Origin of the sequence: Mesorhizobium sp. B3-1-6, assembly GCF_006439555.1 — a bacterium.
Lineage (GTDB): Bacteria > Pseudomonadota > Alphaproteobacteria > Rhizobiales > Rhizobiaceae > Mesorhizobium.
In genome coordinates this window covers 1-55,045 of the sequence record NZ_VFTM01000035.1, presented here as the reverse complement: position 1 = coordinate 55,045, position 55,045 = coordinate 1, and the positions used below count along the sequence as shown (strand labels likewise).

Annotated in this window: 54 protein-coding genes and 1 tRNA gene (1 of these 55 cut by a window edge); 26 read left to right on the top strand and 29 right to left on the bottom strand. The window is 63.9% G+C overall.

The annotated features are described in order from the left end of the window. On the top strand, positions 1-343 hold the end of the coding sequence (locus FJ414_RS26015; RefSeq protein WP_140647233.1) for a helix-turn-helix domain-containing protein. The gene continues 527 nt to the left of window position 1, outside the view; only the last 343 of its 870 coding nucleotides appear in the window; the start codon falls outside the window, past its left edge; it ends in the stop codon at positions 341-343. Positions 344-401: 58 nt separating this feature from the next. Here FJ414_RS26015 and FJ414_RS26010 read toward each other — a convergent pair whose 3' ends face one another. From FJ414_RS26010 to FJ414_RS25990, 5 genes are all read right to left on the bottom strand, one after another. Next, on the bottom strand, positions 402-656 hold the full coding sequence (locus FJ414_RS26010; RefSeq protein WP_140647232.1) for a DUF1344 domain-containing protein: 255 nt from the start codon (positions 654-656) through the stop codon (positions 402-404). A gap of 156 nt (positions 657-812) precedes the next feature. Further along, positions 813-2,192: a HAMP domain-containing sensor histidine kinase gene (locus tag FJ414_RS26005; protein ID WP_140647231.1), complete on the bottom strand. Its 1,380-nt coding sequence runs from the start codon at positions 2,190-2,192 to the stop codon at positions 813-815. 39 nt (positions 2,193-2,231) lie between these two features. Beyond that, positions 2,232-2,909: a winged helix-turn-helix domain-containing protein gene (locus tag FJ414_RS26000; protein ID WP_042645381.1), complete on the bottom strand. Its 678-nt coding sequence runs from the start codon at positions 2,907-2,909 to the stop codon at positions 2,232-2,234. Between the two features lie 197 nt (positions 2,910-3,106). Beyond that, a complete protein-coding gene (locus tag FJ414_RS25995) occupies positions 3,107-3,904 on the bottom strand; it encodes a hypothetical protein (RefSeq protein WP_246672505.1) in 798 nt (265 codons plus the stop codon). A gap of 18 nt (positions 3,905-3,922) precedes the next feature. Continuing rightward, a complete protein-coding gene (locus tag FJ414_RS25990; protein ID WP_140647230.1) occupies positions 3,923-4,180 on the bottom strand; it encodes a hypothetical protein in 258 nt (85 codons plus the stop codon). Positions 4,181-4,388: 208 nt separating this feature from the next. Between FJ414_RS25990 and FJ414_RS25985 the strand changes: the two genes are divergently transcribed. Then, positions 4,389-5,021 carry an isoprenylcysteine carboxylmethyltransferase family protein gene (locus tag FJ414_RS25985; RefSeq protein WP_140647229.1) on the top strand — a complete coding sequence of 211 codons (633 nt, stop codon included), beginning with the start codon at positions 4,389-4,391 and terminating at the stop codon, positions 5,019-5,021. A gap of 303 nt (positions 5,022-5,324) precedes the next feature. Here FJ414_RS25985 and FJ414_RS25980 read toward each other — a convergent pair whose 3' ends face one another. The 6 genes from FJ414_RS25980 to FJ414_RS25955 all read right to left on the bottom strand — a co-directional run bounded on the left by FJ414_RS25980 (position 5,325) and on the right by FJ414_RS25955 (position 11,169). Beyond that, positions 5,325-5,540: a hypothetical protein gene (locus tag FJ414_RS25980; RefSeq protein ID WP_140647228.1), complete on the bottom strand. Its 216-nt coding sequence runs from the start codon at positions 5,538-5,540 to the stop codon at positions 5,325-5,327. Continuing rightward, positions 5,537-6,292 carry a COG4280 domain-containing protein gene (locus FJ414_RS25975; RefSeq protein ID WP_140647227.1) on the bottom strand — a complete coding sequence of 252 codons (756 nt, stop codon included), beginning with the start codon at positions 6,290-6,292 and terminating at the stop codon, positions 5,537-5,539. Before FJ414_RS25975 ends, FJ414_RS25980 begins: the two co-directional genes overlap by 4 nt. A 25-nt stretch (positions 6,293-6,317) precedes the next feature. Beyond that, positions 6,318-7,361 (bottom strand): ABC transporter ATP-binding protein, encoded by a 1,044-nt coding sequence (locus tag FJ414_RS25970; protein WP_181181717.1) that lies wholly within the window; start codon positions 7,359-7,361, stop codon positions 6,318-6,320. Continuing rightward, entirely contained in the window at positions 7,358-9,154 is a 1,797-nt protein-coding gene (locus FJ414_RS25965) for an iron ABC transporter permease (protein WP_181181716.1), read from the bottom strand. Before FJ414_RS25965 ends, FJ414_RS25970 begins: the two co-directional genes overlap by 4 nt. A 22-nt stretch (positions 9,155-9,176) precedes the next feature. Then, positions 9,177-10,181, bottom strand: a complete 1,005-nt coding sequence (locus tag FJ414_RS25960; protein ID WP_140647225.1) for an extracellular solute-binding protein — start codon at positions 10,179-10,181, stop codon at positions 9,177-9,179. 85 nt (positions 10,182-10,266) lie between these two features. Further along, entirely contained in the window at positions 10,267-11,169 is a 903-nt protein-coding gene (locus FJ414_RS25955) for a MurR/RpiR family transcriptional regulator (protein ID WP_140647224.1), read from the bottom strand. A gap of 244 nt (positions 11,170-11,413) precedes the next feature. On the opposite strand from FJ414_RS25955, the gene FJ414_RS25950 reads away from it, so the two are divergent. From FJ414_RS25950 to FJ414_RS25930, 5 genes are all read left to right on the top strand, one after another. Beyond that, on the top strand, positions 11,414-12,433 hold the full coding sequence (locus FJ414_RS25950; protein ID WP_140647223.1) for an LLM class flavin-dependent oxidoreductase: 1,020 nt from the start codon (positions 11,414-11,416) through the stop codon (positions 12,431-12,433). Positions 12,434-12,606: 173 nt separating this feature from the next. Continuing rightward, positions 12,607-13,572 carry a sugar ABC transporter substrate-binding protein gene (locus tag FJ414_RS25945; RefSeq protein WP_140647222.1) on the top strand — a complete coding sequence of 322 codons (966 nt, stop codon included), beginning with the start codon at positions 12,607-12,609 and terminating at the stop codon, positions 13,570-13,572. Between the two features lie 129 nt (positions 13,573-13,701). After that, complete coding sequence (locus FJ414_RS25940; protein ID WP_140647221.1) at positions 13,702-15,204, top strand: sugar ABC transporter ATP-binding protein; 1,503 nt, start codon at positions 13,702-13,704, stop codon at positions 15,202-15,204. Continuing rightward, on the top strand, positions 15,201-16,217 hold the full coding sequence (locus FJ414_RS25935; protein WP_140647220.1) for an ABC transporter permease: 1,017 nt from the start codon (positions 15,201-15,203) through the stop codon (positions 16,215-16,217). The genes FJ414_RS25940 and FJ414_RS25935 overlap by 4 nt, the downstream gene beginning before the upstream one ends. A gap of 12 nt (positions 16,218-16,229) precedes the next feature. Beyond that, a complete protein-coding gene (locus FJ414_RS25930) occupies positions 16,230-17,228 on the top strand; it encodes a substrate-binding domain-containing protein (protein ID WP_140647219.1) in 999 nt (332 codons plus the stop codon). A 349-nt stretch (positions 17,229-17,577) separates the two neighbouring features. Here FJ414_RS25930 and FJ414_RS25925 read toward each other — a convergent pair whose 3' ends face one another. Both FJ414_RS25925 and rocF read right to left on the bottom strand, forming a co-directional pair. Further along, a complete protein-coding gene (locus tag FJ414_RS25925; protein ID WP_140647218.1) occupies positions 17,578-18,636 on the bottom strand; it encodes an ornithine cyclodeaminase in 1,059 nt (352 codons plus the stop codon). A gap of 2 nt (positions 18,637-18,638) precedes the next feature. Continuing rightward, on the bottom strand, positions 18,639-19,571 hold the full coding sequence (gene rocF, locus FJ414_RS25920) for an arginase (RefSeq protein ID WP_140647217.1): 933 nt from the start codon (positions 19,569-19,571) through the stop codon (positions 18,639-18,641). A 128-nt stretch (positions 19,572-19,699) separates the two neighbouring features. On the opposite strand from rocF, the gene FJ414_RS25915 reads away from it, so the two are divergent. Continuing rightward, a complete protein-coding gene (locus FJ414_RS25915) occupies positions 19,700-20,140 on the top strand; it encodes an Lrp/AsnC family transcriptional regulator (RefSeq protein ID WP_095769871.1) in 441 nt (146 codons plus the stop codon). Between the two features lie 242 nt (positions 20,141-20,382). Here FJ414_RS25915 and FJ414_RS25910 read toward each other — a convergent pair whose 3' ends face one another. The 4 genes from FJ414_RS25910 to FJ414_RS25895 form a co-directional block, all read right to left on the bottom strand. Continuing rightward, positions 20,383-20,760: a hypothetical protein gene (locus FJ414_RS25910; RefSeq protein ID WP_140647216.1), complete on the bottom strand. Its 378-nt coding sequence runs from the start codon at positions 20,758-20,760 to the stop codon at positions 20,383-20,385. 211 nt (positions 20,761-20,971) lie between these two features. Next, positions 20,972-21,499 (bottom strand): hypothetical protein, encoded by a 528-nt coding sequence (locus FJ414_RS25905; protein ID WP_140647215.1) that lies wholly within the window; start codon positions 21,497-21,499, stop codon positions 20,972-20,974. A gap of 366 nt (positions 21,500-21,865) precedes the next feature. Beyond that, entirely contained in the window at positions 21,866-22,999 is a 1,134-nt protein-coding gene (locus FJ414_RS25900) for a glycosyltransferase family 4 protein (RefSeq protein ID WP_140647214.1), read from the bottom strand. Positions 23,000-23,007: 8 nt separating this feature from the next. Beyond that, positions 23,008-23,985: a hypothetical protein gene (locus FJ414_RS25895; protein WP_140647213.1), complete on the bottom strand. Its 978-nt coding sequence runs from the start codon at positions 23,983-23,985 to the stop codon at positions 23,008-23,010. Positions 23,986-24,259: 274 nt separating this feature from the next. On the opposite strand from FJ414_RS25895, the gene FJ414_RS25890 reads away from it, so the two are divergent. The 3 genes from FJ414_RS25890 to FJ414_RS25875 all read left to right on the top strand — a co-directional run bounded on the left by FJ414_RS25890 (position 24,260) and on the right by FJ414_RS25875 (position 29,014). Next, the gene (locus FJ414_RS25890; protein ID WP_140647212.1) at positions 24,260-24,622 is read left to right on the top strand and encodes a hypothetical protein; all 363 of its coding nucleotides are present in this window, start codon (positions 24,260-24,262) and stop codon (positions 24,620-24,622) included. 705 nt (positions 24,623-25,327) lie between these two features. Continuing rightward, positions 25,328-26,176: a DNA alkylation repair protein gene (locus tag FJ414_RS25880; protein WP_140647210.1), complete on the top strand. Its 849-nt coding sequence runs from the start codon at positions 25,328-25,330 to the stop codon at positions 26,174-26,176. Between the two features lie 615 nt (positions 26,177-26,791). Further along, the gene (locus FJ414_RS25875) at positions 26,792-29,014 is read left to right on the top strand and encodes an ATP-binding protein (protein WP_140647209.1); all 2,223 of its coding nucleotides are present in this window, start codon (positions 26,792-26,794) and stop codon (positions 29,012-29,014) included. Between the two features lie 8 nt (positions 29,015-29,022). On the opposite strand, the gene FJ414_RS25870 is transcribed toward FJ414_RS25875, so the two are convergent. Continuing rightward, the gene (locus FJ414_RS25870; RefSeq protein WP_140647208.1) at positions 29,023-29,571 is read right to left on the bottom strand and encodes a TIGR00730 family Rossman fold protein; all 549 of its coding nucleotides are present in this window, start codon (positions 29,569-29,571) and stop codon (positions 29,023-29,025) included. Between the two features lie 115 nt (positions 29,572-29,686). After that, positions 29,687-29,761 (bottom strand) — tRNA-Gly (locus FJ414_RS25865). 260 nt (positions 29,762-30,021) lie between these two features. Here FJ414_RS25865 and FJ414_RS25860 point away from each other — a divergent pair. The 4 genes from FJ414_RS25860 (at position 30,022) to FJ414_RS25845 (ending at position 32,847) form a co-directional block, all read left to right on the top strand. Further along, positions 30,022-30,516 (top strand): prolyl-tRNA synthetase associated domain-containing protein, encoded by a 495-nt coding sequence (locus tag FJ414_RS25860; protein ID WP_140647207.1) that lies wholly within the window; start codon positions 30,022-30,024, stop codon positions 30,514-30,516. Positions 30,517-30,637: 121 nt separating this feature from the next. Next, complete coding sequence (trxA, locus tag FJ414_RS25855) at positions 30,638-31,630, top strand: thioredoxin (RefSeq protein WP_140647247.1); 993 nt, start codon at positions 30,638-30,640, stop codon at positions 31,628-31,630. 276 nt (positions 31,631-31,906) lie between these two features. Further along, positions 31,907-32,578 (top strand): LON peptidase substrate-binding domain-containing protein, encoded by a 672-nt coding sequence (locus FJ414_RS25850; RefSeq protein WP_140647206.1) that lies wholly within the window; start codon positions 31,907-31,909, stop codon positions 32,576-32,578. Between the two features lie 23 nt (positions 32,579-32,601). Beyond that, complete coding sequence (locus FJ414_RS25845; RefSeq protein WP_140647205.1) at positions 32,602-32,847, top strand: Trm112 family protein; 246 nt, start codon at positions 32,602-32,604, stop codon at positions 32,845-32,847. Positions 32,848-32,916: 69 nt separating this feature from the next. Here FJ414_RS25845 and FJ414_RS25840 read toward each other — a convergent pair whose 3' ends face one another. The 3 genes from FJ414_RS25840 to FJ414_RS31920 are packed head-to-tail and all read right to left on the bottom strand — an operon-like array spanning position 32,917 to position 38,688. Further along, positions 32,917-36,255, bottom strand: a complete 3,339-nt coding sequence (locus FJ414_RS25840; RefSeq protein ID WP_140647204.1) for an error-prone DNA polymerase — start codon at positions 36,253-36,255, stop codon at positions 32,917-32,919. Beyond that, positions 36,252-37,739 (bottom strand): DUF6504 family protein, encoded by a 1,488-nt coding sequence (locus FJ414_RS25835; RefSeq protein WP_140647203.1) that lies wholly within the window; start codon positions 37,737-37,739, stop codon positions 36,252-36,254. Before FJ414_RS25835 ends, FJ414_RS25840 begins: the two co-directional genes overlap by 4 nt. Next, a complete protein-coding gene (locus tag FJ414_RS31920; RefSeq protein ID WP_140647202.1) occupies positions 37,681-38,688 on the bottom strand; it encodes a hypothetical protein in 1,008 nt (335 codons plus the stop codon). The genes FJ414_RS25835 and FJ414_RS31920 overlap by 59 nt, the downstream gene beginning before the upstream one ends. 156 nt (positions 38,689-38,844) lie before the next feature. Between FJ414_RS31920 and FJ414_RS25820 the strand changes: the two genes are divergently transcribed. Continuing rightward, entirely contained in the window at positions 38,845-39,777 is a 933-nt protein-coding gene (locus tag FJ414_RS25820) for an IS1595 family transposase (protein WP_140647201.1), read from the top strand. 181 nt (positions 39,778-39,958) lie between these two features. Here the strand turns inward: FJ414_RS25820 and FJ414_RS25815 are convergent, their stop codons facing one another. Then, entirely contained in the window at positions 39,959-40,834 is an 876-nt protein-coding gene (locus FJ414_RS25815) for a DUF3800 domain-containing protein (RefSeq protein WP_140647200.1), read from the bottom strand. Positions 40,835-40,972: 138 nt separating this feature from the next. On the opposite strand from FJ414_RS25815, the gene FJ414_RS25810 reads away from it, so the two are divergent. Next, positions 40,973-41,410, top strand: a complete 438-nt coding sequence (locus FJ414_RS25810; protein WP_140647199.1) for a metallopeptidase family protein — start codon at positions 40,973-40,975, stop codon at positions 41,408-41,410. 254 nt (positions 41,411-41,664) lie between these two features. Here the strand turns inward: FJ414_RS25810 and FJ414_RS25805 are convergent, their stop codons facing one another. Continuing rightward, positions 41,665-41,871 carry a DUF1737 domain-containing protein gene (locus tag FJ414_RS25805; protein WP_140647198.1) on the bottom strand — a complete coding sequence of 69 codons (207 nt, stop codon included), beginning with the start codon at positions 41,869-41,871 and terminating at the stop codon, positions 41,665-41,667. A 28-nt stretch (positions 41,872-41,899) separates the two neighbouring features. Further along, positions 41,900-42,745 carry a CoA ester lyase gene (locus tag FJ414_RS25800; protein WP_246672504.1) on the bottom strand — a complete coding sequence of 282 codons (846 nt, stop codon included), beginning with the start codon at positions 42,743-42,745 and terminating at the stop codon, positions 41,900-41,902. Positions 42,746-43,320: 575 nt separating this feature from the next. On the opposite strand from FJ414_RS25800, the gene FJ414_RS25795 reads away from it, so the two are divergent. The 4 genes from FJ414_RS25795 to FJ414_RS25780 are packed head-to-tail and all read left to right on the top strand — an operon-like array spanning position 43,321 to position 48,311. Beyond that, positions 43,321-44,856: a DUF4173 domain-containing protein gene (locus FJ414_RS25795; RefSeq protein WP_246672503.1), complete on the top strand. Its 1,536-nt coding sequence runs from the start codon at positions 43,321-43,323 to the stop codon at positions 44,854-44,856. 3 nt (positions 44,857-44,859) lie between these two features. Next, entirely contained in the window at positions 44,860-45,558 is a 699-nt protein-coding gene (locus tag FJ414_RS25790; RefSeq protein ID WP_140647196.1) for a response regulator transcription factor, read from the top strand. Then, a complete protein-coding gene (locus FJ414_RS25785; protein ID WP_140647195.1) occupies positions 45,546-47,117 on the top strand; it encodes a HAMP domain-containing sensor histidine kinase in 1,572 nt (523 codons plus the stop codon). The genes FJ414_RS25790 and FJ414_RS25785 overlap by 13 nt, the downstream gene beginning before the upstream one ends. A gap of 27 nt (positions 47,118-47,144) precedes the next feature. Continuing rightward, the gene (locus FJ414_RS25780) at positions 47,145-48,311 is read left to right on the top strand and encodes an FAD-binding oxidoreductase (RefSeq protein WP_140647194.1); all 1,167 of its coding nucleotides are present in this window, start codon (positions 47,145-47,147) and stop codon (positions 48,309-48,311) included. Here FJ414_RS25780 and FJ414_RS25775 read toward each other — a convergent pair. The 4 genes from FJ414_RS25775 to FJ414_RS25755 form a co-directional block, all read right to left on the bottom strand. Continuing rightward, a complete protein-coding gene (locus tag FJ414_RS25775) occupies positions 48,289-48,825 on the bottom strand; it encodes an SRPBCC domain-containing protein (RefSeq protein WP_140647193.1) in 537 nt (178 codons plus the stop codon). The genes FJ414_RS25780 and FJ414_RS25775 overlap by 23 nt on opposite strands. A gap of 45 nt (positions 48,826-48,870) precedes the next feature. Continuing rightward, complete coding sequence (locus tag FJ414_RS25770; protein ID WP_140647192.1) at positions 48,871-49,320, bottom strand: SRPBCC family protein; 450 nt, start codon at positions 49,318-49,320, stop codon at positions 48,871-48,873. Next, on the bottom strand, positions 49,317-49,637 hold the full coding sequence (locus tag FJ414_RS25765; protein ID WP_140647191.1) for a metalloregulator ArsR/SmtB family transcription factor: 321 nt from the start codon (positions 49,635-49,637) through the stop codon (positions 49,317-49,319). Before FJ414_RS25765 ends, FJ414_RS25770 begins: the two co-directional genes overlap by 4 nt. A 328-nt stretch (positions 49,638-49,965) precedes the next feature. Further along, positions 49,966-50,391 (bottom strand): GNAT family N-acetyltransferase, encoded by a 426-nt coding sequence (locus tag FJ414_RS25755; RefSeq protein WP_140647190.1) that lies wholly within the window; start codon positions 50,389-50,391, stop codon positions 49,966-49,968. A 183-nt stretch (positions 50,392-50,574) separates the two neighbouring features. Between FJ414_RS25755 and leuD the strand changes: the two genes are divergently transcribed. The 5 genes from leuD (at position 50,575) to leuB (ending at position 54,870) form a co-directional block, all read left to right on the top strand. Then, entirely contained in the window at positions 50,575-51,180 is a 606-nt protein-coding gene (gene leuD, locus FJ414_RS25750) for a 3-isopropylmalate dehydratase small subunit (RefSeq protein ID WP_140647189.1), read from the top strand. Between the two features lie 71 nt (positions 51,181-51,251). After that, positions 51,252-52,193, top strand: coding sequence for a hypothetical protein (locus tag FJ414_RS25745; protein WP_140647188.1), 942 nt, complete (start codon positions 51,252-51,254; stop codon positions 52,191-52,193). A gap of 480 nt (positions 52,194-52,673) precedes the next feature. Continuing rightward, on the top strand, positions 52,674-53,072 hold the full coding sequence (locus tag FJ414_RS25740; RefSeq protein WP_140647187.1) for a RidA family protein: 399 nt from the start codon (positions 52,674-52,676) through the stop codon (positions 53,070-53,072). Continuing rightward, positions 53,069-53,419 (top strand): VOC family protein, encoded by a 351-nt coding sequence (locus FJ414_RS25735; protein WP_140647186.1) that lies wholly within the window; start codon positions 53,069-53,071, stop codon positions 53,417-53,419. Before FJ414_RS25740 ends, FJ414_RS25735 begins: the two co-directional genes overlap by 4 nt. Before the next feature lie 347 nt (positions 53,420-53,766). After that, complete coding sequence (leuB, locus tag FJ414_RS25730; RefSeq protein WP_140647185.1) at positions 53,767-54,870, top strand: 3-isopropylmalate dehydrogenase; 1,104 nt, start codon at positions 53,767-53,769, stop codon at positions 54,868-54,870. Positions 54,871-55,045 lie beyond the last annotated feature (175 nt).

Sequence of the window (55,045 nt, the reverse complement as noted above, 5' to 3'; positions counted from 1 at the left end):
TCCCTTCGACCAGCAATCCTCGCGCAATGTCGGGCGCATGTGCGATTACATCGCCGAGAATTTCCTCTACGACATCGACTGCGTGACCATTGCCGCCGCCGCCGACATCCATCCCAAATACGCCATGAGCCTGTTCAAGAAATCGACCGGCATGACGCTTAACGAATATGTCAATCTGCTGCGCCTGAGCTACGCGCAGGCGCTGTTGATGCATGAGGACGCCAATGTGCTGAGGGTCGCCATGGAATCGGGCTTCGGCTCGCTCAGCGCCTTCAACAAATCCTTCCGCAAGCTCGCCGGGATGTCGCCTTCCGATTTCCGCCGGGCGGGCGCCGCGCGGTAGCATCGCCGAATGGCGTCGCCGGCAGGGAGAACCCTGCCGGCGTGTCGTGCTTGTCGGCTCAGTTGGCCGGTTGGACGGCCGAAACCATGAGCTTGCCGGCCTTGGCGGAATAGGTGACGGTGACCTTTTCGCCGACCTTCAGGGTCTCAACCTCGATGTTTTCGGGCAGGGCAAAGGTCTTGCCGTCGCTCAGCGTGAAGGAATCACCCTTCTTGTCGACGCTGGCGATGGTGCCGCTGGCCGCCTTGGCATAGGCCCCGGTCGCGGAGGCAAGAGCCACGATCGCTGCGGCTGCGATGACGGATTTTTTCATCTTCTTTCCTTTCTTCTCTGAGGTTCTGGCCCGAACCTGGCCGGGCCGCGCTCCCGATCCGGCGGGAACGGCACAAGCCTAGAGACCGGAGTTTTCGTGCGGCTGGCGGGGGCTATACAAATGCGTAAGGCGGCCGGGACGCGGGCTCCGCCGGCCTCAGGCATCTGCAACTCGCACGGCCGGAAGGCTGATTGTCACGCCGAGACCGGGGTTGCGGTCCTCGAGCGTTATTGCCGCACCATGCAGGTCGGCCACCGCCTTGACCAGGCTCAAGCCCAGGCCGCTGCCCGGCGTCGTGCGGCTCGTATCCAGCCGGTAGAGCCGGCGGAACACCTTTTCGCGCTCCTCGGCGGGGATGCCCGGACCATTGTCGCGGACATGGACGAGGACGTGGCTGCCTTCCCTGGTCACCGAGAGCTCGATCGCGGTGCCCGGCGGGCAATGCCTGAGCGCGTTCTCGACCAGATTGGCGAGCATCTGCATCAGCAAGTCGCGGTCACCGTGAATATACCATTTCGTACCCGGAATAATCCCTGTGGACAAGGACTTGCCGTCGTCCTCGGCAACGTCGGCATAGACTTCGCCGATGGTCTCGACGACCGGGCCGACATCAAGGTCGACGAAGCGCGCCTTGCGGGCGCCGGCTTCGATTTGGGCGATGCGAAGCAAAGCGTCGAAGGTGCTGTTGATCTGCTGGCTCTCAGCGCGGGCGTCGGTCAGCTCGGTCGAGACGTCCTCGCCCGACACCGTCTTGTCGGCGGCCGATTCCAGGATCATCTGCAGCCGATTGAGCGGCGTCTTGAGGTCATGGGCGATGTTGGCGCTCACTTCGCGCATGCCGTCGACCAGTGCCGACAGGCGCTCGAGCGCCGCATTCACCTGGGCCGAGACGGCGTCGATGTCGTCGCCGCTGCCGATCAGCGGAATGCGCGCATCGAGGCGACCATGCGAGACGTCGACCATGGTGCTGGCAATGCCGTCGAGGCGCCGCTGGACGCGCGAGGCAAGCACGGCGCCGCCGACGATCGCCAGGACGGTGATGAAGAGCGTGGCCCAGCCGAAGCTCATCAGCACGATCCTTTCCAGATCCTCGGTTTCCGAAAGCGAGAAGGCGACCGTCAAATTGTTGTCGCCGACCACGCCCGAATAGGCGCGATACTCGGTGTCGGGCGGCACGCCCGGCAAATTGGCGGCGAACATGGAAAAGCCGTCCGGCAGCGCGGAGGCGGTGAAATCCCCGGCAAGGCGGTTGCCGTCCTTGTCGGTGAGGGAAAAGATCTCGTCCTTGTCCTGGCTGAACTGGGCATGGTCCCTGACCGTGGAGACGAGATCCTCCTCGTCGCTCTCGGCATAGGTCGCGGCGATCAGCGAATAGGTCTCCTTGATCGATTGATCGAGCTGCCTGGCGAGCGAGGCGCTCATCAATTGATAGACGATCGCGCCGGACAGGATGAAGGCCAGCAGGAACAGAAAGGCGAAGGTCAGCGCCAGCCTGAACGGCGTGCTGCGCAGCAGGCTGGAGCGTGTCGCGCTCATGCGATCGCGGTGGGTCGCCCCGCACGTGCGGCCGCGAGATCAGGCCGGGACATGCAGGCTGTAGCCGGTGTTGCGCACGGTGTGGATCAGCGGCACGTCGAAGGGCCTGTCGACCTTGGCCCGCAGCCGGCTGATATGCGTTTCGACGACGCTGGTCTTGGGGTCGAAATGAAAGTCCCAGACGCGCTCCAGAAGCATGGTGCGGGTGATGACGCGGCCCTCGCCGCGCATCAGCACCTCGAGCAGGCTGAATTCGCGCGGCTGCAGGTCGATCGGCTGGCCCTGCCTGGTCACGCGGCGCAGGATCAGGTCCATTTCGAGGTCGGCGACGCGCAAAGCCGTCTTCTGCTCCTGCGCCGCCGGCCGGCGGCCGAGCGCATGGATGCGGGCGAGCAGCTCGGAAAAGGCGAAGGGCTTGACCAGATAGTCGTCGCCGCCCGCTTCGAGGCCCTCGACGCGGTCGTCGACGCCGCCGATGGAGGTCAGGAAAATGGCCGGCGTGCGGATGCCGGCGGCGCGCACCGCCTTGATCATCGACAGGCCGTCGAGGCCGGGAACCATGCGGTCGGCGACGATCACGTCATAGGCGTTGCGGGTCGCGGCGAAGAGGCCGTCATGGCCGTCGCGCAGCAGATCGCAGACATGGCCGGCCTCGGTCAGTCCCCTGACGATGTAGTCGGCGGTTCTCGGATCGTCTTCAACAAGCAGAAGTCGCATCGCCCCGTGCTGTCCTTGCCGCCTGAACCTCACCGGCATGGTAGCGCCGGCTGCGGCTTTTTCTTGGCCGGTCTATCTCTTCGTTTGACGCGGTTCCTGACGGAAATCCCGCGCCACCCGTTGCTGGAATTGCTCTAACCATCTGTTTTTAAGCGCTGCCGGAGCGAAGGCCGCAACACATTTTTGCGAGAAGCGTTTTAGTCGAGCAGCGCCTGTTCGTCTTCATCGATCAGGTTCCTCAGGGTCATATAGAGAACGATGACCACGATGCAGCCGAGAAAGGTCAGGCTGGTGGCGGTGGTGCCGAAGCCCATGCCGCCATATTCGACCGGTTGCGACAGCAGGTCGCCGAAGGAGGCGCCGAACGGCCGGGTCAGGATATAGGCGAGCCAGAAGGCGAGGATAGAGTTCAGGCCGAGGAAGAACCAGGCGAGCGCGATCGCCGCGATGACACCGCCGAAGATCACGCCGGTGGTGAGATAACCCATGTCGAAACGCTCGGCCACCAGATCGCCGGCGGCCGTGCCGAGCGAGAAGGTGAACAGGATCGCCAGCCAATAGAAGATCTCGCGCCTGGTGGTGAAGATGGTGTGGATCGAGAGCGTCTTTTCGCTGGCGTACCAGGCCGCGAAAGTCAGTGCGAGGGCGACCGAGAAGACGATCGTCGTCGTCTCCAGCCGCACGCCGAAATTGTCGACGAGGTTGTCGGTGACCAAGGTGCCGACGACGCTGATCAGCACGACCGCGAGCCAATAGGCCCAGGGCACGTAGCGCTTCCGCGCGAACTGCAGGACAAGCGCGACCACCAGGATGCCGCTCATGATCAAGGATGTCGCGGTAAGGCCGAGGCCGAGATTGACGGCGAGATAGTCGGCCGCCGTCTCGCCCATGGTCACCGCCATGATCTTGATCAGCCAGAAATCGATGGCGACGTCCGGGACGCGGTTCAATTCGGACTCGTGCCCGTGGCTTGCCACGGTCATGGCGATATTCATTTCCGGTTCCTCCGCCGCTTACTTGCCAAGAATCTTCATAGCCTGGGCGAAGAAGTCGTCGGCGCGCTTGTCGTCGTCGGCGTTGCAACGCTCGATGCCCTTTGTCTCCAGTTCGGAAACCTTGTTCTTGTCGGCATCGTTGGGTGTCGCCTTGGCCTCGGCGGCGCGCAGGTCCTTCAACGCGGTCTCGCAAGGCGTCGGAGCGGCAACGGCCGAAGCCAAGGGAACGATGATCGCGGCAGCGGCAAAGGCGAAAGCAAGGGCAAATTTGTTCATGACATTATCCCGAGGTTGATGATCCATTCGCCGCCCGAAATCGCGTTTGGCGGCGATCGTCAGGCTAGACGGGCGAATTCACCGCGGCCTGTCCGCGCGCTTACAAATTCGTAAGGTCGGCCGAAAACCTCCATCGGGCCTCGTCTTCCCGCGGCGGAACAGCTAGAGAAGCTTCGGGGCCCCTGTCGGCGCCGGAGCGGTGAGAAGAATGGCCTATACGTCCCTCAAATCGGCGCCGAAGGCGTTCGACCAGCACAAGCGTCTGATCGTCGTGCAGGCGGCCGCCGTGCTTGCCGTCATCCTGCTCCTGTTCAGCAAGCCGGCGCTGGCCGAAGGGTCGGACGGGCACGAAATCGTCGAGACGATCGGGTTCGCGATGGTGCTGATCTGTTTCCTTGGCCGGCTGTGGAGCATCCTATTCGTCGGCGGCAGGAAGAATGACGAGCTGATTATGTCCGGTCCGTTCTCGATGACCCGCAACCCGCTCTATTTCTTCTCGACCGTCGGCGCTGCCGGCATCGGCCTGATGTTCGGCTCGGTGCTGGCGGCCGTCATGCTCGGCCTGGCGAGCTTCCTCGTCTTCCGCTTCACCGCGCGCAAGGAGGCCGAATACCTCGCCGGCAAGTTCGGTGCGGCTTACGCGGCCTATGCCGACCGCACGCCGCGCTTCTGGCCGAATCCGCTGCTTTACCGCGACGAGGCCCAGTGGCTGTTTTCGACGCACGCGCTGCGGAACACGTTCCGCGACGGGCTCTATTTTCTGGCGCTGTTTCCGGTCATCGAGGCGGTGGAGTATTTCCGCCTCAGCGGTGACTTGCCGACGCTTTTCACCGTTTATTAGGTCTCCGGCGCGGATTTGGCCGGCGGCTATGCTTTGCCTTGGCAGGCGGCATGCTTTGAGATTGGCTGAAGCGCCCATCGCGATCGTCATCCTATGGCGGAGCAAGGAGCGAAGCGACGCGCGCAGACCATAGGATCCATGCCATTACTTTGAAGCGTCACAACGGTGCAGAATTCTGCCTCGCTGCATTCCACGGCTGAGGGCACGGCATGGATTCCAGGGTCTCCGCGACGCCGCTTCGCGGCTGCTCCGCCCTGGAATGACGAAGCTGGGAAGCTTCCGCCAATCTCCAGCGTTACGCGATCAGCGCGGCCTGTCGCGCGCGGCGCGGCGCGTGCTCTGCAGAAGAATTGCCAGGCAGCCGGCGAGAAGCAGCCAGCCGCCGGCGAGCGGCGGCAGCCCCAGGAACTTCACCGCGGCGGCGATCAGGGCAATGAGGATCAGCGCCAGCAGCGCCAGGCTGCCGTCGTCGACGAACATGCCGACGAGCTCCTTGAAGACAAGACGGATCATGGTCATCGGGCGACTCCTTCGGCGGGCGTCGGATAGGCGCCGCGCAGCCAGCGCACGATGGCGAAGGATGCGGCGGCAATGATGGCGAAGATGGCGAGCAGAGCGAGGTCGGCGCCCGGCCACTCGGCGCCAAGGCCTTCACCCGTCCAGAACACGCCGAAGCTGGTCAGCATCAGCCCGACGACGAATTTCAGTGCGTTTTCCGGCACGCGCGCCAAAGGCCGGTGCACGGCGAGGCCGATCAGCATCACCAGCACGAAGGCGGCAAGCGCGCCGAGGCCGGCATAGAGCGTCTGGCCATGCGCGGCGCCGACGGCGATGACGATGAACACCACTTCGACGCCTTCGAGCAGCACCGCCTTGAACGACGCGACGGCCGCCAGATAGTCGGCGCGGCGGTCGTCGGCCTGCCGCTGCAGCGCCGCCGTCTCCTTGGAAAAGGCCTGCTCCTCGTCATGCAGCGCGATGACACCGACGCTGCGCAGGATCGCCTTCCTCAGCCAGCGCATGCCGAACAGGATCAAAAGCACGCCGACCACGAATTGCAGGACGGTGATGGGAACGAGCGCCAGCAGCGGTCCGAACGCCAGCACCAGCGCCGCCAACACGGCAAGCGCCAGCGCCGCGCCGGTCAGCGCCGGGCGCCAGCTGCGCGTCACGCCGACGGCGAGCACGATGGTGAAGGCTTCGACCACCTCGACGAAGGAGGCCAGGAAAGAGGCCGTCACGGTGGAAAGTATGGGTGTCAGGCCATGCATGCAGGCATCCTATAGTTCGGAATCATCAGTTGGCGAGAACGATACAGCGTTCGGGCGGCAGCGAGAATGCCAGTGAGGAGCCGACCGGCGACGCTTCCGGCCAGTCGAGGCGGACGCGTTGCGGGCCGAGTTCCACCGCCAGCCGCCAGCAGCGGCCCTGGAAGGCGCTCGACAGCACTTTGCCCTGCAGCCGGTTGCCGGGATGCGCCTCGGCCGGCCGCGCGTCTTCCGGCCGGACCACAAGCATGCCGTCGCCTGATTTCGCCCCGGGCGTGCGCAGGCTGTCGGTGGCGGCGCCCCGCACGCTGAACAGCCCGTCGCGCACGGTGCCGGGCACCACCGAAAAGCCGCCGATGAAACCGGCGACGAAGGAATCGGCCGGCCGCTCGTAGATCGCCCTCGGCGTGTCGAACTGGGCGATGCGGCCGTCGCGCATCACAGCGATGCGATCCGAAACGGCCATGGCTTCGGCCTGGTCATGCGTCACATAGATGACGGTCGCCGCCTCGCGGCGCACCAGCTCCATCATCTCGATGCGCATGTCCTCGCGAAGCGCTGCGTCGAGATTGCTGAGCGGCTCATCGAACAGCATCAGCGCCGGCCGCGCCGCAAGGCAGCGGGCGATCGCGACGCGCTGCTGCTGTCCACCCGACAGTTCCGAGGGGTAGCGATCGCGATAGGGTGCGAGCCGCGCGACGTCCAACGCATGGCCGACGCGGACGGCGATCTCCGGTTCGGCGAGCCGCTGCGCGCGCAGCCCAAACGACAGGTTGCCCGCCACCGTCATATGCGGCCACAGCGCGTAATCCTGGAACACCATGCCGATCCTGCGCTTTTCGGCGGGCAGGACGGATGTTTCGCTCCAGACGACACGGTCGCCGAGCGCGATCGTGCCGCTGTCGGGGTCGACCAGCCCGGCAATGCTGCGCAGCAGCGTGGTCTTGCCGGAACCGCTCGGGCCGAGCAGCGAGACCACCTCGCCGGCCCTGATGGCGAGGTCGAGGTTGCTGAGCACGGCGCGCCCGCCGAGCGACTTCGAGATGCCGGCGCAATGGAGTGAAGCGGTCATGCCGGCTCTCCCGACGCGGCCGGAGTGCCTTGCGGCCGGCCAAATGCAATGAAGCGCTTGAGCGGATACCAGATCAACGCCGCGGCGCCGCCAGCGGCGGCCATGGCGGCGAGCGCGATGGCGCAGGCCAGCCCGTCGCGGTCATGGCTGAACAATTTCAGGATGAGCGTCGGCGCCGGCGGACCGCTTTGCGGGATCAGCATCTGCGACATCGGCAATTCGAACACGGTGCGGATGAAGGTAAGCAGGAAGGCCGTGACGACGCTGAGCAGGATCAGCGGCAAGGTCACCGAGATGAGACGCCGGACCGCGCCGACGCCGGAGATCCGCGCGGCGTCGGTGAGGCTCGGCGCCAATTGGCCGACGGCCGAGAGGATGACGACCAGGCAATAGGGCAGCGCCGCCGCGACATAGCCCATGACCAGCAGCGAGCCGTCGCCGTAATGCGGGAACGGCCAGTCGCGGAAACCGGGCAGCCGGTTCCAGACCAGGATGTAGCCGAAGCCGAGCACGATGCCGGGGATCGCGACCGCGCCGAGCGACAGGCCAAGCACCGCGGTGCGCATGACCGGGCTCGAACGATCGAGCTGGGCCGAAAGCAGCAAGGCCAGCGTGCTGGCGATGACCGCCGCAAAGCCGGCATAAAAGAGGCTGCGCATCAGGCCTTCATTGGCCGCCGTGTGCGGGCTAAGCGCCGCGCCGAGATTGGCGAGGGTGAAATTGTTCGGCGCCAGACCGTTGCCGAGCGTGCTGGTGAGCGCCCGCACCGCGATGGCGCCGAGCGGCAATATGAGCGCGAGGAAGGCGACCAGCAGTGCCATCGCAAAAGCGAGCCAGCGCCAGGCGCCGAGCCGATAGCGCCGGGCCGGCCTGGCTCGTCCGGAAATCAACCGCGGATCGGCGCGGCGGCGCAGCAGCCTGTCGGCCACGACGACGAGCAGAACCAGCGCCAGCAGCACCAGGGCCTGCGCGCCGGCGGCCGGGAAGTCGACGGGATAGTCGCTCGCCGCGGCATAGATGCCATAGGTCAGCACGCCGAAGCTCGACATCCTGGCAATCGTCGAGGCCAGGCCGAAATCGGAGAGCACTTCGGCGAAGGTGGCGATGAAGCTGAGCACAATCGCCGGCGCCAGCAATGGGCCGTTGACGCGCAGCCAGATCCTGAGCGGCCCGGCGCCCGACAGGCGCGCGGCGTCCTCCAGCTCGCTGCCTAGCCCCGCCAGCGCGCTGCCGATGATGAAAGCCGCGAGCGGGAAGAGGCTCAGCGTGTGCACGAAGACCAGGCCGGCCAGCCCGAAGAAGGAAGCGCCGAGCCAAGGCGGCAAAAGGCCAAGCTGCGCCAGGTAGCCGCCGGACGACATCAAGAGCACCCAGGCCAGCGCCTTCAGATAGGACGGCGTCAGGAACACCAGCCAGGGCACCAGCGAAAGCGGGCCGCGCAGCGGGATATCGCAACGCTGCACCAGCACGGCGAAGGCGCCGCCGAGCATGGTTGTCGTCAGGGCCGCAAGCAGGCCGAGCTCCAGCGAATGCAGGATCGAGCCGGCGATATAGGGTGAGGAGAAGACGCGCGCGAGCGGCTCGGCGCTGAAGAGGCCTTGCGCGCCGTCGACCGCGAACAGCCCAGGCACCACGGCCTGCAGCAGCACGAGCGCCAGCGGCAGGCCGATCAACAGAGCGAAGACGGCATAGACCGCCAGCGGCCCGCCAAGGCGCGCCAGCGCGGGCAGGCGTCCGCGCGCCCACCCGCTCGAGCCGATGCCGCCGCCGGCGGCATCGAATTTCTGCACCATCGTCATTGCCAGGCGAGCGCGGTCACTGGACGAACTTTTCCTTGTACCACTGCTTCCACTCCGTCTCGTGCGCCGAGGCCGTCGCGTCGTCGAGATGGGTGTAGGCGATGCTGGTCTCGCGGCCGGGCTTGGGGTTCACGCCCTTGACGATCGGAATGTAGAAGAAGTCGGTGTCGTCGCCGTTCTGCATCGCGGCCTGGCCATCGGCGCTGGTGACGAATTCGATGAACTTGCGCGCGGCATCCATATGCTGCGTCCTGGCGCTGATGCCGAGGCCCTGCGGCAGCGAGACCGAACCCTCGCTCGGATAGACGGCGACGACAGGCTCGCCGGCGGCGATCTTGGAGAAGATGGCGCTGTCCTGGTTGATGCCGACCGAGGCGTCGCCGGTCAGCACCGCCTTGTTGACCTTGCCGCCGCTGGAGAGCCCCGAGAGCGACTTGTTGGTCAGCGTCTTGGCGAGCAGCTCCTTGCCGGCATCGACGCCGTTGGTCTGGAACAGGCCGGCAAGCCACTGATAGGCCGGGCCGGAGAGGTTCGGGTCCTTGGCGGCGACGCTGCCGGCAAAGCCCTGCAGGTCGGCCCAGGATTTCGGCATCTTGTCGGCCTTGACCTTCTTGGTGTTGACCTCGATCGCGGTGGTGCTGGTGCCGGTCGGCAGGAAGGCGTGGCTCTGCGGGATCAGCGACTTGCCGAGATCGGTCCAGGCGATCTTGTCGAATTCATCGGCCGGCACCGGCTGCAGCACATGGTCGGCCGCCATGCGCTCCATCACGGCGGAGCCGTCGAGCCAGACGATATCGAATTGCGGGTTATTGCCCTCGGCGGCGATCTTGCCCAGCGTCTCGCCGGTGCTGCCGGGCTCGACGATGTCGACGGTCAGCCCGGTCTTGGCCTGGAAGGCCTTGGCGACCGGACCGGCAAAGTCGAGCGCGTCATAGAGCACCAGATCCGCGGCGCAGGCCGGCGCGGCGATGGATAGAACCGTCAAACTCAACGCAAGTCCAAGCGTCGTCTTTATAGTCATCTCGCTCTCCTGTTGTTTCGAGAAGGCAAAGTAATGCCAATTATATATTATACCGCTTTGACTGACATTTTTATGTCAGCGGCATTTACTTCTTGCGCGTCCCGCGTTTTATCCATGCCTTGTCGATCGCGCCGCGCAGGCCGCTCAACCGGTCCAGGCTGTCGAACGCGGTCTCGCCGGCCTTGGCGGCCAGGGCGATGATCATTGCCTCGATGAGCACCATGGTGCCGCCATGGGTGGCGAGGTGGTCGGCCTTGCCGCGCGGGACCGGGAGCGTCGCAGCCACCTTGTCGGAGATGAGCGGCCCGAGATTGTCGCTGATCAGCACCACCGGCACGTCATGCAGGCCGGCCTGGTCGAGGACGATCTCGACCTCGCGGTAAAGCGGTGCGTAGGCCATCATCAACACGGCATCGCCGCTTTCCAGCCACAGCAGGCGGTCGGCAAGCGCTACGCCCGACACGGAAAGCGCGCTGCTCGGCAGGCCGATCCTGTTGAATTGCAGGGCCGCGTATTCGGCCATGGCGCCCGAGGGGCCGATGCCGAAGATGTGGCGGCGACGGGCGGCGGCCAGGAGATCGACGGCGTTGGCGAAAGACGCTTCCATCTCCGGCCGCTTCAGCGCCTCGAGCGCGCTTTCATGGAGGCCGACGACATGGCGCAGCGCCGCGGCGCTGTCGCCGCCGGTCTCCTGCAAGGTGCGGGCCAGCCGCCTGCCGGGTGAGGCCGTGCCGGTCAGGTCCGCGAGCAGCACCTGGCGCAGCGCCGACAGGCTGTCGAAGCCGAGCGAGCGAGCGGTGCGCACTACGGTTGCGTCGCTGGCGCCGGCAAGGGCGGCGATCTCGGCCGCCGATCCTAGCAGCACCGCCTGCTTCTGGCCGACGAAGAAACGTGCCATGCGCTGCTCGGCCGGCGGCAGGGTTTCGAAGGCCGCCTCGACGCGATCGTCGAAAGCGCTTTGCCGGTCGGCGGAATCGTCGGATGCCATGATGGTCGGCCATTCGCCAAGAGGTTCTGTAGCAATCGCTACGGCACCGACACTCCGAAATGTTCATTACATCCGTGTGACAACGCCGGCCGTGGATCATGGGACCGATCGGCGCGCTGGGGGCCTTACCCGTTGACGGTCTGTATCCGTTCGGTGTCCGTTGTATCGCGCCGCTGCCCTGGCTATGTGCTGGAGCAACAGGGAGTTCGAGCGGTCGATGGATCGCTCCAGCAGGAATGGAACCATGAAGAAGATCGGATTTCTGTCGTTCGGGCATTGGTCGCCCTCGCCGCAATCGGGCACGCGCTCGGGCGCCGACGCGCTTTTGCAGTCGATCGACCTCGCGGTCGCGGCCGAGGAGCTCGGCGCCGACGGCGCCTATTACCGCGTCCACCATTTTGCCCGGCAGCTCGCCTCGCCGTTTCCGTTGCTTGCCGCGGCCGGCGCCAAAACCCGCCGTATCGAGCTCGGCACCGCCGTCATCGACATGCGCTATGAAAACCCGCTTTACATGGCCGAGGATGCGGGTGCTGCAGATCTCATCGCCGGCGGGCGTCTGCAGTTGGGCATAAGCCGCGGCTCGCCTGAGCAGGTGATCGATGGCTGGCGCCATTTCGGCTATGTGCCCGAAGAGGGCAGGAGCGACGCCGACATGGCGCGCCGGCATTCGGAAATCTTCCTCGACCTGTTGCGCGGCGAAGGCTTTGCCCAGCCCAATCCGCGGCCGATGTTTCCCAACCCGCCTGGCCTGCTCAGGCTCGAACCCTTCTCGGCTGGTTTGCGCGAACGCATCTGGTGGGGAGCGGCCACCGACGCCACCGCGGTATGGGCGGCAAAGCTCGGCATGAACCTGCAAAGCTCGACGCTGAAATTCGACGAGAGCGGCGAGCCGCTGCATGTCCAGCAGGCCAAGCAGATAAGAGCCTACCGCGCCGCCTGGAAGGAAGCAGGCCACACGAGGGAGCCGCGCGTCTCGGTCAGCCGCAGCATTTTCGCCTTGGTCAACGACATGGACCGCGCCTATTTCGGCGGCAGCGAGGGCGAGGACCATTTCGGCTATATCGAGCCGGAGAAGCGCGCCGTGTTCGGCCGCACCTATGCCGCCGAACCGGACAAGCTGGTGGAACAGCTCAAGGCGGACGAGGCGATCGCCGAGGCCGACACGCTGCTGCTCACCGTGCCCAACCAGCTCGGCGTCGACTACAACGCCCATGTCATCGAGTCGATCCTGAAGCACGTCGCGCCGGCGCTGGGGTGGCGGTGAGGTGGCGAAAACCGCAAATGGCGTAATCTCCCCCTTGCGGGGAGATCGGCAGCTTCGGCGCCGGCGCTCCTCCCGTCCTTACCCTCGACGTTGACATCTGATAAAATAACAATCTACTTTGTCGCGTAATCGGTTACGTAACCGATTACGGCTCAATCAAGTGGAGGAGACTAATGAGCAAGATTTCGGACACGCATGGGCTTGGCCCATTCTCACGCCGCCAGTTCCTGAAGACCAGCGCCTTGGCTGCAGGCGCGCTCGCTCTGCCGCTCGGCCCGGCTTTTGCTGCCGACAAGCCGAAGGTCGGCCTGGTCATGAAGTCGCTCGCCAACGAGTTCTTCAAGCAGATGCAGGCGGGCGCCGAGGAGTATGCGGCGAAGAACAAGGACAAGTTCGATTTCGCCGCCGTCGGCATGAAGGACGAGCGCGACTTCGCCGCGCAGGTCGACGCGATCGAGAACTTCATCACCCAGAACTACAACATCATCGTCGTGGCGCCGGCCGATTCGAAGGCCATGGTCACGCCGATCGCCAAGGCGCTGAAGGCCGGCATCAAGGTGATCAACATCGACGTCTCGCTCGACACCGAGGCCAAGAAGAAGGCCGGCATCGACCTCGCCTTCTTCGGGCCGGACAACCGCGCCGGCGCCAAACTCGCCGGCGACGCGCTCGGCAAGGCGCTGGGCAAGGGCGGCAAGGTCGTCATCCTCGAGGGCAATCCCGAGGCCGACAACGCCAAGGAACGCAAGCTCGGCTTCGACGACGCGGTGAAGGAAAACGGCCTCGACCTGCTCGATTCCAAGACCGCGCATTGGGAGACCGAGGAAGCCAACACGCTGATGACCAACTTCCTCACCCAGCATCCGGATATCCAGGGCGTGATGGCGGCCAACGACTCCATGGCGCTCGGCGTCGTCAAGGCGATCGACGCGGCCGGCAAGTCCGGCCAGATCAAGGTCGTCGGCTTCGACAACATCCCGGCCGTCGGCCCGCTGCTGAAGGACGGCAAGATGCTCGCCACCGTCGAGCAGTATGGCGCGCAGATGGCCGCCATGGGTATCGACTACGGCCTGCGCGAGCTTGCCGGCGAGAAATTCTCCGGCTGGGTCAAGACCGACATCAAGCTGATCACCGCCTGAGGCGAGCCGCCGCCGGGACTCCCTCCGGTGTTCTGCTTGTCTCGTCATCGTCGCCGGCCACCCGCCGGCGACGATGACCGCGCGCTCGTACCGCCGTTGCGGTAGAAGAGCGCTGTTCAGGATTGCCGCATGAACGACGTGATTCTTTCCCTTGAAGGGGTCGGAAAGATCTTTCCCGGCGCCGTCGCGCTGAGCGATGTGTCGCTGTCGATCGCGCGCGGCGAGACCCATATCATCCTGGGCGAGAACGGCGCCGGCAAGTCGACGCTGATCAAGCTCCTGGCCGGCATCTACCAGCCGGACTCGGGCAAGATCGCCTTCAATGGCCAGCCCTACCAGCCGAAGACGCCGCATGACGCGCAGCAAAGCGGCATCCGCATCGTGCACCAGGAACTGAACCTTTTGCCCTATCTCAGCATCGCCGAGAATTTGATGCTGGAAAGCCTGCCGCGCCGCGCCTTCGGCATCGTCGACCGCAAGGCGCTCAACAACCGCGCCGTGGCGCTGCTCAAGGAAGTCGGCCTCGACATCGATCCGCGCACGCGCGTCGAGGCCTTGGGCGTGGCGCAGATGCAGCTGGTCGAGATCGCCAAGGCGCTGAGCTATGACTCGAAGCTCTTGGTGCTCGACGAGCCGACGGCGACGCTGACGCCGCCCGAGATCGAACGGCTGTTTTCCATCATCAAGCGGCTCAAGGCCAAGGGCGTCACCATCATCTACATCTCGCACCGGCTGCACGAGGTGTTCGAGATCGGCAACCGGGTGACGGTGTTGCGCAATGGCAGGCTGGTCGCGACCCGCGATCTTGAGGGCCTCACCGTGCCCGACCTGGTGCGCATGATGATCGGCCGCGACATCGCCGATGAATATGGTTTCGACGCTTCGATCGTGCCGGGCAGGGTCGCGCTCAGCGTCGCCAATCTGAAGCGCGACGCCGCGACGCCCGCCATTTCCTTCGACGTGCGCCATGGCGAGATCCTCGGCGTCGCCGGCCTGGTCGGCAGCGGCCGCACCGAGGCCATGCGCGCCTTGTTCGGCGCCGATCCCAAGCTCGACGGCGTCGTCGAGATCGACGGCAAGCCGGTGGCGATCGCCGCGCCCAAGGACGCGGTGCGGCACGGCTTGAGCCTGCTCACCGAGGACCGCAAGGGCCAGGGCCTGCTGCTCGACATGGCCGTCGACAAGAACATCACCATCACCGATCTCGCCAAGGTTTCGCGCAACGGGCTGCTCAACCGCCGGGCGGAGAGCGCGGCGGCAAACGATTTGGTCGGCCAGCTGCGCGTCAAGGCGAACTCGATCGAGCAGGCGGTGCGCAACCTTTCCGGCGGCAACCAGCAGAAGGTGGTTCTGGCCAAATGGCTGTTCCGCGGCACCTCGACGCTGATCCTCGACGAGCCGACGCGCGGCGTCGATATCGGCGCGCGGCGCGAGATCTACCAGCTGCTGTGGATGCTGGCGGCGCAGCAGAAGGGCATCATCATGGTGTCGTCCGACCTGCCCGAATTGATGGGCATGTGCCACCGCATCATCGTCTTTTCCAGGAACAGGATCGTCGGCGAAGTGCCGCGATCCGAATTCGACCAGGAGCGTATCCTGTCGCTCGCCTATCAGGAGTATGTGCGACCATGAGCGAGACGTCCGAGATAGCCGTGGCGGCGCCGGTTTCTCCCGCAAGGGCAAAATTCCTGCGCTTCCTCGTGCGCGATGCCGGCGTGTTGCTGGCGCTGGTGCTGATCACGCTGTTCTTCTCGGCGACCGCGCCTTATTTCGCCACCTCCGGCAACGCGCTGAAGATCTTCGTGCAGATCGCCATCAACACGGTGCTGGCGGCCGGCATGACCTTCGTCATCCTGACCGGCGGCATCGATCTTTCGGTCGGCTCGGTGCTGGCGCTGTGCACGGTCGTCGGCGCCACCGTGATGATCGACGAGAGCCTGTCGCCGGCCGTCGCAATCACGCTGGCGCTGCTCGCCTGCATGGCGACGGGCGCGGTGTGCGGCTTCCTCAACGGCTGGATCTCGACGCGCTGGAAGATCCCGTCCTTCATCGTCACGCTCGGCATGCTCAACATGGCCGCGGGCGCTGCCCGCGTCGTCAGCGACAATTCGACCATCACCGGCCTGCCGCAGAGTTTCGTCGATTTCGGCAATCTGATCATCGGCGGCTTCCTGCCGTCGATCTTCCTGGTCGCGGTGCTGGTGATCGCGGCCGGCTGGTTCGTGCTGCGCTTCACCGTCTTCGGCCGCATGATCTTCGCCGTCGGCACCAATGACGAGGCGGTGCGGCTGTCGGGCCACAACCCGGATTTCTACAAGGTCGCCGCCTTCACCATCAGCGGGCTCACCGCCGGCATCGCGGCCATGGTCTATCTGTTGCGCCTCAACATCGGCAGCCCGATCGCCGGCGTCGGCTACGAGCTCAACGCGATCGCCGCCGTCATCATCGGCGGAACCAGCCTCAGCGGCGGCAAGGGCTCGATCATCGGCACGCTGGTCGGCGCCTGCATCCTGCAGGTGCTCTCCACCGGATTGCAGCTGCTCGGCGTCGGCGACAATTTCAAACCCATCGTAATCGGCCTTGTCATCGTGCTCGCGGTCATCCTAGACGCGTACCGGGAGAGGCTGTTGCGGAGGATCCGCTGAGGGGAACGGGCCATGACGACGATCGCCGATGTCGCGCGCCATGCGGGGGTATCCGTCGCTACCGTCTCGCATGTGATGAACCATACCCGCCATGTCGAGCCGGAGACGGCAGAGCGCGTGCGCGCCGCGATCGCGGCGCTGCGCTACAGCCCGAACTCGGTGGCGCGGAGCCTGCGGCGCGGCGAGACCAAGACCATCGGCCTGCTGCTTCCGGACAATTCCAATCCGTTCTTCGCCAGCGTCGCGCGGCAGATCGAGGATGCCGGCTTCGTCTCCGGCTACACGGTGATCCTGTGCAACTCCGACGGCAATGCCGAGAAGGAGGAGCGCTATCTCTCGGTGCTGATGGCCAAGCAGATCGACGGGCTGATCTTCGCCGGCTCGTCCGACCACGCGCGGGTCTTCGCCCGCCTCCTGCCCAGCGTGCCGGCGGTGCTGCTCGACCGCGAGATCCAGTCGGTCAATGTCGATTCCGTGCTGGTCGACCACGACCATGGCGGCTATCTCGCCGGCAGATACCTGGCGGGGCTCGGTCACCGGAAGATCGGCGTCATCGGCGGGCCGCGCGATTCGAGCTCCAGCCCCGCCCGCCTGCGCGGCTTTGTCCGCGCGCTCGAGGAGGCAGGCCTCGAGCTGCCGCCGTCCTCGATCGTCGATTCCGACTATCATTTCGCCGGCGGCCGGCTGGCGATGGAGCAGCTGATGGCGCAGGCGCCCGACATCACGGCGCTGTTTGCCTGCAACGATTTGATGGCGATGGGCGCGCTGACCGTGCTGCGCTCGCGCGGATTGCGGGTTCCCGACGACATGTCGATGGTCGGCTTCGACGACATCCCCTATGCCGTCACCACCTGGCCGCCGCTGACGACGATCGCGCAGCCGGTCGAAAAGATCGGCACGCGGGCGGTGAGCCTGCTGCTGGAGCGGCTCGGCGATCCGGCCGCGCCCTCGCGCCGCGAGGTGCTGGCGCCGGTGCTGGTCGAAAGGGAAAGCTGCGCGGCGCGGCGGTAGTGCTGGCAATTGTCGTCGCCGGCGCCAGCCCCCGCTCCGTCTCGGCGCTGCGCGCCGATCCACCTCTCCCCCACTGCTATGCACACCTTCTGTGACTGGCGTGACTGATCAGGCGGAGGCTTGATTGCCAGGTGGTTCCCCCAATCCGTCGCTGCTTCGCAGCGCCACCTTTCCCCCCTCCGGAGGGAAAGGAAGGGAGCGTTGCTGGACGAGCGTTGACGGCAAGAAGCTTGGCGCCTTTCCTCTCCCCCGTCGAACGGGGGAGAGGTGGCTCGGCGAAGCCGAGACGGAGTGGGGGTCGACCAGCGCTACATTAAGACGGAGAGGGGGACGCCCTATGCGATTGGCTTCAAGCCGCCGGCTGCACGGCCGCCCTCAGCAGCATCCCGAACAGGTCGCGCGGCTCGTCGGGGTCGGCGAGCAGGTCGAGCTCCTCGTAGAGGCCGGTGGCCTGGAGCTGGTCGCGGACGTAGCGCAGCGCGGAAAAATCTTCCGTGGCGAAGCCGACGGAATCGAACAGCGTGATCTGCTTGGCCGATTTGCGGCCCTCAGCCTTCCCGGTCATCACCTGCCACAGCTCGGTCACCGGATGATCGGCGTCGAGCTGCTGGATCTCGCCCTCGATGCGGGTCTGCGGCGGGAACTCGACGAAGATGTCGGAGCGCAGGAGGATGTCGCGGTGCAGTTCGGTCTTGCCGGGGCAGTCGCCGCCGACGGCATTGATGTGGACGCCGGAGCCGACCATGTTGTCGGTGAGGATGGTGGCGTACTGCTTGTCGGCGGTCACCGTGGTGATGATGTCGACGCCTTCCACGGCATCCTGTCCTGTCGCGCAGATGGTGATGTCGAAACCCTTGCCGGCGAGGTTGCGGGCGCATTTTTCGGAAGCCTGGCGGTCGATGTCATAGAGCCGCAGCCGGTCGATGCCGAGCAGCGCCTTGAAGGCGATGGCCTGGAACTCCGACTGGGCGCCGTTGCCGATGATGGCCATGGCTTGGCCGCCCTTCGGCGCCAGGTATTTGGCCGCGACGGCGGAGGTGGCGGCGGTGCGCAGCGCCGTCAAGATGGTCATCTCGGTCAAGAGCATCGGATAGCCGGAGCCGACATCGGCGAGCACGCCGAAGGCGGTGACCGTCTGGCGGCCCTCGCGCATGTTCTTCGGATGGCCGTTGACATATTTGAAGCCGTACATCTTGCCGTCGCTGGTCGGCATCAGCTCGATGACGCCGTCATGGCTGTGCGAGGCGATGCGCGGGGTCTTGTCGAACAGCTCCCAGCGGCGGAAATCCTCCTCGATATAGGCGGCGAGCTCGGTCAGGAAGCGCTCGACGCCGATGGCGAGCACGAGCTTCATCATGCGGTCGACGCTGACGAAGGGAACGATGGCAAGGCGCGAAGGCTGGGTCATGGTCAGAGGCTTCCGGAGTGGCTGCGGGTCGGGCGGTCCATGATGCGGCGGCCCATCAGGCTGGCGGTGAGGTCGACCATCAGGGTCGCGGTGCGGCCGCGCTCGTCGAGGAACGGGTTCAATTCGACCAGGTCGAGGCTCGAAACCAGACCGCTGTCGGACAGCATCTCCATCACCAGATGCGCCTCGCGGAAGGTGGCGCCGCCGGGCACCGTGGTGCCGACGGCGGGCGCGATCGAAGGGTCGAGGAAATCGACGTCGAGGCTGACATGCAAGAGCCCGTTCTCCTTCTCGACACGGGCCAGGAAGGCGCGCAGCAAGGGCGCGATGCCGTGCTCGTCTATGGCGCGCATGTCATGCACGGTGACGCCGGCTTCAGTGAGCGCGCGGCGCTCGGCCGGGTCGACGCTGCGCAGGCCGATGGCGCAGATGCGGGCCGGATCGACGGCTTGCGGCAGATCCGGGAAATAGCCTTTGAAGCCGGTCTGGCCGCTGGCATAGGCGAGCGGCACCCCATGCAGATTGCCGCTGGTGGTGGTGTCGAGCGTGTGGAAATCGGGATGCGCGTCGAGCCACAGCACGAAGAGCGGCCGGCCGCGCTCGGCAGCGCGGCGCGCCACGCCGGACACGGTGCCGGCGGAGATCGAATGGTCGCCGCCGAGGAAGATCGGCATGGCGTCCCTGGAAGCGGCGTAGGCGGTCTCGGCGATCGCCGCCGTCCAGGCGGAGATCTCCGGCAGCGCCTTCAGCGCCAGGTTGCCGTGGACCACGGGCCGCGCCGCGGCCTTCTCGACCGCGCCCCAGTCCTCGACCTCGTGGCCGAGCTCGGCCAGCACCGAGACCAGCCCCGCCGTGCGCAGCGCGCTCGGCCCCATTTCGCATCCCATCCTGCCCGCGCCGTCCTGCACCGGCGCGCCGACGATCCTGCAGCGCATTTTTTCTCACCTTGCGATTGATCGAAGGAGTGAACCATCGCCCGCTGGCGGTTTGAACAGCGAAAATTGGCATTTCGAGAAGACTAATCTATCATATTGGTCAAATGATTTGATCGAAATGGAAAGCCATGGACGCTCTCGACGAGAAGCTGGTGACGCTGCTGAGGCATGATGCTCGGCGCAGCGTATCCGACCTCGCCATCGATCTCGGCGTGTCACGCGCCACGGTCAGGTCGCGCATGGAGCGGCTGGAAAAGTCCGGTGAGATCATCGGCTACACGGTGGTGCTGCGCGCCGACGCGGTCGATCAGAAGATACGCGGCGTGATGACGATCGAGATCGAGGGCCATGCCGCCGACCGCGTCGTCAAGGCGCTCGGCGGCCTCGCCGAGGTCTCGACCATTCATACCACAAACGGCCGCTGGGACCTGGTGGTCGAGCTCGGCACCGCCACGCTGACGGATTTCGACGCAGTACTGCGGCGCATAAGGCTGATCCCCGGCATAACGGGGAGCGAGACAAGTCTGCTCTTGGCGACGCCGCGGACGACGCGGGCGCGGCTGGCGTAGTCGAGGGGCCGGCCGGCCCCTCCGTCACATCACAGATTCGCGAGGGCCGGGACGACCGGCGGCCCAAAGAGCGTCAGGCGACGGGATTGCGCATTGCGGAGAAAGCGAAGACCGCCAAAGAGCGTAGCCTGGTATGACGGATGCCGGGGCCGTCGCTGCAGCGGCATTGTGCGGCAGCGCCGGTGTGAAGCCTGGGAAGGCCCGATCACACCGGCAGCCGCTTTGCGAAGAACGCATGTTCGTCAGCCGTTCGGATAATAGCCGCCGTCCGAGCCGTCGCCCATATAGGTTCCCTGGCCGGTGGCGTCCTGAAGCCGCTGATCCAGCTCGTTGATCTGCCCGATCGCCGATCCGCCGCGCTGGATGCTATCGGCCTGCTGCATCAGCTCGCGGGCCTTGCCTTCAGAGATCTTGCCGAGCTCCCTGGCGTTGCGGATACCTTGCTTGACACCAAGCAGCTGCTCCGTTGCGGCTCTCGCCTCCGGATCCATCGGCACTGACGCCGTGGTTGTCGTGTCGACCGCGGCTCTATGGTGGCGGTGCACGGCATAGGCGCTGGAAAGCGGTATGGCCGCGAAGATCGAGGCGGCCGCAATGAGTTTTGGGATGAAAGAACGCATGATGACATCTCCCTGCGATGGAAGAAGCGGCAAAACCGCTTTTCCGAAACGGGCCGTCCTGTCGCGTCGTGTCGCGGTGCTGGCCTCACCGTCGGCGTTTCTCGGCCCAAAGCAGACATATAGAAGCCGCCCCGGCGTTGAAACGAGGGTGGAACGCAAACGTTATCCGATGTGAACGGGCGTTGAATCGCCAATGCGCGGGCCGGGGTCTTCAGGCGACGCTGGCGAACGGGATCGGCGAACTGGCAGTCTGTCCGCCAAGCCCGGCATTGGCTAGGTCGGCAAGTTGCTCGGCTTCGCCGCGCGTCAAGCCGATCAGCGGCCGGCCGACCATCTCCGCCGGGATGTCGAAAGCCAGATCACACACAAGCCAGTCGTCGCACGGATCCCGCATCGCTGCGAACCGCGTTGACGCTCCTTGTTTCAGCGTAGCTAAAGCGGGCTCGGTGTTCACAGAATCGCTGACCGGCCTAAGTCTTTGTTTGGCCCACGTGTTTGCCCCGGAACCGCAGCGCGCTCCCGCGACACGCATGGAAGTTGAAACAGAGTCCGATTGTTCCGACGCAGGCCAGTAAAGTATCGATAAAAGGCTGGAATATCGGGAAAGTGCCGCCGGCCGCGGTGTCGAGAGGAGTTCATTCGCCTGGCTGGCGAACTCCTCCGCTTGCTCGCGCGTGAGACCCAGCAGCACCATGTCCGGCATCTGTGCCGGGCAACCGGACCGCAGATCGTACACCATCCATTGGCCGCACGGATCCTGTAAGGCTGTGAACCTCATGGCCGTTTTGTTTAGCTATGCCCCAACGTAACGACTTGCGGGAATGGTCCCCGCGAGACTGGCCCGGCCGGATCAATTCCGGCACTTTCGCTCAACATATAGTTGTCGGGCGCCCGGCAAAAGAGGCTCTACAGTCCCTTCGGCATGCGACCCAAGTCTGATGGGTCGCCGATATCTTCGGGGTGGCGAATGCTACTACCCGGGAGAAATATCGCGTGATCCATCTGCTTGATCCATTTTGCGGGAAGTCCGTGACGGAAGGCGCAAAGGCGATCGGTTCAGGCGGCGACGTTTTTCGGGCCATGCGCGGCGCCAAGACGCGCTGCCCTATTCATGCCCACGTTTGCGCGAGATGGATTTGATGATTTTTTTGAGACGAGACGGCCATCTCCGCGCGAGCTTCCTTTCCAGATAAGCGATGCGCCCGCGCAGCGCCGGCAAGCTTTCCCTCTCCAGCCACATCGCGTCAACCTCGCTTGCCAGGCGTTCGAGATAGGGCGCGAACGGACCCACCGCCGGCTCCGGCACACCGGATTCCAGCGCTTTTCGATAAAGGGCTTCCAGCCCGTCGACCGCAATCTGGAGGGTTCGTTCGCGCCGCACCTTTGCCGTCACCTGGGCCGCGTCCTCCGACGAATAGAGAGCAAGCTCCCGGCGCAGCCATGCCTCGTTGATCGGCGTCGCGCCGCTGTAGTAGCGGGGTCCGAAATTCAAGAAGGAGCCGCGGTCGAAGTTCTCCATGGTCACCAGTCCACCGGCCTGGGTCGGCGCCAGCGTCATCACCGCGCAACCGGTCGCCATTGCTTCCAGCGCGGATTTGCCGCTTGCGAAGACGAGATCATATTGCTGCAGCAGCATCTCCGGCCGGGGTTGGCTGTTGCCATAGGCCGCGCCGATCTTGTCGAGTTGGAGACCGAGCGCGGCACAACCGGATTCCAGTTGCGAAAGCTCGATCGCGGGCAGGCCACTGCTCTGGAAGAGCAGCGCCCGGCGCATCTCCCGAGGCGGCGCGCGCACCTCGGAGAAGCGCGTCGTGTTGACAAAGTTCGGCACGCAGGAAACACGCCCGGGATCGAGATCGAACTCGGCGATGGCGCGTCGCACCATCCATTCGCACATCATCACGTAGCAGTGGATGCGCTGGTGCATGGGCGGCTGCTCCACCCATGGTATGGCGCCGTGACAATAGTAGACGGCAGGCGTTGTTTCGAAGCGCGCCATGGCCGCCATGGCCGGCAGATGATGGTGGGCGTGGATCAGGTCCGGGGTCCACGGCACGTCGTCCAGGCGGGATACCACACGCACGCCGCTTGGCCAGAGCAGTTTGGCGACACCGCCGAGACGAGGGCTGAAAACCGTGATTTCGTGGCCGCGCTCGGCCATTTCACGGGCGACCTCGACCGTGACCATCTCCGACCCGTGGAAGTCGACAAGCTCGCGTTGGGTCATCAGGAGCCGCATGCCGGCCCCTATAAGCGGCACGGAGGCACGGCGACGATAAGGCCGGCCCTTGCGGCGTCGTTGAGATAGCCGATCCCGAAGGGCAGGACCGGACCGTCGCCCCTGTCGCCATAGGCCGCGGCCAGCTCCGACTGATCATATTTCGCGAACACCGGAATATCGGCGACAAAGCGTCCGTGCAGCTCGATATGCCATCCCCAGTCGCGCAACAGGCGGTAGGGGATGCCGCTTGGATCCTGCACCAGGACATCGGTCCGTTCCCGCAGAAGACCGCGAAGCCGCTCGAAGGGCGGTTCGTGCAGGAGATAGCTCGCGCTCTTCACAAAGGTCGCCAAGCGGCGCGCGGCCCCGAGGTGACGGCTGAGCGGACTCTCGCGCGCCCAGTGTTCGTCGCGAAGGTCCTGCTGGAAATAGGTGAGGCGGATTGGCGCCGCCCGGTCACCGAACAGGATATGGATCCCCGTGCCGTCGACGGGATCGATCCGGTGCAGCGGCAGCCCGGCATGGGCGATCTGCGCGATCAGGAGCGGCAGGACGCCCCCTATGCTGCTGCTCGTCAGCTGCGATCGCAGGTCCTTGGTGACGAAATAGGAGCAGTCGAGATAGTGCCGCAAGATGTCCACTATGCCGGCCAACGCGAAGTCGTCCGGTCTTTCCGCGAGCGGCCAGGGACCGCATGGTTCGGCGCCAACCAGGATATATTCCCGAGCTTGCGGGAAAAGGTGAAGGGGGAACAGCAGGTCCGGGCCGCCGAAAGGATAGAAAATGGTCTCGACCATGGTCCGGTGCGCCGCAAGGTTATTCTGCGCCCAGTGCCCCGCCGGCTCGGCGAAACGGCGCTTGAAACGTGCGAACAAGCCATGAATCGCTTCAGCAGGCCCCGATCCGGAGGGAGCCCGAACAAAACCCTGCAATAGAGGCGAGAGCGCCTCCGCCAGCCCGTTGCGGGCCTCCAAATCGGCCTGTGAGCAATCAGGCTGGTACACGCGGCACCTGCGCAGCGCACGCCCCCGTGGTGACCGGATCGACAATCGCGGCGCACCGAGTAACCGTTGATGAGAGAGGAAAGGTCATGGGTATGGAGCCTGTTCAGGCCAGATACTGCGGCAAGCGTGCCTGCGTTACGCGACAAGCGCCCCGCCAAGGCCTGCCTTGCCGTTGTTAGCGTATCTCCGGTGCGAGGGGCAATCGCGAAATGATCCACGCAAGCGGGGGCCAGGCGGCGGCCATGAGCGTCCAGCAGCGTATGTCAGCGGCAAAATGAAAAGGGCCGGATCGATCCGGCCCTTTTTCATTGCGCTTGATTTCCTTGAGGAAACTGGAGCGGGTGAAGCGATTCGAACGCTCGACCCCAACCTGCCGAAGTTCTCATTCACCGACCATCGACAAGTTTCGCATGGTTCTGACGCGCAAGAACGAGCAGGATGCCAAAATGGTGAAGCAGATCGGCTGTGCGGTGCCGCCCTTCTCGCCCGCCCAAATCGCAAGCGAGTGCTTGGCGGATTTTCGAAGCCTAAGCTGGACCCGCCGACCACGACAGGGACGAGTAGCCCCGGCCAATCGGAACTTTTGTCTTTAGCTGAAGCTGGTTTGGCGATGGCAGCCCTGACTGCGGATTTTTGAGTCGTCCCTAACACAAAGCCGTGCTGCCAGGAAATCTATGTAGCAAGAACTCTGGCCCCAGCGGTCACTTTTCACTTTGCCGGATGCTTCTACGTCGGGGCCGCTCTAACGCAATTGCAGTGGGGGCCTCCCTGTAAATCAAAGCCTCGTTTCGCATCGTGAAGTGCTGTAGCTGGTCGGCGGAAAGGCGCTCCTTCACCTCACTACCTATGCCGTTGATGCTCACAACGAATGCGAACGCTCGTTGACCCTTCGGCGCTAGGTAGTCAAGGAACCCGTCTTGGCTTTTCAGCCAGACCGTTTTGCCGTCAGAAACCAACCACTTGAGACGGCCCGTGATGTCGTCCTGGGAGTCACCATCCCATGGTTCGTCTGAGCGAAGATACTCCAACGCACGTTTGAGCCTTGAAAGCTCTATCCCAGTTTCGCGTAGCCGTTGAATCAGCCTCGCAATAACCAGATCGCGATACGAGTAAAATCTGACTATGCCGCGCCTCGGTTTTCCAGGACTATGGGAAGGCTGGAGATAGTCCATACGCCTCAAATACTCGATCATAGGTTCGCTAAGACCGGTAATGCCATGCACCTGTCGGGCCGTGAAGCCGTTCAATGCTGACTTGGGGATAGGCATTGGCGTGCGTTTCGATTCCGGAGATTTAAATTGTAAGTATGCTCAAACTTCAATAGAATTACAACGTGAATCACGTGGACACCCTTCTCACGCGAAAAGGCGCGCGCCGCTTAGGTGACGTGCCCGGTGACGTTTTGCGCCTGCTTGAACAGGGTTCCGTCGAGACCGTAAATTTGATGGAGTGGCTGGCCGCTGACATGTCAGCTCTCGCGATTTCAGTCGCCAATAAAGTCTCTTCGACGCGACTGAAGGACGAGCTTCTGCTTGCTGGCGGCGAAATGGCCGGTCTCGGGGTCACAAAGCGGTTGGCGATGGCTGGGCGTGCAATAGCGCGCTCGACCTCTGGGGCAGATGATGCGGATTTCGTCGCGCTTGCCACGCATCGAAGCGACTTGGTGCGGCAGTGGGCTTGCTACGCAGTCAATGATCCATCCGTCCCTCGCTCGGTTAGTGAGCGGCTTTTTCTGACGAAGCAATTCGCTGCAGATTCAAATATGAGCGTTCGCGAGGCCGCTTGGATGGCATTTCGTCCATATCTGCAAATACATCTACCCGAGTGCTTGCGTTTACTTTCAGTCTTGGTCGAGGACGCTAACCCGAACATTCGGCGTTTCGCCGTAGAAGTTACTAGACCGCGAAGCGTATGGGGTATTCACTTGGTCGAGCTGAAGCGTGCGCCGCAAATCGCTTTGCCGATCCTTGAGAGCGTGAAAGAGGACGGGTCTCGATATGTCCAGCTTGCTGCCGGCAATTGGCTGAATGACGCGTCCAAATCACAACCCGCTTGGGTGTCCGAACTATGTGCCCGCTGGAGCGTTGCAGATAGCAAGGCGACAAGAGCAATAGTGAGGCGCGGCATGAGAACGGTGCTTTCGACGGGGCGAAAGCGTGAGGGCGCAGAAGACACCTTTCTGAGCCTTTAGACTAGGAGGATTTGGCCATGCTACGGGCAACTGTTTCTGGCAGTTTTCATCGACATATGTGTGCGATCTATGACGCGGTCGGCAGCCTGCGCGCTGCGGGCGTTGACGTTCTTTCGCCATCAGACCCGCGCGTCGTTGACAACATAGGCGACTTTCTGTTTGTCGCGAGTGATCGCCTCCGTTCGATTAAGCTAGTGCAAGATCGTCATCTCGAGGCGATACGGGCCTCAGACTTTTTGTGGGTGGTATGCCCCGACGGGTATACGGGAGCGTCAACCAGCGGTGAGATCATGGCTGCGGCTGTGCTCGGGGTTCCCGTTTACTCTGAGCATAGCGCTCTCGATGTGACTATTGGACAATATGTGAAGAGGGTGCCGTCAATTAGCGCCCTGACCTCTAGCATTCGCGAAAGGTCGAAGCCTGTCACCACGCAGTCGCACGTCCTTCTCGACCCTACACGGGTTGTCGGTCAGTCAATTGCCGCGCTAGAAAATCTTGGAGATACTTTGAATGGCAAGTCGGGCAACGGTCGAAATGACGCAGAGCGGCAGTTTCAGGTGACGACTAAGCTCCTCCGTGCCGGTTTTGGCCGCAGCCTGGTAAGCTAAGTTCAGCATGACCGAGCAGTACGGATTCTCAGACCTAGAGCAGTTGCGCAGTGAGCTGATCAAGGTAAGTCTCACACACGTAACAACTCTAGAGCGGTACATCACCGATAAACAAGACGGGTTTTGCCACCTTCTTGCTACGTCGCACAAAGACTCCCTAGCAAGTACGTCAACCTGCGTTTCGTCGCTAGTCAAGGCGGGCCGTTGGAAGGAGCTAACCCTTGGACCGACACAGGAAGGGGGGGCGGCTCCGAAAAAGCCACTAAGCCATGAGGCGCGCGCTGCCCAGCTGACAACTTTTACAGCAAGGACAGCTAGTAAGCTGATATCTAAAAATAACAGCGCAAAGCTTGGGGAAAATAACCCCTTCTCTCTGTCTTTCGTGGTCGAAGGGGTCTTGGATTGCATCGACGCTGCTGACCAGTATGAGGGCGCGTCACAACATCTGGAAAAGATAGAAACCAAGATAGCGCCGCTCCTCGCAGGGTACCTATCGGAAGGATATCTGGCAGTCGATTTTGCGGCCCTTTCGCCCGAAAAGCAGCGAGAAAGGCGAAGTAAGCCCGGCGCAATTTCGATTTGGCCGTATCCGCCTTCTGCCTACCTGACACAGCTGGTCTACCGTGTGGTTGAAAGGTGTGGCAAGTCTACACCCGACATTAAACGGTATGTTCAGTCCTGGTCCAGGTCAGAAGTCCTCAAGCAAATCGCGCTTATAACTGCCAAGAGTAGAAGCGCCGATCCCCTGCAGCTGGCATACGCGATTATCTTATCGGTGATCACAATTCCGGATGAGGACACGACTCCCGAGGACAAAGAGATTTTCTCTCACGCCCTGGCACTTTTCTTTCACTCCCAGAAGGAAGACGGAACTTGGCCGGCGAGTAGCCCAATGTTTCACTATGCTGACGTCGGCAGCGCATATAGCTTCGAGTATGAGGTTCTCGCTCAATTGTTAGCTTGTGCGCCATTGAGAGATGAACTTCTACTTTACCTCCCACAGCTCCGGCGGTCCGTCGCCAACCTTAAGAATACACACTACGATTTAAGCCCAAGCAACCCAGGCAAGCAAATCGCTTGGGCGTCGGGTCACCATCCGCAGCTGAGGGGTGCCGAATCATGGTCTACGGCATCCGTATATCAATTTGCATTTGCGTTGGAGCGCCTTGTGGCTGAGGCCATTCGCCGTTCGGTCTTCCGGGAGCTGAAGGTTATTTACCAAGGTTCCCCGAAGGCCTCCAAAAGACCGACGGCCGATGATGACGGCAGCTCCCTCGCCCCGGGCTTTCTGGATGCTGACTTGAACGATCCTGCTGCCGCGAAGCCGCAAAGCCTCATCAAGTCGCTTGCCACCAGATTTGTGTACCCTATAGCGCGAGACGCTGACAGCGTTGGAAAGGGGCGAAAGCTTCCGGGTTCAACGCCGATGTCGGCGATCCTCTATGGGCCACCCGGCACCTCGAAAACAGAGCTGGCTAAGATCGTCTCCACCTATCTGAATTGGCCCTTGCTTTCTGTCGATCCTTCCTACGTCGTTAAGGAGGGAATCGATAACGTCCAACCCATGGCAAACCGACTATTCGACATGCTCTTGGCAGTTGAGCAAATAGTTGTCCTGCTGGATGAATTTGACGAGATGGGTCGCGATAGGGCGGGCAACGATAACATCTTATCTCGGTTCATCACGACCGCGATGCTACCGAAACTTGCAGAGATAAACAAAGAGAGGAAGATCGTATTTCTTCTCGCGACAAACTATTTGACTGGCTTTGACGCGGCTTTCAGGCGAGGTGGTCGATTTGATATGCAGCTGCAAGTGATGCAGCCAAACCTGACTTCGAAGCTTGTTGCAGATACACCAAATGTGTCGGAGGGTTGGGGTAGCACGCTTTCTACCGTCATACGCATGTTTAAAAAGCCCGCCGAAAAGAAAGTTATTAAAGCCAAGATCAACGACTTTACGTTTTTGGAGACCCGGAAAGTCGTCCAGGAGATACAAGGTGCATTAAATGGTGGAGCGGAGGCGATCCGTGTCCAAGCCATCATTGATGCCGCTTGGAAGGTGTGCACGCTCGAAAAGGCCAATGATACGGGCTTCAGGCGGGGTGACCCCGGAGCGCAGCCCGATGTGAGCGGTACCAACGCGGCCCGAGCAGAGAGTGCCAATTCTAGGGAGACCTGGCGCACGACCTGCGAGAAAGAGCGACTTGAGATCAGGCTCCCCAGCTGATCTGAGCGTTAGGTCACGCGGATACGGGATGCAACAGCATCGACTAACTGTGTGGGATTGTCGTTTACTGTAGGAGCTGCCTTGTTTCCTGCCGTGAAGAAGCCCTGTGCCTGTGCCTGGGCAAAAAAAGAGAAAATGCTGTCGTAGTACCCCGACACATTCAACACACCGATTGGTTTATCCATTTCACCAAGCTGGTTCATGGCCCAGAATGAGATAAGCTCATCAATAGTGCCTAGCCCTCCTGGCATCGCAATAAAGGCGTCGGCCAAATCACGCTGCCGATCTTTTCGATCCTGCAAGGTAGGAACCACAACTAATTCACTTAGTGATGGGTGGGCACCCTCTCGTGCATGCAACGCCTTTGGGATGATTCCAATAACTTCGCCACCCTCGGCGAGCGCAGCATCGGCGATCAAGCCCATCAGCCCCGCCGCTGCCCCACCATAGATCAAACCGATCTTCCTCTGAGCCAGAACGCTTCCTAGCTCTGTGGCCGCACGCCTAAATTCCTGGCCTTCTCCAAAATTGTAACCACAAAAGACGGCGATCTTCATAGCAAATTCCTGACTCTGTCGATGTTGTGTGGTCACCCGGTGGACACCAAAGGTCAAGACGCAAATCGGCCACCCGAAGGTGGCCGATTTATTTGCTTGATTTCGTTAAGAAAACTGGAGCGGGTGAAGCGATTCGAACGCTCGACCCCAACCTTGGCAAGGTTGTGCTCTACCCCTGAGCTACACCCGCTCGCGCGGCCTTGGGCCGCAAGCCGGGCCTATATGGCCGAAGAGCGCGGCGATTGCAACAGGGAAATGACGGTCTTTTGGCGGGAAGCCCTCGCGCGGCGAAGTTCGCTTCGAAAGCATCGAAGCGTGTCCAAAACCGGGCAGGTCGCGAGTCCCGGGCAAAGCCGCCGTTCGCCTTGCCTGGAATCGCTGCGGCAGCCTTGCCCCGGGGGCGCCGTTGGCCGTAAACGGCATGAGCCCTGTTCGAACGCGCGAGGACCGATGCCGAAGACCGAAGCCGAGCTCAACGCCTTTCTTGCCGACCTCGGCATTGCCGTCACGACGGTGCGGCACCCGCCGCTGTTCACGGTCGCCGATTCGCAAGGCCTGCGCGGCGAAATCCCCGGCGGCCACACCAAGAACCTGTTCCTCAAGGACAAGAAGGACAATTACTTCCTCGTCACCGTCGGCGAGGACGCCGTGGTCGACCTGAAACAGATCCACCACCTGATCGGCGCCGCCAGCCGGGTGTCCTTCGGCAAGCCGGAAATGCTGATGGAGCTGCTCGGCGTCATCCCCGGCGCGGTCACCGTTTTCGGCCTGATCAACGACACGGAAGGAAAGGTCAAGATCGTGCTCGACCAGGCGTTGATGAGCCACGACGTCATCAACGGCCACCCGCTGACCAATGAGGCGACGACCTCGATCGCCGCCGCCGACCTGATCAGATTCGTCGAGGCAACCGGCCACGATCCTGTTATCCTGAAGGTCTCATGACCTTGAAAGTCCCACTACCTTGAAACTCAGGGGCTGATCGCCACATGGAAGGCGGTTTTTGAAATCCGACAATGACGCGCCGGGCGCCGACGCCCGAGAGCGTGACCGAAAGGGCGAGAATATGAGTGACGACAATCCGTATAGCGGCGCGTTCGGCGGTAATGGCGGCCAGTACGCCCAGATGGTGCAATATGGCGGCGGCGACCGCGCCAAGGTTTCGCTCGGCGACGCACCGGCGGCGGCCGACCTGATCAAGGACACCACGACCGCCACCTTCGCCGCCGACGTCATCCAGGAATCGCGCCGCCAGCCGGTGCTGGTCGACTTCTGGGCGCCATGGTGCGGGCCCTGCAAGCAGCTGACGCCGCAGCTCGAAAAGGCGGTGAAGGACGCCGGCGGCAAGGTCAAGCTGGTCAAGATGAACATCGACGATCATCCCTCGATCGCCGGCCAGCTCGGCATCCAGTCGATCCCCGCCGTCATCGCCTTCAAGGACGGCCAGCCCGTCGACGGCTTCATGGGCGCTGTTCCGGAAAGCCAGATCGCCCAGTTCATCCAGAAGGTCGGCGGCAAGGGCGGCGGCGCGCCGCAGATCGCGGACGCGCTTGCCGCGGCGGCCGAGGCGCGTACGGCCGGCGACGTCCAGACCGCTGCCGACATCTACGATGCGATCCTCGAGCAGGCGCCGGAGACGATCGAGGCGGTCGCGGGCCTGGGCGAGATCCTGTTCGATGCCGGGGATGCGGAAGGCGCCGAAGCCGTGCTGGCGCGGGCGCCCGAGGACAAGAAGGACGCGCCGGCGCTGGCGGCGCTGCGCGCCAAGATGACGCTTGCCGCGGAAGCGGCCGCGCTCGGCAGCCCGGCCGAGTTCGAGCGCCGGCTCGCCGCCGACCCGGCCGACCATCAGGCGCGCTTCGACCTGGCGATGATCCAGAACGCGCGCGGCGAGCGCAACGCGGCCGCCGACAACCTGCTGGCGATCGTCAAGGCCGACCGGACCTGGAACGACGACGGCGCCAGGGCGCAGCTGTTGAAACTGTTCGAGGCCTGGGGAATGACCGACGAGGCGACGCTCGCGGCACGCCGCAAGCTCTCGTCGCTGCTGTTTTCCTAGAGCGGTTCGGCGTTTCACAGAATCGCCGAACCGCTTTAAGTTTGGTTTTGCGCAATTCCGGACGGGAGGCCACGGCGAAGTCGCCGAACCTGACCGCCAGGCACTTTTCGCGGAATTGCCGTGAATTTTTTGCCGGCTGTCGTGGCCGGCAGGCTTGCGCAGCGGGACGTCAGCGCCAGATAAGGGCGGGGCCGGATGCCGATAGAGGCGAGTTTGCCGGTGCGAGAGGAGATTGCAGCTTGATGCGCTTGCCGGCGTTGCTTTGGGAGGGTCGCGGTGCGCGTCGGTAACGCACTCTATCGGCTTGCCAAGGATCTGCCGGCGGCAATCCCGGTGTTCCCGCTTGCCGGGGCGCTGCTTCTGCCGGGCGGCCGCATGCCGCTCAACGTCTTCGAGCCGCGTTACCTGCAGATGATCGACCTGGCGATGGCCGGCTCGCGGCTGATCGGCATGGTCCAGCCCAGCCTTGACGGCGCATTGCGCGATGACGGCGAGCCCGAGCTGTGCAGCGTCGGTTGCGCCGGGCGCATCATCTCGCTCGCCGAGACCGGCGACGGGCGCTACCTGATCTCGCTGCAGGGCGTATGCCGGTTTCGCATCGTGCAGGAGCTCGCGGCAAAGGCGCCGTTCCGGCAGTGCAAGATCAGGCCGTTTTTGGCCGACCTCGAGGAAGACCCGGCCGGCGCCGAGGTCGACCGGCCGGCGCTGCTCAAGGCGTTTCGCGCCTATCTGCAAGCCAACGACCTCGAGGCCGACTGGGAAAGCGTCAGCCGCGCCGAAAACGGCATGCTGGTCAACGCGCTGTCGATGATGGCGCCCTATGGACCGGCCGAGAAACAGGCGCTGCTGGAAGCTCCGGACCTGAAGACGCGCGCCGAGACGCTGATCGCCATCACCGAAATAACGCTGGCGCGCGAGGATGATGAATTTGGGCCAAGCCTGCAATAGGTTGCCGGTACGGGAATGGGTTCATGGCTGACGGACGTGACGGACGGAAGGCCGAGGTCGACCCGAAGCTGCTGGAGCTGCTGGCCTGCCCGCTGACCAAGGGGCCGCTGACCTGGGACCCCGAGCGCAGCGAGCTGGTCTCGCGCGTGGCGAAGCTCGCCTATCCGGTGCGCGACGGTATCCCGATCATGCTGCCTTCGGAGGCGCGCACGATCTCGGCCGAGGACATGCTGGCGCCGCGGACGCCGCGGCTCGGCGGGCCGTCATGAGTGGGCTTGCGCAGGCGGCGATTGCGTTTCTTGCCTCTGCTGCGTTCCCTTTTGTGCTGGAAATCGCTGCTACTGAAAATTCCGCCCCTTCGGCATGACCTGGCGTGCCGTGCCCGACAGCGTGGCGATATCCTGGCGGACCGGCAGGCCGCGGCTTGCGGCGGACTCTGATCCAGCCGGCCGTTCGGCGGGATTATGCTCGATGACCGGGCGGTTGGCGGACTCCAGCAACACGCTCAGCCAGGAGGTCAGATCCTCGATCCGGTCGGCGACGATGTGGATGACGTCCGATTCATGCTGCAGCTTGCCGGTGACGCGGATGAAGCGGGCGCCCATGACGACGGAGCGGAAGCGGTCGAAGACGCGTGGCCAGATGATGACGTTGGCGATCGATTTTTCGTCTTCCAGCGTGAGGAAGATCGCATTGCCCTTGCCTGGGCGCTGGCGCACCAGCACCAGTCCGGCGACGGAGACGCGGCGGCCGTCGCGCACCGACGGCAGGCGGGCATTGGCGGTGACGCCGGCGCGATCCAGCCTTTCGCGCAGGAAGGCGACGGGATGCTCCTTCAGCGACAGGCCGAGCGAGCGGTAGTCGTGCACGACATGCTCGCCGAGCGGCATCTTCGGCAGTTTCGTTTCCGGCTCCAGCTCGCGCAGGCCGAGAGCGGGCCGGTCGAACAGCGGCAGTTTCTCGGCTGCGCTCTTGCCGTCGAGCGCCCGCACCTCCCAGAGCGCGGCACGGCGGTCGAGGCCGATCGAGCGGAACGCATCAGCCTGCGCCAATCTCTCGATCTCGCCGACATCGAGGCCCGAGCGCAACCAGACATCCCTGACCGACCGATAGCCATCGCCGCGCTGGGCAACGACTATATCCATGCGCTCTTCGGACAGGCCCTTGATCTGGCGGAAGCCGAGGCGGACGGCATGCGCCGTCTTGATGACGCCGCGCATCGAGGCGTGGCGCTCGAGGATGCGGGACGGATCGAAGGCGGTGGCCTCCAGCGTGCAGTCCCAGACGGAATGGTTGATGTCGACCTCGCGCACCTCGACGCCATGGTCGCGCGCGTCGCGCACGAGCTGCGCCGGCTGGTAGAAACCCATCGGTTGCGCGTTGAGGATGGCGGCGCAGAACACATCGGGAAAGAAGGTCTTGAACCAGCAGGAGGCATAGACCAGCAACGCGAAGGAGGCGGCGTGGCTTTCGGGAAAGCCATATTCGCCAAAGCCTTCGATCTGCTTGAAGCAGCGCTCGGCAAACTCCCTGGGATAGCCTTTCTCGACCATCCCTTCGACCATCCGCGTCTCATAGTTGCCTATCGTGCCGGTTCGCTTGAAGGTCGCCATGGCGCGGCGCAGTTCGTCGGCTTCGCCCGGCCGGAAGCCGCCGGCGACAATGGCGATCTTCATCGCCTGCTCCTGAAACAAAGGCACGCCGAGCGTCTTGCCAAGGATCTCTTCCAGCTCAGGCTTGGGGTATTCGGCTTTCTCCTTGCCCTGTCGTCTACGCAGATAGGGATGAACCATGTCGCCCTGGATCGGGCCGGGGCGCACGATCGCCACCTCGATGACGAGGTCGTAGAAGTTCTTTGGCTTGAGGCGCGGCAGCATCGACATCTGCGCGCGCGACTCGATCTGGAAGACGCCGAGCGTGTCGGCTCTTTGGATCATGGCGTAAACGCGTCTGTCCTCTTCCGGAAGTGTGGCGAGCACATAGGGCTGTCCAAACGGATCCCGGGCTCGCGGATAATGATCGGTGAGCAAGGTGAAGGCGCGCTTCAGGCAGGTCAGCATGCCGAGCGCCAGCACGTCCACCTTGAGGATCTTCACCGCGTCGAGGTCGTCCTTGTCCCACTCAACCATCTTGCGCTCCTCCATCGCCGTCTTGACGATGGGCACGACCTCGTCGAGCCGGTCGCGGGTGATGACGAAGCCGCCGACATGCTGGGAAAGATGGCGGGGAAAGCCCATGATCTCGTTGGCGCGTTCCAGCACCTGCCTGGACAGCGGATCGGCGCGGTCGAGGCCGCCGGCATTGGCTTCTTTTTCGCCGAGCTCCGAGGTCGACCAGCCCCAGATGGTGCTGGACAGCGCGCTGCGCACATCTTCCGACAGGCCCATGGCCTTGGCCACCTCGCGCAAGGCGGAGCGGCCGCGATAGCTGATGACGGCGGCGGCCAAGGCGGTGCGCTTGGTGCTGTATTTCGTATAGATGTACTGAATGACCTCTTCACGCCGCTCATGCTCGAAATCGACGTCGATGTCGGGCGGCTCGTTGCGCTCTTCCGAGATGAAGCGCTCGAACAAGGTGTCGATGCGTTCCGGGCCGACCTCGGTGATGCCGATGCAGAAGCAGATGATCGAATTGGCGGCCGAACCTCGGCCCTGGCAGAGGATGTCCTGGCTGCGGGCGAATTTGACGATGTCGTGGACGGTGAGGAAATAGCGCGCGTAGTTCAGGCGCTCGATCAAAGCGAGTTCGCTGTCGATGCGTTTCAGCACATAATCGGGAACGCCGGCCGGATAGCGCCTGACCGCCCCTTCCCGCGCCAAGCGTTCGAGCTCGGCCTGCGGTCCAAGCCCGGATTCGGTCGGCTCGTCCGGATAATTGTATTCGAGGTCGCTGAGCGAGAAGGTGAGCTCGTCGGCGAAGCGCAGCGTCTCCGCCAGCGCCTGCGGGTGGCGGCGGAAAAGCCGCGCCATCTCCAGCGGCGGTTTCAGGTGGCGCTCGGCATTGGCCGTCAGCTCCAGCCCGACCTCGGAAACCGGCGTGTTGAGGCGGATCGCGGTGAGCACGTCCTGCAGCGGGCGGCGGTCGGCGGCGTGATAGAGCACGTCGTTGGTCGCCATCAGCGGGACGCGGGCGTGCTCGGCCATCGACACCGCCTGCTCGATGCGGAAACGATCGTTGCCGGCATAATCCGGCGCCACGGCAAGACGGAGCGCCGCGCCGAAGTGATCCTTAAGCCGGCTAATAAATGACAAGCTGTCCTCGGCGCCTGCCGACAGATCGGACAGGATCGCCAGCGACATCCGATCGCCCCATTCGAGCAGGTCGCTCAACTGGAGCAGCGTCGCGCCCTTCTCGTTCTCGTCGCGCAGATTGGCCTGGGTCAGCATGCGGCAGAGATGGCCCCAGCCCTGGCGGTCGCGGGGATAGGCGAGGATATCCGGCGTGCCGTCACCGAAAACCAGGCGGCAGCCGGGGTGATAGGCCATCTTCTCCACCCTGGCCTGCTGCCAGGCGCGCACGACGCCGGCGACCGTGTTCCTGTCGGCAAGCCCGATCGACGAAAAACCGTAGAACTTCGCGGTCACCACCAGTTCCTCGGGTTTCGAAGCGCCGCGCAGGAAGGAGAAATTCGAACTTATGCCGAACTCGGCATAGGGGATGACTGTCAGCGCGTTCATGCGAACACCCCATGCATGAACCAGCGCGGCGGCGCGGCCTGCGCGGCGCTGCTGTAGAGGCCCTGGCGGTAGAGCCAGTAGCGACGTCCCTCGCTGTCCTCGATGCGGTAATAATCGCGGGTCGGCGCCTCCTCCTCACCGGGCAATTGCCGCCACCATTCGGCGGCGATGCGCTCCGGCCCCTCGGCGCGGGCGACGCGGTAGAGCGCGCGCCGCCAGCGGAAATTCATCGGCGGACCTTCCGGTATCTCGGTCGCCGGCACCTCGATCGGCTCGGGCGAGCGGAACAGGCGCACCGGCCGCTCCGGCGGATAGACGGTCATCGGCGGCGCCGTTCGGGGGGGTGCTGCCCGGCCGGCCGGAGCGCGTCTTTGCGGCGCTTCGGCGAAAGGCACGGTTTTGACAGCGCGTTCCGGCAGATGGCTTTCGACGGCCACCGGCTTCAGCATGGCGGTCTCGCCGAGACGGGCGCGGACGCGGTCGGCGAAGAGCGCGATGTCGGCGTCATCGTCGTTCGTCTTGCCGGTGAGGTCGCCCTGAGCCAAGTCGAAGGCCGCGACCGACAGCACGGACAACCGCACGAGGTCGAAGCCGAAGCCGGCGTCGATGGTCTGCTCCAAGGCGGTGAGCCGCTCATGGAACAGTCTTTGGATCAGCCGCGGCTCGCGCATCGGGCGCGAGGTGCCGACGGCGATGCGGCTGACGGCGCCGTCGACGCGGAAGAGAAGCAGCGCCAGCGTGCGCGCGCCCTCGCCGCGGCGTTCGAGGTCGCTCTTCAAGGCGATCGCCAGCCGGCTCACCAGCCGCTCGATGTCGTCGGTGAGCACGACCGGCTCGGCAAGGTGGCGCTCGACCGAGAGCGGCGCGACGGGAAGGCGCGGCGACACGGCCTCGTCGAGGCGGCCGAGCGCCTGATCGAGGCGCAGAAGCAAGGTGGCGCCGAAGCGGCGGGCGAGCGGCGCGCGGGGCGCGGCCATCACCGCGCCGGCGGTGCGCAGGCCCACACTTTCCAAGCCGACGCGGGTCTCCGGCGCGATGCGCAGCGCCGACAGTGGCAATGGCGCCAGGAGCGCCTCCTCCTCGCCGCCGGCGATGATGCGGTCGCCATGGAAGCGCGCCGCCGCCCAGGCGGCGCCCGGCGTCGAGGCGAGGCCGGCGCGGACATCGAAACCCTGCTGGAAGAAGCGGGTGAGGATCTCGTCCTGCATGGCGCGCTCGCCGCCGAAGAGATGCGTGCAGCCGGTGACGTCGAGGAACAGCCCGTCCTCGCCGTCGATCGCCACCAGCGGCGTGTAGCGGTCGCACCAGTCGGCAAGGCCTTCGAGCAGCCGGCGGTCGGCTTCCGCATCGGCCTCGACCACATCGATCGAGGGATGCATGGCGCGCGCATCGGCGATGCCCATGCCGCGCTTCAATCTGAGCGCCTCAGCCCGCTCGTCGAGGGCCGCGATGCGCTGGGTGTTGTTGTCGCGATGGCTGATCACAAGCGGCGGGTGAGGTGACGGCAGGTGATGCGGGGGCCGGGAACGCCAGGACCGCCCCAGGCGCTGGCGCAGGATCCGCTCCGCGGCCAGATGCGGGAACCACAGCGACAGAATTCTCTGTTCTTTCTGCAAAAGCGTGCTCATTTGGGTTCCACTCCAGTGTGAATTGTCCGGGCAGGGCCGTGCGGCTCTTGCCGATATCGAGTTTGAAGGCGGGGCGGCCGATCGAGCCGGCGAGCGGCCCGGCGACGGTTTCGCGGCTTGCCGCCGCCGCCGCCGAGACGATGAGGCGCACCGGGGCGGCAGTGGGGTCGGCCTCGCCGGCCTGGCGCAGCAAAAGCAGCGGCCGGCCGGCATTCTGGGCGCGGGCGTGCAGCCGGCGCGTGGCGGTGAGGTCGAGCCGCTGCGGACTGCCGCGGATCTCGAGGATGACCGCGGCAAAGGCCGTCATGCGGGCGGCCTCCTCGGCGATCCACAGTGCGTCGAGCAGTTTTGGCGCCTCGGAAAACAGCAATTGCTCCGGCTCGATGCCGAACAGGGCGTGAAGGCCCCTGGCATAGGGAAAGCCGGCCTCGTGGAAAATTTCCGCCGTGCCGACCCAGAGGATCGGCAGCCCCTGCTTCTCTCTGAGGACCAGGCTTACGAGCGACAGCGCGAAGCCGGCAACGGCGCCGGCATCGCGGGTCTCCAGGCCATGGATTTCGCTGAGCGCCGCCTTGGGCAGGCCGCCGCCGAGGGCGGCGTCGAGGCGACCGATGCCGGTATGCAGGAAGGCGTCCGCCGAAGCCACGGCGAGCCCACGCCGGACGATCGTCCTGTCCGATCGAGTGGCGTCCACGATACTACCGGCCGCCGACGCTTCCAGGCGCTCGGGCAGCGTTCCCTCGATCTTCGCGATCTGGCGGCGCAGGGCAAAAACAGTGTCCCGCGCCACGGCGCTCATCGCCATGACGTTCACTTCCGGCAGCAATTGTTCCTGTTATGTTCCTATAGATTCCAGAGGCGGCCGGAAGAGTCAAGCAGAGTCACAAGGAATTTATTCCTTATATTATACTTGACGTACCCAAAAATCCGGAATAGGTTTATCCTATAAGGAGTTAGACCGATGTCCGTTCTTTCAGACCGCCATTTCCACGACGAGGCCGAAGCCTACAAGGTCGTTGAGGCCAGGATTTGGCCGAATGGTCCCGTTTGCCCGCATTGCGGCGGCTTCGAGCGTATCTCGAAGATGGAAGGCAAAAGCACCCGGATTGGCACCTACAAGTGCTACCAGTGCCGCAAGCCCTTTACGGTCAAGGTCGGCACCATCTTCGAAGCCAGCCATGTTCCGCTGCATTTCTGGTTGCAGGCGATCTTCCTCATCGCCTCGTCCAAGAAGGGCATTTCGAGCAACCAACTGCACCGCACACTTGGCGTGACCCTGAAAACCGCTTGGTTCATGTCGCATCGCATTCGTGAGGCTATGCGCGACGGCAACCTTGGCCCGCTTGGGGGCAACGGTCTGATTGTCGAGGCCGACGAGACCTATTGGGGCAAGAAGGCCAATCCAGAGCCGTCTAAGAATCGTCGTGGCCGCCCCTACATCAAGAAGGGCAAGGCGGCTGAGAAGCGCGCTATCCTTGGCCTTGTCGAGCGCGGCGGCATCGTGCGCACCTTCCACGTTGCGCAGGCAACCAAGGTCAACGTCTCCGAGCTGGTGGCGGCAAACATCACCCATGAAAGCGTCCTGATGACCGACGAGAGCAATCTTTATCCGACCGTTGGCGCGACCTGGACCGTCAAGCATTCGGCTGGCGAGTATGTGCGCGGCGGCGCTCACACCAACACCATCGAAAGCTATTTCAGCGTGTTCAAGCGCGGCATGAAGGGCACCTACCAGCATTGCGCTGAAAAGCACCTTCACCGCTACCTTGCGGAATTCGACTTCCGCCACAATCAGCGCGTAGCCCTTGGCGTGAACGACGAGGCGCGCGCCGGCCGCATCCTTGACGGTGTGGTTGGCAAGCGGCTCACCTACGAAACGACTAGTGCAAGGTGAGGCACCCTATGGCGTCTGGCGACCGTCCAAATACCGCCCGAAAGCCGCCCGGGAAAAAGGCCGGAAAGCTTAGTCAGAAAGAGCAATCCGAGCGGTTCAAACAAACCGCTAGGGAGCTTGAGGCAGATGAGAGCGGAGAAGCGTTCGAACGGGCATTCCGAAAGGTATTGCCACCTAAATCTCAGGAACGTTGAGCGGGTGATGCGGTCTCCCATTCGTGTTCGGCATAGATTGCGTTGGCGACGGCCCCCTCTTTAATGCTGTCCAAAACAGCGCGGAAACCTATCGCATCAACGAAACGATCAATACCCGGAAGACCGGCAAGGTAGCGTCTAGCAACAAAAGCGCAGGTATCAGCTAGTTGCAGAAGCGGTTCCTCATCCTTCTTGGCCACGTTGACCGACGCAATGGATAGAACGGGCGGTTGATTTATAAAATCAATGCCCTTTGCAAGCGACTTCGGTGAATGTTTCAGCACAGTGTCGATTTCAGTTCCGGCTTCATGGATTATCATTGCCACTTCATCCGGCGCGCCGAAGCGCAACCAGCGATCAGCCGCAAATACACTGCCATGAAACGCGACATACACCTGTAGAGAGACGCGGTCAGTTGGCTCTAGGTTTGCTAGCACTCCTGGATCCATCCCAGCTAGCGAGAGCCTCTTGTTTAAATCGTCTAAGCGTCGGCAAACGCCAATTGCTATCGGGATTTTCAGTTCGGCTGGGATGCGACATAGCTTTTCTAGAGTAGCCCATGACCGAACTGGTTTTTGATCTCGGTTCCACTGCTCGCCATATGCCTTCCCAGAGAACAAATCTGTCGCGTGGAAAACAAAGCTATCTCTGATGGCGATTGGGACGTCCCTTTTGATTTTGAGAAGCCGTTCGGCCAAAGGTCGCCACTGTGAATCGCCATGTACGATCGCGGAGGCAACAACGGTCACATTCTCTTTTGCCGAAGAGCCTGACTCGTCCGAGTAGATAAATCGGGTCAACTGCGAACCTATCAACGGGTGACCGCTGATGCTGGTCGGCCCTGATTTCAAGGGGATGATCATGGATCATACCCCTTGGGTACGCGAAGTACAATATGCGGAATTTATTCCTTCGAGCTTTTACCCTGAAAGCGAACGCCCAGCCGGCTCATTTGCCTCAATCGGCGCGAAAGCCTATATGCCGGGATCAAAGGAAATTTCATGGCCCGCATCTACAAGACACGCACCTGGCACGACCAGCTCTCCCCGTCGATGGACGAGATGGAGCTTCTGGCGCTGGAGACCTATGCCCATCTGCCGGACGAGTTCCGCAAGCTCACCGGCGAGATCATCATCCAGATCGCCGATTTCCCGACCGACGAGATCATGGACGATCTGTCGCTGGAAACGCCCTTCGACCTGCTCGGCCTGTTCGAGGGACGCGGCATCGCCGAGCGCTGGAACCCGCAGACCGGCGAGGGGCCGAACCGCATCACGCTCTACCGCCGCGCCATACTCGACTACTGGGCCGAGAACGAAGAGACGATGGGCGACATCGTCACCCACGTGCTGATCCACGAGATCGGTCACCATTTCGGCCTGTCGGACGACGACATGGAGCGCATCGAGGAGGCGGCCGAGCAGGCGGCGGCGGGCTGAGCGCGCACTTCGTCATCCTAGGGCGAAGCAAGGAGCGAAGCGACGCGCGCAGACCCTAGGATCCATGCCGTTCCATCAACACCAAACCCGCGGTGCAGAACGGAACGCTTGCCGCCCGACACCCGCAAACGTCCCCTATATTCTGATCCGCTGCGCCTTTCGGCTCAGGTAACGGCATGGATTCTAGGGTCTTCGCGACGGAGCTTCGCTCCTGCTCCGCCCTAGAATGACGAAGTTGGGGGCTGCCGCCCTTTCTACCAGTCGCTGAGCTTGGTGTCCGGGCCGTAGTCTTGGCCTTCGACATCCTTCACCACGGCCTGGCCGCAGCGCATCGACTTGGTCTTCTTGTCATAGGCGTAGGTCGGCGAGCCGAACAGGTGCCAGCCCTTGTTCAGCGCCGCCGTCACCTTGTGGCAGAAGGTTGAATCGTCCGGGCCGGACAGAAAGCGGTAGAGTTTCATTTTCGAGCCTGTCTTGAATATCGGCGCATCATGCGCCGATGATTATCGCCTTCGCCAGAAGTTTCTCGGCTTCCGCCAGATGCAGCCGCTCGACCATGCGGCCGTCCATCGTGATCACGCCCTTGCCGGCATTTTCGGGCCGCGCGAACGCATCCCTGATCGCACGCGCCCTGGCCAGCGCCTCGGGCGTCGGCGAGAAGGCGCGGTTCGCCGGCTCGATCTGGGCGGGATGGATCAGCGACTTGCCGTCGAAACCCATGGCCGCGCCGTCGGCGCATTCGCGCGCCAGGGCGTCGAGGTCGCGAAAATCATTGGCGACGCCGTCGATCACGTCGAGGCCGCCGGCGCGCGCGGCGAGCACCAGTTGCATCAGCCAGGGCATCAGATAGCGCCGGTCGGGCGTCGCCAGGATGCCGGTCGCCTTCACCAGGTCATTCGTTCCGGCAACGAAACAAGCGAGGCGCGACGCTGGATCGCGGCCAAGCTCGGCGATGGCGCCGATGTTGAGCAGCGCCTTGGGCGTCTCGACCATCGCCCACAGTTTCACGCCGTCCGGCGCGAAATTGTCGTCGAGCAGGTCGCCGGCCTCGAGGATGTCGCGCGGCGTGCCGATCTTGGGCAGGAGAATGCCGTCGGGCTCGGCCTTGGCCACGGCCAACAGATCGTCGGCGCCCCATTCGCCGGCGAGCGGGTTGATGCGCACCACCATCTCGCAGCGTTTTTCGCGCCGGCCAAGGATGCCGGCAATCTTGTCGCGCGCCGCTTTCTTGTCGGCGGGCAGGACGGCGTCCTCGAGATCGATGATGACGGCGTCGCAGGCAAGCGAAGCGATCTTGGCGAGCGCCTTGTCGTTCGAGGCGGGAATGTAAAGCACCGAGCGGCGCGGGCGGTAGGTTCCTGAGCCATGGCCGATCTATGCAGGGTGATGGCGGATGAGGCAAGGCGGGGAGTAATCTTCTCCTTGAGGGGCCGCAAGGGTGAGATGCCCGGCAGGGCGGAGGCGCACGCTGTCCTGCCAACCCGTCCTTCGTCATTCTAGGGTCTGCGCGCGTCGCTTCGCTCCTTGCTCCGCCCTAGAATGACGAAGGATAGATCGCAGCTTCACGCGCAAGAACCCTCTCTATCGCCTTTGACGACATCCCAGGGGCTGGCACCGCCATATGCGATGCCGTACTCGAGCGTCTCGGACGCCGGCGCCAGGCTGTCCTGCACCAAATCTGCAAATCTGTGCGGAAAACCTCCTCCAATCCGCCGCGCGTTCACCGTGCCCGTCGGCGACAAAGCCGGCATGCGAACACCTCACACACCACGCTGGTCCCTACCGCGCCGGCTCCGCGACGAAGGCTGGTGGCTCGTCGAGCCGCAAAGGCGGCGCGTGACGGCGACGGTGCTTCCGTTCAGATCGCGGCCGGCATGCGGCGGCGCTAACACAGCCAGGAAGGCCCAGCGATGACGACGATGACCATGACGGCGCCGCCGAGCAAGACATCGCCTGTCCCGAGCTACTGCCGCCGTGTCGGCGCCGCCGCGCTGCTGGTGGCGCTGGCCGATTTTCTTTTCTACGGCCAGCCGGTCGGGATCACCGTCTTCATCTTCGCGACCGTGCTCGCCGCCACGGTCGTCGCCATGCATCCGGTGGCGCTCAGCGACGGCCGGGTCTGGCTGAAGCCGGCCGCGCTGTTCGCCGCGCTGCTGCCGCTGGTCGAAAATGTCAGCCCGCTTTCGCTGCTGGTCGCTGTCGCAGCGCTTGCGGTCTTCGCGCTGTCGTTGGCCGGGCGGCTGCGCAGCGAACCTGCCCGAATAGCCCGCCAGCTCAGCCTGTTCCTGGTCGCAGCGCCTTTCCGCTTCGCCCGCGACTTCTTCCGCTGGCGCAAGGCGGCGCGCGAACTCGGTCAGCGGCGGCTTCAGCTTACGGCGATTGTCGTCTGGATCATGCCCTTGACGCTTGGCGTCGTCTTCCTGGCGCTGTTCGGCGCCGCCAATCCGATCATCGAGCACTGGCTGTCGCTGATCGACCTCTACGCGCTCCTCGAAAAAATTGAGTTCGCGCGGCTGATCTTCTGGCTGATCGTGCTTGCCGGCGTCTGGGCGTTCCTGAGGCCGCGCCTGCCGCGCTTCGTTTTCCGTGTCAGGCGCGTTTTGCCTGCCACGCCTGCAGCGAGACCGGCGAAGGCCGAGGATGTCCTCTTCGGCAAAGCGGCCATCCTGCGCGCGCTGATTGTCTTCAATGGCTTGTTCGCGGTGCAGAGCGCGCTCGACGCCACCTATCTCTGGGGCGGAGTCGCCCTGCCCAACGGGATGACCTATGCCGCCTATGCGCATCGCGGCGCCTATCCGCTGGTCGCCACCGCGCTGCTCGCCGCCGGCTTCGTGCTGGCGGCGCTGCGCTCGGGCAGCGAGACGTCCCGGGATCCGCTAATCCGCGGGCTGGTCTATCTCTGGGTGGCGCAGAACATCGCGCTGGTGATCTCCTCGATGCTGCGGCTCGATCTCTATATCGACGTCTATGCGCTCACCTATCTGCGCATCGCCGCCTTCATCTGGATGGGACTGGTGGCGGCGGGGCTGGCCCTCATCGTCGCCCGCATCGCGCTTCAAAAATCCGGCGAATGGCTGCTTTCCGCCAATCTTGTGACACTATCGGCGACGCTTTATGCCTGTTGCTTCGTCAACTTCGCAGCAACGATCGCCAACTTCAATGTCGACCATTCCCTGGAAATGACCGGATCCGGCACTCCGCTCGACACGTCGTATCTGCACTCGCTCGGCGCTGTCGCCATGCCGGCGCTGGACCGCTACTACACACACAAGATCGGAATGCCGACCACTTATCTGGCCGACCAGGCGATGATCGACGATTATCTTGCCGAACAAAAGAAATGGCGCGCCTGGAGCTTTCGCGACTGGCGGCTGGTACGGGTTCTCGACAACAGAGGCCCGCTCGTGCTTCCTCCATCTGCGCAACCGTCCGCACCGGGCCATTGATCGATGCCACACAACATCCTCGTCGCCGACGACGACCCGCATATCCGCGAGATCATCTGCTTCGCGCTGGAAAAGGCCGGCATGAAGACGGCCGCCGTCGCCGATGGCGCCGCAGCACTCCAGGCGGTCGAGCGCCGCGCGCCCGACCTCATCGTGCTCGACATCGGCATGCCGGAGATGGACGGGCTCGAGGTCTGCCGCCGGCTCAGGCAAAAATCCGACGTGCCGGTGCTGTTCCTGTCCGCGCGGGATGAAGAGATCGACCGCATTCTGGGTCTGGAGATGGGCGGCGACGACTATGTGTCCAAGCCGTTCAGCCCGCGCGAGCTGGTCGCCCGCGTCAACGTCATCCTGCGGCGCGCGCGGCCGGCCGCCGTGGAGGAAGAGGCGGACGATCGTGAATTCACGCATGGCAAGCTCATGCTCGTCCCGGCAAGCCATGAAGCAAGTTTCGGCGGCAAGCCGCTCACCTTGACGGCGATCGAGTTCGCGATCCTGAAAGGCTTCCTCGCCCGGCCGCAGCACGTGCTTGGCCGCGACGCGGTGATGGCCAATGCCTATGCCTCCAACATCCATGTCTCGGAACGCACGGTCGACAGCCACATCCGCAACGTGCGGGCCAAGCTGGCTGCGGTCGGCTGCCTCGATGCGATCGCGACGGTGCATGGCGTCGGCTTCCGGCTCGGCCGATGCGGTGGTTGAGCAAGGAAAGGTGGCGGCCGCGGCTCGCCACCGTCGTCGTCGTCATCCTGATCCTGGTCATGGCGTTGCCGCTGGTCGGGCTGTTCTTCTTCCGGCTCTATGAGAACCAGCTGATCCGCCAGACCGAGGGCGAGCTGATCGCGCAAGGGGCGGTCGTCGCCGCCGTCTATGCCAGCGAGGTGCGCGCGGCCGGCATCGCCCCGGAAAGACTGGGGGCGCCGGTCTCGGCCGATCCGGCAAGGGACAACAACTATCCCTATGATCCGATCGAGCCGCGCCTCGACCTTGCCTCGGACGATGTCATGCCGTCGCGGCCGGCGGCGCTTCCCGCCACGCCCGATCCCGCCTTCGCGGCAATAGGCGCGCGGCTCGACGGCATCCTCGACGAGACGCAGAAAACGACGCTCGCCGGCTTCCGGCTGCTCGATCCACGCGGCGTGGTGATCGCCGGCGGCGACGAGGTCGGCCAGTCGCTCGGCGAGATCGAAGAGGTGCGGGCCGCGCTTTCCGGCGCCTATGCCAGCGAGCTCAGGCTGCGCATCCCCGACCAGCCGACCCCGCCGCTCTATTCGGTCAGCCGCGGCACCAAGGTCCGCGTCTTCGTCGCCATGCCGGTCGAGCTCGATGGCCGGGTGGCCGGCGTCGTGTATCTGTCGCGAACGCCGAACAACATCGTCAAGCACCTCTATGGCGAGCGCGGCAAGGTGACGTTGGCGGCCATCGCCATCCTCGGCGGCACACTTTTGATCGCGCTGGTGTTCATCCGCACGGTCAGCCGGCCGATCTACGCGCTGATCGACCGCACGAAGCGCATCGCCGCCGGCGACCGCGACGCAATCAGGCCGCTCGACCATCACGGCACGCGCGAGATGGCGGCGCTGTCCGCGGCCTTCCTCGACATGGCGCAAAAGCTGCAGGCGCGCTCCGACAGCATCCAGACCTTCGCCACCCATGTCTCGCATGAATTGAAATCGCCGCTGACGGCGATCCAGGGCGCGGCGGAGCTGCTCAGGGATTCCGGCGGCGCGATGGACGAGGCCGAGCGCAAGCGCTTCTCCAACAACATCGTCACCGACGCCGGGCGGCTCAATCTCCTGGTGCGCCGGCTGCTCGACCTGGCGCGCGCCGAGAACCTGGAACCGAGCGGCGACAGCACGACGCTTCATGCGGCCCTGGCATCGTTGCCGATCGACACCAGGCTGGAAGCGCGGCTTGAAGGCGGCGGCGACATCAGGCTCGGCATCTCGGCCGAGAATCTCGGCATCGTGCTCGCCAACCTCATCGACAACTCGGCGAGGCATGGCGCCCGACAGGCGGCGATCCATGCCTCAGCCGATGGCGAGCGCGCGTCGGTCCAGATCGGCGACGACGGCGACGGCATCTCGGCCGCCAACCGCGCCAGGATCTTCGAGCCGTTCTTCACCACGCGGCGCGAGTCCGGCGGCACCGGCATGGGGCTCGGCATCGTACTGGCCCTCCTGAAAGCGCATGATGGCACGATCAGGCTGGTTGACTCCGAGCGCGGCACGCGCTTCGAGATCGACTTGCCGGTTGCGTGAAGACGCGACCGAATGATCGGAGAAAAAATGCGCTACGACATCGTCATCATCGGCGGAGCCATCGTCGGGTCCTCGGTCGCCTACTATTTGCGCGAGGAGGGCTTTACCGGCTCGATCGCGCTGATCGAGCGCGATCCGCAGTTTCCGCACGCGGCGACGACCTTGTCGCTCGCCTCGATCCGCCAGCAATTCTCCATCCCGGAAAACATCCGCCTGTCGCAGTTCACGCTGAAACTGTTCCGGCGGCTGAAGGAGATTTTCGGCGCCGACGCCGATATCGGCTTTCGCGAGGGCGGCTACCTCATCCTCGCCGGCGAGGCCGGCCTGCCGATCCTCAAGTCCAATCACGAGACGCAGGTCGCCGAGGGCGCCGATATCCTGCTCGAGGACGCCGGGCAGCTGGCGCGCCGCTTCCCGTGGCTGTCGGTCGAAGGCATCACCGCCGGCGCCTTTGGCCGCAGCGGCGAGGGCTGGTTCGACGCGCATGCGCTGCTCACACTGTTCCGCAAGGCGCTGCGCGACAAGAAGATCGATTTCATCACCGCCTCCGTCACCGGCATTGCGCGCGAGGGCAATCGCGTCACCAGTGTAAGCCTCGACAATGGCGAGACGCTGGAAGCGGACATTGTCGTCAACGCCGCCGGGCCGAACGCCGGCAAGGTGGCGGGTTTTGCCGGGCTTGCGCTGCCGGTCGAGCCGCGCAAGCGCAACGTCTTCGTCTTCGAGGCGCGCGAGAAATATGCCGACATGCCGCTGCTGGTCGATCCAAGCGGAATCTATGTGCGGCCGGAAGGCTCCGTCTACCTCACCGGCGGCGCCGAGCCGGAGGAGGGCGATGTCGCGCCCGATCCGAAGGACTTCGACGTCAACTGGCCGCTGTTCGAAGAGGTGATCTGGCCGACCTTAGCCGCTCGCATCCCGGCCTTTGAGGCGATCAAGCCGACGCGCGCCTGGGTCGGGCATTACGACTACAACACGCTCGACCAGAACGCGGTGATCGGACCGCACCCGGAGGTCCAGAACTTCCTCTTCGCCAACGGTTTCTCCGGCCACGGCCTGCAGCAGGCGCCGGCGGTGGGGAAGTCGCTCGCCGAGTTGATCGTGCATGGCGGGTACAGGACGGTGGACTGCAGGGCGTTTGGATATGAACGGGTGGCGGAAGGAAGGGCGTTCAGGGAATTGAATGTGATCTAGCGCCAGCGCTCTCTTCTCCCACAAGGGGCGAAGGGGCGGCCGCGCCGGTAAAATAGCCCTGCAGCCACCCAAGCACCCGCGCCCAGCCTTCGGCATGTTCGGCCGCCGCATCCGGGAAACCCGCGAAGCCGCCATGGCAGACGGTGAGCCGCGTGCCGCCGGCGATCGGCTCCAGCAGATAAGCCACCGTCGTCTCGTGATGCCCCAGCGCCGGATGGTCCCAATGGTAGCGCCGCGTCTGCACGATGCGGCGCGGCATCTCGATTTCGAGGAATTTTCCGCCGGCGGGGAGGTGTCTGCCGTCGGCGGCCTGCACCGTGACGTTCCAACCGCCGCCGACGCGCAGATCGGCGGACCAGTCGGTCATGCGGTAGGTTTCGGGCGAACCCCACCAGCGCTCGACTTCACTGGTGACCAGCGCCGCGATAACCTCGCCCGGCGGGGCGCAAAGCTCGGCCGAGGCCATGACCGTGTCTGCATTCGCCATGGCTTGCGGCAACGACAAGTGAAGCATCAGATTCAACTCCACAAAGGATTGTCTCGTATCCGAAACGAACCTTCACCCCTTTGACGGCGGGCGCTCGAAACCCTTGCCGGTTTCAAGCAGGCTCTTGAGGCTCGCCAGAACCAGCGGCCAGCCCTTGGAGACGTTCGGGATCAGCCTGTGCGGGCCCTCGGCCGCGTGGATGACGGCGAGCTTCATCAACTCACCATCGGGCTCTATGGTGAAGGTGCAGCGCGTATAGCCGTCCTCCTTGACCTCGGGCATCCATTCGTTGCGCCATTTGATGACCAGGCGTCTTGGCGGGTCAACCTCGAGGATCTCGCCCGAGTCGGCGACGCGCCCGTCGGGGAAGATCAGTTTCCAGCTCGAGCCGACCTTCCAGTCGCTCTCCTGATAGGAGCAGAGGAAGAACTGCCGGTTGAATTCCGGATCGGTCAGCGCCTGCCAAAGTTTTTCAGGCGTCGTGCGGATATAGGTGACATAGACAAAGCTGTTCTCGCTCACGGCTCTTCCCTTTCAAGGCGTTGCTTCAGGTGGCTGAGGGCAGCAAGCCGCCCCCGCTCGAACTTGCCGATCCAGCGCTCGGCGATCTCGTTGATCGGAACGGGGTTGAGGTAGTGCTCCTTCTCGCGGCCGCGGCGCATGGTGGTGACGAGGTTGGCCTCCTCGAGGATCGCCAGGTGCTTGGTCACCGCCTGGCGCGTCATCTCCATGTGCTCGCAGAGCGCGTTCAGCGTCTGCCCGTTCCGGGCATGGAGACTGTCCAGCAATTGCCGGCGGGTCGGGTCGGCCAAAGCGCGAAAGACGGCATCCATGCTCATGGCTTTAATATGCAACCATTTGGTTGCATGTCAAGCGGTGGCAAAAATATTCTGCCGCCTGATGACTGCTTGCCTAAGTTTTCTTGCTTGCCGGATTGTGCCTGTCTTGAGGTGGCTTCGCTTTTGAGCAGCGCCTTCCCCCACTCCGTCGCTGCTTCGCAGCGCCACCTCTCCCCCCTCCAGAGGGAGAGGAGAGAGCCACGGTCGGCGAACTCGCATCTCCCCCGTCGATCGGGGGAGAGGAGTCGAGCAAAGCTCGACGGAGCGGGGTCGATCTGGCTCGCCGGTTCCAGGCAGGAGTCGGCTCCGATATCGGTGGCGGTTCAGGTCAGCGCTTGCGGGAGAACCAGAAGGCGTCGCTCATGCGCATCATGCCGATGCGCTCGTAGAAGCCGACGGCGTCGGGCATCGAGATCAGGCTGATGGCGACGGAAGGGCCAAGGTGGCGCTGTGCTTCGTCCATCAGGCCCTTGCCGACGCCGAGACCCTGTGCCGAAGCGGATACGGCGAGCTCGGAGATGTAGCAGACCCAGGAAAAATCGGTGATGCCGCGCGCGACGCCGATCAGCGGCTTCCCTTCGATGTCGAGCCGCGCTGTCAGCACCAGATTGGCATTGCCGAGCATTGTCTTCAGGCGCGCTTCGTCGTCCACGGGCCGTGTTTCACCGAGGCCGGATTCGACCAGCACACGGCGGAATTCGGCGACGTCGAGGGCAGGCTCGCTGGCGTAAAGGACTTTGGAAGGCTCAACCATGATCGCAGACTGCACCAGCCGGCCAGGATTTCGAAGCCGTTTTTAGGTATTGCAGCTCCGGCGCGCATGCCATGCTCGACTTGGCCCAAGGCCCGCGCACGAACAGTTGCCTTTCATTTGCCGCCGGCTTTGTGTAAACCGTCCGGCAAAATTCCCCGCAAGCCAAGAAGACGGGCAAGGATCATGGATAAATTCACCAAGCTCACCGGCGTCGCCGCGCCCATGCCGATCGTCAATGTCGACACCGACATGATCATCCCGAAGGATTATCTCAAGACGATCAAGCGCACCGGGCTCGGCACCGGGCTTTTCGCCGAGATGCGCTACAATGAGGACGGTTCGGAGAACCCGGATTTCGTGCTCAACAAGCCGGCCTACCGCAAGGCGCAGATCCTGGTCGCCGGCGACAATTTCGGCTGCGGCTCGAGCCGCGAGCATGCGCCCTGGGCGCTGCTCGATTTCGGCATACGCTGCGTGATTTCGACCTCGTTCGCCGACATCTTCTACAACAACTGCTTCAAGAACGGCATCCTGCCGATCACCGTCAGCCCGGAAGACCTCGACAAGCTGATGGACGACGCCTCGCGCGGCTCCAACGCGACGCTGTCGATCGATCTGGAAGCCAAGGAAATCCGCGGGCCGGACGGCGGCGTGGTGACGTTCGACCTCGACGACTTCAAGCGCCATTGCCTCTTGAACGGCCTCGACGACATCGGGCTGACCATGGAGAAGGCCGGCGCCATCGCATCCTTCGAGAAGAAGAATGCCGAGCAGCGCCCCTGGGCCTGAGCACCTAAGCTATATCGATAGGCCCCGGCCATGGCAGGCCGGGTTCGTGGCGGCTGAATGGAGGGACAGTCATGACACGCTCGCTTCTGGCTGCTTCGGCGGCACTCGCTCTCGTCACAATCGGCGCGAATGCGCAGACCGCCGCGCCGGCCACGCAGCCGGCGCCCGCCACGTCCGACCAGCCGGCGGCCGATCAAGGCGCATCCGACCAGGGATCGGGCAGCGACCAGGCCGCGTCGGATGACGACAAGCAGGCGCCGATCCCGTTCGAAGGCGGCCAGCTCACCATCACGCAGCCGGAGCAGGACGGCGAGAAGGTGCTGTCCTATGACGGCAAGCAGTTGGCCAGCAATTACGACGTCTTCTTCGACAGGATCGTCAAGATCGGCGACGTCAACGTGGCGCTGGTCGATGTCGGCGACGGCGGCAACCAGTGCGGGCCGGCCAAGGTCATCGTCTGGAAGCCGAAGGACGGCGAGATCCAGACCACCACGGTCGAGCAGGACGAATGCGGCGCGCCGCCGGCGGCAGTCTCCGACAGCGCCATCTATTTCGTGCCCTATCTGCTGCCCGGCGATTCCAAGCCGGCGCTGCAATGGTCGCCCACGGAAGGGCTGACGACCTCCGGCAACCTGACCTACACGCCCGAACCCGGCACCGGCTGGAAGGACGTCGACCCGTCGAAATACGACAACATCATCGACGCCTTCCACAACGAGGCCGTCTACAAGGCCGGACAGGCGCTGCTGGGCGACGACATGCCCGACATGGCGACCAGCCTGCTGGTCGGCGGCGGCACCGAAAAGACGGCATCCGGCGCCTTCTACGCCACCGGCTGCGTGCCGCATGACTGCGGCGGCAACGACGGCTTCATGGCGGTCGACCAGGCCAAGCAGAAAGTCTATTTCGCCCGCCGCGGCGACAATGGCGAGCCGCAGGCCTGGCCACCGGTCAAGGACTGGCCTGAGGACATCAAGAAGGCCTATGACGACGCGCAAGGGTCGGGGAATTAAGGTATGCTGATATTCAGGTGAGGCCGGCCTGCAAGTGGCGGCCTCCTGCGCTTCCGGTGCTCACGTACTTAAGTACGCTCCGCTCCGGTTCTCGGCAGCCACCACTTTCGACTCGGCCTGACCTGAAGCTCAACATACCTTAGGCCGGTGTCTTGCTGACCACCCGTCAGCTTCGTCATCCACGGGCGGAGCGACGCGCAGCGGAGCGCAGACCCGAGGATCATGCCGTGACGCTTGCCGTAGAGTGCATCGGAGCAGAATTCTGCTCCGCTGGCGGCGCTTCGACGTCACGGCATGGATTCCAGGATCTGCGCGCGTCGCTTCGCTCCTTGCTCCGCCCTCGAATGACGACCGGAGGAAGGCCCAGACCAATTTCCAAGGCTTGTGCCTGCCTTCGTGACAATGCTCCGCCCGGCTTGGCCCACGACCTGCGCCGCTCCGCCTGCTAAATGCAGGACTGCAACCCAACGAGGCCGCCCCATGCGCAAGCTCATCTCCACCGGCTCCCCCTTCGAGAAGACCGCCGGCTATTCGCGCGCGGTGGTGCAGGGCGACTGGTGTTTCGTCTCGGGAACGACCGGCTACGACTATGCCACCATGACGATGCCGGATACGGTCGAGGCGCAGACGCGCAATTGCCTCGCGACCATCGCCAAGGCGCTGGCCGATGGCGGCTTCGACATGGCCGACGTGGTGCGGGCGCATTACTACATCACCGACCAGGCCTTCGTTGACGTGGTCTTCCCGATCCTCGGCGAGGCGTTCGGCGACATCCGCCCGGCGGCGACGATGATCGTGTGCCAGCTCAACAAGCCGGAGATGAAGATCGAGATCGAGGTGACGGCGCTGCGGCGCACGGCACAGGGGCCGGAGCGATGACTGTCCGGCGCATCGTAGCCAACATCGCCACAAGGGACATCGCGGCGGCGAAGCGCTTCTATCATGACGTGCTTGGCCTCGACATCCTCATGGATCAAGGCTGGATCGCCACCTATGGCTCCGAGGAACGGATGCAGGCGCAGGTGAGCTTCATGGCCGAGGGCGGGTCAGGTACGCCGGTGCCGGACCTTTCGATCGAGGTCGACGATGTGGATGCGGCGCTTGCGGGTATGAAGGCCGCCGGCTTCGCCGTCGAATATGGCCCGGCTGACGAGCCCTGGGGCGTGCGGCGCTTCTATGTTCGCGATCCGTTCGGCAGGCTGGTGAATATTCTGTCGCATCGGTAGGCGCTGCCGGTCTTCTTTGAGACGCTGGCGGGACAGCACCCCTCTCTGTCCTGCCGGCTTTCGTCGCTCGGAAAGCCAAGCAATTGGCTTCCCGTCCGCTGCGCGGACCGCTCCTCAACCCCCGCAAGGGGGGAGATTGGCAGCTTGGCCGCCCCGCTTCTACCTGCGGCGTTAGGAGATTGGCGAAAGCCGTCGCGACATCGATCTCCCCCTTGCGGGCCCCTTGCGGGGGAGATGCCCGGCAGGGCAGAGGGGGGTGTGAAGGATCTCGGCGCTCGTCCCCTTGCGCCGCAAGCGCTTGCCGTTTAGCAAGGCGCCGGTTCAATTCTCTCACCGGACGGTTCTCCATGGCTTCGAAAAATCTCTTCCTGCTCGCCGGCGACGGCATCGGCCCCGAGGCCATGGCCGAGGTGAAGAAGCTGATCAAGGCCATGAACGACAAGCTCGGCAGCGGCTTCGCCACGGACGAGGGGCTGGTCGGCGGCTGCGCCTACGACGCGCATGGCGCGGCGATCTCCGATGCAGACATGGCAAAGGCGATGGCGGCGGATGCGGTGCTGTTCGGCGCCGTCGGCGGGCCGAAATGGGATGCCGTGCCTTACGAGGTGCGCCCCGAGGCCGGCCTGCTGCGGCTGCGCAAGGACATGGAGCTGTTCGCCAACCTCAGGCCCGCGATCTGCTACCCGGCTTTGGCCGCCTCTTCCTCGCTCAAGCAGGACGTGGTCGAGGGCCTCGACATCCTGATCGTGCGCGAGCTCACCGGCGGCGTCTATTTCGGCGAGCCGAAGCAGATCATCGATCTCGGCAACGGCCAGAAGCGCGGCATCGACACCCAGGTCTACGACACGTTCGAGATCGAGCGCATTTCGGGCGTCGCCTTCGAGCTGGCGCGGACGCGCAAGAATCACGTCACCTCGATGGAAAAGCGCAACGTCATGAAGTCGGGCGTGTTGTGGAACGAGGTGGTCAGCCAGACGCACAAGGCCAGATACAGCGACGTCAAGCTCGACCACATGCTGGCCGATGCCGGCGGCATGCAGCTGGTGCGCTGGCCGAAGCAGTTCGACGTCATCGTCACCGACAATCTGTTCGGCGACATGCTCTCCGACATCGCCGCCATGCTCACCGGCTCGATCGGCATGCTGCCGTCGGCCTCGCTCGGCGCGCCGGATGTGAAGACCAAGAAGCGCAAGGCGCTCTACGAGCCGGTGCACGGCTCGGCGCCCGACATCGCCGGCAAGGGCATCGCCAACCCGATCGCGATGATCGCGTCCTTCGCCATGTGCCTGCGCTATTCCTTCGGCATGGTCGCCGAGGCCGACAAGCTCGAAGCGGCGATCGCCGCCGTGCTCGACGACGGCCTGCGCACCAAGGACATCTTCTCGGAAGGCATGAAGGAAGTCGGCACCACCGAAATGGGCGACGCCATCATCGCCAAGTTCCTGGGGTGAAACCAGCCGGTCAGCCCGACGTTGCGGGAGCCGGCAGCCACCACGCCTTCGTCATTCCATGGCGGAGCAAGGAGCGAAGCGACGCAGCACAGACCATGGAATCCTGTGTGTTGGTTCTGGTGTATGGTTTGAAGTGGGAAGGAGACCGAATGAATCCTGGTCGTCCTTTCGGACA

What these genes read in the sequence shown, in the direction of transcription:
- FJ414_RS26010 (WP_140647232.1), bottom strand. Translation starts at nt 656, where the DNA reads ATGAAAAAATCCGTCATCGCAGCCGCAGCGATCGTGGCTCTTGCCTCC.
- FJ414_RS26005 (WP_140647231.1), bottom strand. Translation starts at nt 2,192, where the DNA reads ATGAGCGCGACACGCTCCAGCCTGCTGCGCAGCACGCCGTTCAGGCTG.
- FJ414_RS26000 (WP_042645381.1), bottom strand. Translation starts at nt 2,909, where the DNA reads ATGCGACTTCTGCTTGTTGAAGACGATCCGAGAACCGCCGACTACATC.
- FJ414_RS25995 (WP_246672505.1), bottom strand. Translation starts at nt 3,904, where the DNA reads ATGAATATCGCCATGACCGTGGCAAGCCACGGGCACGAGTCCGAATTG.
- FJ414_RS25990 (WP_140647230.1), bottom strand. Translation starts at nt 4,180, where the DNA reads ATGAACAAATTTGCCCTTGCTTTCGCCTTTGCCGCTGCCGCGATCATC.
- FJ414_RS25985 (WP_140647229.1), top strand. Translation starts at nt 4,389, where the DNA reads ATGGCCTATACGTCCCTCAAATCGGCGCCGAAGGCGTTCGACCAGCAC.
- FJ414_RS25980 (WP_140647228.1), bottom strand. Translation starts at nt 5,540, where the DNA reads ATGACCATGATCCGTCTTGTCTTCAAGGAGCTCGTCGGCATGTTCGTC.
- FJ414_RS25975 (WP_140647227.1), bottom strand. Translation starts at nt 6,292, where the DNA reads ATGCATGGCCTGACACCCATACTTTCCACCGTGACGGCCTCTTTCCTG.
- FJ414_RS25970 (WP_181181717.1), bottom strand. Translation starts at nt 7,361, where the DNA reads ATGACCGCTTCACTCCATTGCGCCGGCATCTCGAAGTCGCTCGGCGGG.
- FJ414_RS25965 (WP_181181716.1), bottom strand. Translation starts at nt 9,154, where the DNA reads ATGGTGCAGAAATTCGATGCCGCCGGCGGCGGCATCGGCTCGAGCGGG.
- FJ414_RS25960 (WP_140647225.1), bottom strand. Translation starts at nt 10,181, where the DNA reads ATGACTATAAAGACGACGCTTGGACTTGCGTTGAGTTTGACGGTTCTA.
- FJ414_RS25955 (WP_140647224.1), bottom strand. Translation starts at nt 11,169, where the DNA reads ATGGCATCCGACGATTCCGCCGACCGGCAAAGCGCTTTCGACGATCGC.
- FJ414_RS25950 (WP_140647223.1), top strand. Translation starts at nt 11,414, where the DNA reads ATGAAGAAGATCGGATTTCTGTCGTTCGGGCATTGGTCGCCCTCGCCG.
- FJ414_RS25945 (WP_140647222.1), top strand. Translation starts at nt 12,607, where the DNA reads ATGAGCAAGATTTCGGACACGCATGGGCTTGGCCCATTCTCACGCCGC.
- FJ414_RS25940 (WP_140647221.1), top strand. Translation starts at nt 13,702, where the DNA reads ATGAACGACGTGATTCTTTCCCTTGAAGGGGTCGGAAAGATCTTTCCC.
- FJ414_RS25935 (WP_140647220.1), top strand. Translation starts at nt 15,201, where the DNA reads ATGAGCGAGACGTCCGAGATAGCCGTGGCGGCGCCGGTTTCTCCCGCA.
- FJ414_RS25930 (WP_140647219.1), top strand. Translation starts at nt 16,230, where the DNA reads ATGACGACGATCGCCGATGTCGCGCGCCATGCGGGGGTATCCGTCGCT.
- FJ414_RS25925 (WP_140647218.1), bottom strand. Translation starts at nt 18,636, where the DNA reads ATGACCCAGCCTTCGCGCCTTGCCATCGTTCCCTTCGTCAGCGTCGAC.
- rocF (WP_140647217.1), bottom strand. Translation starts at nt 19,571, where the DNA reads ATGCGCTGCAGGATCGTCGGCGCGCCGGTGCAGGACGGCGCGGGCAGG.
- FJ414_RS25915 (WP_095769871.1), top strand. Translation starts at nt 19,700, where the DNA reads ATGGACGCTCTCGACGAGAAGCTGGTGACGCTGCTGAGGCATGATGCT.
- FJ414_RS25910 (WP_140647216.1), bottom strand. Translation starts at nt 20,760, where the DNA reads ATGCGTTCTTTCATCCCAAAACTCATTGCGGCCGCCTCGATCTTCGCG.
- FJ414_RS25905 (WP_140647215.1), bottom strand. Translation starts at nt 21,499, where the DNA reads ATGGTGTACGATCTGCGGTCCGGTTGCCCGGCACAGATGCCGGACATG.
- FJ414_RS25900 (WP_140647214.1), bottom strand. Translation starts at nt 22,999, where the DNA reads ATGCGGCTCCTGATGACCCAACGCGAGCTTGTCGACTTCCACGGGTCG.
- FJ414_RS25890 (WP_140647212.1), top strand. Translation starts at nt 24,260, where the DNA reads ATGAAAAGGGCCGGATCGATCCGGCCCTTTTTCATTGCGCTTGATTTC.
- FJ414_RS25875 (WP_140647209.1), top strand. Translation starts at nt 26,792, where the DNA reads ATGACCGAGCAGTACGGATTCTCAGACCTAGAGCAGTTGCGCAGTGAG.
- FJ414_RS25870 (WP_140647208.1), bottom strand. Translation starts at nt 29,571, where the DNA reads ATGAAGATCGCCGTCTTTTGTGGTTACAATTTTGGAGAAGGCCAGGAA.
- FJ414_RS25860 (WP_140647207.1), top strand. Translation starts at nt 30,022, where the DNA reads ATGCCGAAGACCGAAGCCGAGCTCAACGCCTTTCTTGCCGACCTCGGC.
- trxA (WP_140647247.1), top strand. Translation starts at nt 30,638, where the DNA reads ATGAGTGACGACAATCCGTATAGCGGCGCGTTCGGCGGTAATGGCGGC.
- FJ414_RS25845 (WP_140647205.1), top strand. Translation starts at nt 32,602, where the DNA reads ATGGCTGACGGACGTGACGGACGGAAGGCCGAGGTCGACCCGAAGCTG.
- FJ414_RS25840 (WP_140647204.1), bottom strand. Translation starts at nt 36,255, where the DNA reads ATGAACGCGCTGACAGTCATCCCCTATGCCGAGTTCGGCATAAGTTCG.
- FJ414_RS31920 (WP_140647202.1), bottom strand. Translation starts at nt 38,688, where the DNA reads ATGGCGATGAGCGCCGTGGCGCGGGACACTGTTTTTGCCCTGCGCCGC.
- FJ414_RS25820 (WP_140647201.1), top strand. Translation starts at nt 38,845, where the DNA reads ATGTCCGTTCTTTCAGACCGCCATTTCCACGACGAGGCCGAAGCCTAC.
- FJ414_RS25815 (WP_140647200.1), bottom strand. Translation starts at nt 40,834, where the DNA reads ATGATCATCCCCTTGAAATCAGGGCCGACCAGCATCAGCGGTCACCCG.
- FJ414_RS25810 (WP_140647199.1), top strand. Translation starts at nt 40,973, where the DNA reads ATGGCCCGCATCTACAAGACACGCACCTGGCACGACCAGCTCTCCCCG.
- FJ414_RS25805 (WP_140647198.1), bottom strand. Translation starts at nt 41,871, where the DNA reads ATGAAACTCTACCGCTTTCTGTCCGGCCCGGACGATTCAACCTTCTGC.
- FJ414_RS25795 (WP_246672503.1), top strand. Translation starts at nt 43,321, where the DNA reads ATGACGACGATGACCATGACGGCGCCGCCGAGCAAGACATCGCCTGTC.
- FJ414_RS25790 (WP_140647196.1), top strand. Translation starts at nt 44,860, where the DNA reads ATGCCACACAACATCCTCGTCGCCGACGACGACCCGCATATCCGCGAG.
- FJ414_RS25785 (WP_140647195.1), top strand. Translation starts at nt 45,546, where the DNA reads ATGCGGTGGTTGAGCAAGGAAAGGTGGCGGCCGCGGCTCGCCACCGTC.
- FJ414_RS25780 (WP_140647194.1), top strand. Translation starts at nt 47,145, where the DNA reads ATGCGCTACGACATCGTCATCATCGGCGGAGCCATCGTCGGGTCCTCG.
- FJ414_RS25775 (WP_140647193.1), bottom strand. Translation starts at nt 48,825, where the DNA reads ATGCTTCACTTGTCGTTGCCGCAAGCCATGGCGAATGCAGACACGGTC.
- FJ414_RS25765 (WP_140647191.1), bottom strand. Translation starts at nt 49,637, where the DNA reads ATGAGCATGGATGCCGTCTTTCGCGCTTTGGCCGACCCGACCCGCCGG.
- FJ414_RS25755 (WP_140647190.1), bottom strand. Translation starts at nt 50,391, where the DNA reads ATGGTTGAGCCTTCCAAAGTCCTTTACGCCAGCGAGCCTGCCCTCGAC.
- leuD (WP_140647189.1), top strand. Translation starts at nt 50,575, where the DNA reads ATGGATAAATTCACCAAGCTCACCGGCGTCGCCGCGCCCATGCCGATC.
- FJ414_RS25745 (WP_140647188.1), top strand. Translation starts at nt 51,252, where the DNA reads ATGACACGCTCGCTTCTGGCTGCTTCGGCGGCACTCGCTCTCGTCACA.
- FJ414_RS25740 (WP_140647187.1), top strand. Translation starts at nt 52,674, where the DNA reads ATGCGCAAGCTCATCTCCACCGGCTCCCCCTTCGAGAAGACCGCCGGC.
- FJ414_RS25735 (WP_140647186.1), top strand. Translation starts at nt 53,069, where the DNA reads ATGACTGTCCGGCGCATCGTAGCCAACATCGCCACAAGGGACATCGCG.
- leuB (WP_140647185.1), top strand. Translation starts at nt 53,767, where the DNA reads ATGGCTTCGAAAAATCTCTTCCTGCTCGCCGGCGACGGCATCGGCCCC.